We start from the raw sequence: 55634 nt of genomic DNA, 5'->3' as shown, positions 1-55634 counted from the left end.
ATGCAAACCGGTACCGTCAAGTGGTTCGACGACGGCAAGGGCTTCGGCTTCATCACGCCGGCCGACGGCAGCAAGGACCTGTTCGCCCACCACAGCGAAATCAAGAACGGCGGCGGTTTCCGCACGCTGGCTGAAGGCGCGCAAGTCGAGTTCGAAGTGAAGCAGGGCCCCAAGGGCCTGCAAGCTGCGAACATCCGCTCGCTGTAATTCCGTCACGGCTTCGGCCGTTGAGCAAGCCCGCGCTGTGCGCGGGCTTTGTGCTTTCTGGCCTTGCCCAACGACAATCGACGTCTTATGTCCGCATTGCCCCAACCGCCCAAGGCGCTGACCGCTTACCGCCCGTTCTGGGCCAAGCGCTTCGGCCCCGCGCCGTTCCTCCCGATGACCCGGGCGGAAATGGAGCAGCTCGGCTGGGATTCCTGCGACATCATCATCGTCACGGGCGACGCCTACGTCGACCACGCCAGCTTCGGCATGGCGGTCATCGGCCGCACGCTGGAGGCCCAGGGCTTTCGCGTCGGCATCATTGCCCAGCCGGACTGGCAATCGGCCGAGCCCTTCAAGGCGCTGGGCAAGCCCAACCTGTTCTTCGGCGTCGCGGCCGGCAACATGGATTCGATGATCAACCGCTACACGGCTGATCGAAAAATCCGCAGCGACGACGCCTACACGCCCGGCGGCGAGGGCGGCAAGCGCCCCGACCGCGCGACGCTGGTCTACACGCAGCGCTGCCAGGAAGCCTTCAAGGACGTGCCCGTCGTCATCGGCGGCATCGAGGCCTCGTTGCGCCGCATCGCCCACTACGACTACTGGCAGGACAAGGTCCGCCGCTCCATCCTGGTGGATGCCAAGGCGGACCTGCTCGTCTACGGCAACGCTGAGCGCGCCATCATCGAGATCGCCCACCGCCTGGCGCGCCGCGAGCCCATCGAAAGCCTGACCGACGTGCGCGGCACGGCCTTCATGCGCCGCACCGACGACCCGACGGCCGAAGGCTGGTTCGAGCTGGACTCCACCGAGGTGGACCGCCCGGGCCGCATCGACGAGCTGATCAGCCCGTACCAGATCGTCGACGACAAGGTCTGCGCGACCGAGGAGCCGGACGCGCCCAAGCCGATCACCATCCACAAGATCGGCCGGATCCAGATGCCGCCGCGCGACCACACGGTGGTGCGCCTGCCGGCTTACGAGACCGTCAAGAGCGACCCGGTGCTGTACGCCCACGCCAACCGCGTGCTGCACCTGGAGACCAATCCTGGCAACGCCCGTGCGCTGGTGCAGCGCCACGGCGAGCGCGACCTGTGGATCAACCCGCCGCCCATCCCGCTGTCGACGGCCGAGATGGACCACGTGTTCGACCTGCCCTACGCGCGCAGCCCGCACCCGAGCTATGCGGACGCGGCCGGCAGCCACGACGGCGCGACCAAGATCCCGGCCTGGGAAATGATCCGCTTCAGCGTGAACATCATGCGCGGCTGCTTCGGCGGCTGCACCTTCTGCTCGATCACCGAGCACGAGGGCCGCATCATCCAGAGCCGCAGCGAAGACTCCGTGATCCGCGAGATCGAGGAGATGCGCGACAAGGTCAAGGGCTTCACCGGCATCGTGTCGGACCTGGGCGGCCCCACGGCCAACATGTACCGCATCGGCTGCAAGTCGCCCGAGATCGAGGCTGCCTGCCGCAAGCCCAGCTGCGTCTACCCGGGCATTTGCCCGAACCTGAACACCAGCCACGATCCGCTCATCAAGATGTACCGCCGCGCGCGTGCGCTGCCGGGCGTTAAGAAGATCCTGATCGGCTCCGGCCTGCGCTACGACCTGGCCGTGCAGTCGCCTGAATACGTGAAGGAACTGGTCACGCACCACGTGGGTGGCTACCTGAAGATCGCGCCCGAGCACACCGAGGGCGGCCCGCTGTCCAAGATGATGAAGCCGGGCATCGGCACGTATGACCGCTTCAAGCAGATGTTCGAGGCGGCCAGCGCCGCGGCCGGCAAGAAGCAATACCTAATCCCCTATTTCATTGCCGCCCACCCCGGCACCAGCGACGAGGACATGATGAACCTCGCCGTCTGGCTGAAGAAGAACGGCTTCCGTGCCGACCAGGTGCAGACCTTCTACCCCAGCCCGATGGCGACGGCCACCGCGATGTACCACTCGGGCCTGAACCCGCTGAAGGGCATCAGCCGCGACGAGACGCGCGGCGAGAAGGTCGACATCGTCCGCGGCGAGCGCCGCCGCCGGCTGCACAAGGCCTTCCTGCGCTATCACGACGCCAACAACTGGCCGCTGCTGCGCGAGGCGCTCAAGACCATGGGCCGCGCCGACCTGATCGGCAACGGCAAGCACCACCTGATCCCGAGCTACCAGCCGCTGACCGATGGCAGCTACGACAGCGCGCGGCGCAAGAACTCCACCGGCGCCAAGCCGGCAGCAGCGGCGCCGATGAAGCCGGTCACGCCGCGCAAGGGCCAGCTCTTGACGCAGCACACCGGTCTGCCGCCTCGCGTCACCGGCTCGGCGCGTCCGGCGGGATCGCGTCCGGGCAAACCCGGTAAGCGTTGACGCGGACTGCGGGACATTTGCCCGCCGTTTTCGTGACACGCCGCGCGCGGATGCACTACGCTTGCAGCTCTTGACCGACGAGGCTGCCGCTGCCGTGGCCGCAGCCTGTGCCCGGAGCCCTCGCCCTCATGCAAGAAACGCCCGCCGTTGACGATGACCTGCTCGAACTGCTCGATGAACCCGAGCATGCCGAGCTTGACCATCGCCCGCAGAACAGGCCCTGGCGCATCCTCATCGTCGACGACGACGGTGACGTCCACAAGGCCACCGAGCTGGCCATGCAAGGCCTCACGGTCGAAGGCCAGCCACTGATCTTCCTGCACGCCAGCTCGGCTGCGCAAGCACGCCAGCTGCTGGCGAGCGAAGACGATCTTGCCGTCGTGCTGCTGGACGTCGTCATGGAGAGCGAGGACGCCGGCCTGCAGCTGGTGCGCCACATCCGCGACGAGTTGCGCCTGAACGCCGTGCGCATCGTGCTGCGCACCGGCCAGCCCGGCTATGCCCCCGAGATCGAGACGGTGCAGGCCTATGACATCAACGACTACAAGACCAAGTCCGAACTGACCCGCACGCGGCTGTACACGGTGCTGACCGCGGCCGTGCGTTCGTACCGCCAGATCTGCGCGCTGGAGGCCAACCGCCGCGGCCTGGAGATGATTGTCGAGAGCAGCACATCGCTGTCGCGCATGCGCGGCCTGTCGCGCTTTGCCGAAGGCGTCGTCACGCAGCTGTGCGCGCTGCTGGGCATCCTGCCCGAAGGCCTGGTCTGCGCCCAGGTGGGCGGCGAGACGGGCGACGAAGTCCGCATCGTCGCGGCCGCCGGCCAGTACAGCGGCCTCATCGACCGCCCGCTGGCCCAGGTCAAGATCACGGCGGTCCGCGACCGCCTGGAGCGTTGCCTTGAGCAGCAGGAGAATCTCTACGACGACGGCACGGTGCTGTACTTCGGCATGGGCCAGGGCCGCGCGATGGCCGCGCTGGTGGACGTCGGCCGCGAGCTCGACGAGCTGGACCAGCAGCTGCTGCGCGCCTTCTGCTCCAACATCGCCGTCGGCTTCGAGAACGTCGTGCTGTACAGCCAGCTGCTGGACCAGGCCTACAACGACCCGCTCTTGCGCCTGCCCAACCGCAACCGCTTCGTCGAGCTGCTCGACAAGAACCTGAAGGACCCCGCCGGTGTCACGCTCGCGCTGATCGACATCGACGACTTCTCCGACATCAACGACGCCTTCGGCCACCACTTCGGCGACCAGGTGCTGCAGGCCGTCGTGCATCGCATGAGCGAGATGCTGGGCCTGAACACGGCGATGGCCCGCGTCGGCGCCGACACCTTCGGCGTGCTCGGCGAACATGCCAAGGTCTGCCCCGAGAGCGTCAACTCGGTGTTCGCCGATCCCTTCATCGTCGCTGGCGAGCGCCTGCAGCTGTCGGCCACCACGGGCCTCGTGCGCCTGGGCGAATCCAAGGCCGTCGGCTCCGAGCTGCTGCTGGATGCCCAGATTGCGCTGAAGCGCGCCAAGCAGCAGCAGCGCGGTTCATCGCAGTACTTCTCGGCCGCCATGGGCAGCGACGCGCGTGAGCGCTTCAAGCTGCTCAAGGGCTTGCGCACCGGTTTCGAGGAGAGCCAGCTCTTCGTCGTCTACCAGCCGCAGGTCGACCTCGACAGCGGCCGTGTCATCGGCGCGGAGGCGCTGCTGCGCTGGAAGACGGTCGAAGGCCGCTTCATCCCGCCGGACCAGTTCATCCCGCTGGCCGAGCAGAGCGGCCTCATCATCCCCATCGGCGAGTTCGTCATGCGCACGGCCTGCTCGCAGCTGAAGAAGATGCAGGCCCTGGGCCACGCCGACTTCCGCATGGCCGTCAACGTGTCCATGGCGCAGTTCCGCCATCCCGGCTTCATCGACATGCTGGCCCGCGCGTTGGGCGACTGCAGCGTCGCCGGCCACAACATCGAGCTCGAGATCACCGAGTCCATGGCGATGGAAGACGCCGACCTCGTGCTGCGCGTGCTGGCCGAGATCAAGCGCCTGGGCTTCAGCGTCGCCATCGACGACTTCGGCACGGGCTTCTCGTCTTTGAGCCAGCTGCGCCAGCTGCAGGTGGACCGCCTGAAGATCGACCGCGCCTTTGTGCAGGAGGCGCAGTCCTCGTCCGCCGGCTCGACGATCGCGCAGATGGTCGTCAACCTGGGCCGCGGCCTGGGCCTGACGGTCATCGCCGAAGGCATCGAGACCGAGGAGCAGCGCCAGTACCTGATCGGGCTGGGCTGCCACGAAGGCCAGGGCTGGCTGTTCGCCAAGCCCATGCCGGCCGACCAACTCGAAGCCTGGATGAAGCGCGACTGAGCCCTCAGGCGCCGGGCAGCACCACCACGTTGCCGACCTGCCGGCCGGCTTCCACCATCTCGTGCGCGGCGGCCGTGTCCGCCAGGCTGAAGCGGGCGGCGATCCTCACGTCCAGCCCGCCTGCCAGCGCGGCATGCACGCCCGCAATGCCTGCCGCGAGCCGCTGCGGGCTCAGCTCGTAGACGATGAAGAAGCGCAGCGTCAGGCCGTGGATGAGGTAGTCCACCTGGGGCAGCACGGCCTGCCAGTCGTCCGAGCCATAGACCGTGACGCGGCCGCCCCGGCGCACGACCCGCGTGTAGCTGGCCGCGTTGGCCGACAGGTTGACCTCGACGACGCGGTCCACGCCGCGCCCGCCCGTCAGCTCGGCCACGCGGGCGGCGACGTCGTCCTGCCGGTAGTCGACGGTGGCAGCCGCGCCGGCGGCCAGCGCCAGCTGGGCCTTCTGTGCCGAGCTGACGCTGGCGATCACTCGCTTGCCGGCTTGCGCCGCGAACTGCACCGCCAGGTGGCCGACCGCGCCCGCGCCGCCCTGGATCAGCAGCGTCTCGCCGTCCGTCGCGCCCTCGCCGTGCACGGCCTCCCAGGCCGTCAACGCCGGGATGCCCAGGCAGGCCGCGGTCTCGAAGCTGACGCCTTCGGGCAGCGGCACGGCCAGCCCGGCCGGCAGCACCACGGACTCGGCCGCCGTGCCGAAGGGCCGTTTCCATTGCGCGTTGAACAGCCACACGCGCTGGCCCAGCCGCCCGGCCGGCACGCCGTCGCCCACGGCCTCCACCACGCCGGCGCCGTCGCTGTGCGGCGTCACCTCGGGGTGGCGCATCTGCGGCGCACGTCTGGCCTTCACGTCCGACGGGTTCACGCCGGACGCATGCACGCGCACGCGCACCTCGCCCGGGCCGGGTGACGGCAGGGGCAGCGTCTGCAGGCGCAGCACCTCGCGGGCGGGGCCGGTGCGGTCGTAGCGGATCGCTCGCATCGTGGTCGGTTCTGAACTCATGGCGACTCCTCGCAAAAGGGCTGCAGCCTCCCACGCTGCACGGCCGCTGTGAAGTACGCACAATCTTCTGCCTCGGTATCACGGAGGACACCTTGGACGCCCTGCCTGACGAACTTGCGCCCTCCTGGCGCGCCTGCGCCGTGTCAACCACGCTGGAGGTCATCGGTGGCCGCTGGAAGGCCGTGATCCTCTTCCACCTGCTCGGCGGCATGCACCGCTTCAGCGAGCTGCAGCGCGAACTCGGTGGGGTGACGCAGCGTGTGCTGACGCTGCAGCTGCGCGAGCTGGAGGCCGACGGCATCATCACGCGCACCGTCCATGCCGAGGTGCCGCCGCGCGTGGAGTACCGGCTGACGACCTTTGGCCAGAGCCTCAGGCCCGTGCTGCTGAGCCTGCGCGACTGGGGTGAGCGACATCGCACCGAGGTTGCCACGTTGCGCGCCTAAACTGCGGCGGCTCCCGTTCCCGCGTCCGCCCAGGAGACCCCGCATGAGCCTTGCCAAGATCCTCGTCGCCCAAGGCGGCGGCCCCACCGCCGTCATCAACCAGAGCCTCGTCGGCGTCGTGCTCGAAGCGCGCCGCCAGGCCGGCGTGGGCAAGGTCTACGGCGCCCGCCACGGCGTGCGCGGCATCGTCAACGAAGACTTCGTCGACCTGACGCAGGAGACCAGCCACAACCTCGAACTGGTCGCCAACACGCCCGCGTCGGCGTTGGGCTCCACGCGCGACAAGCCCGACGCCGCCTACTGCCGCGAGATCTTCACGGTGCTGCAGGCGCACGGCATCACGCACTTCTTCTACATCGGTGGCAACGATTCGTCGGACACCGTGCGCATCGTCTCGGAGGAGGCCCAGGCGGCCGACTACCCGCTGCGCTGCATCCACATCCCCAAGACCATCGACAACGACTTGGTCGGCAACGATCACACGCCGGGCTATGCGTCCGCCGCGCGCTTCGTGGCGCAAGCCTTCGCCGGCGCCAACCTCGACAACGCGGCGCTGCCGGGCGTCTACGTGGGTGTCGTCATGGGCCGCCACGCCGGCTTCCTGACCGCGGCCGCAGCACTCGGCAAGAAGTTCGATGACGACGGCCCGCACCTGATCTACCTCCCCGAGCGCCACTTCGACACCGAGCAATTCCTGCGCGACGTGAAGGCCACGCACGACCGCTACGGCCGCTGCGTGATCGCCGTCAGCGAGGGCATCCACGATGCGTCCGGCACGCCCATGCTGTCCAAGCTCGCCGGTGACCTGGAGCGCGACGCGCATGGCAACGTGCAGCTCAGCGGCACCGGGGCGCTCGCCGACCTGCTGTGCGAGGAAATCAAGACCAAGCTGGGCATCAAGCGCGTGCGCGGCGACACCTTCGGCTACCTGCAGCGCAGCTTCCTCGGCTGCGTGTCCGACGTGGACCAGCGCGAGGCGCGGGAGGTCGGCGAGAAGGCCGTGCAGTACGCCTTCCACGGCGACCGCGACGGCTCGGTGGCCATCAAGCGCACCGGCTATTACGCGGTCGACTACGAACTGCTGCCGCTGTCCGCCGTGGCCGGCAAGACGCGCACGATGGAAGACCACTTCATCACCGCGGCCGGCACCGACGTGACCGACGCCTTCCGGCTCTACCTGCGCCCGCTGCTGGGCTCGGGCATGCCGGATGCGTTCAGGTTGAGGCCGAACCCGGTCGCCAAGGTGTTGAACAAGGGCTGAAGCCGGTTCAAGCTTCATCGGCTTGTGCGGCAGGCAACAAGCGCAGACACCAGGCGTCCGCCTTGAGCTGCAGCCAGCCGACCGCCATGATGCTGAGCACCCAGACCAGAAAGATGCGCAGCGCGCCCACCTTGCCATCGCTGAATACGGCCCAGGCAACTGCCACCGACAGCGGCGTCAGCGCGACGACATAGGTCCAGCGGTCAACCAGCACGAGGCTGTTCAGCATCGGCCGCACCAGCCAGCGCAGCGGTGTGGACTCGGGCAGCAGCAGCCTTTCCTCGTGCACCGCTGCGGCCGCCAGCATCCAGGCCGCGCCGATCAGCAGGCAACTCGACGCCGGCAACCATGCGCCCAGCGCCGTGACGGCCAGCCAGCCGATCAGCGGCGCCAGGCCCCCGGCCACGCCGGCGTGTTGCATGTCATCGGGCCAGGCCACCAGCAGCCCGGCGGCCGCAAAACCCGCGGCGGCGTAGCCATAGGCCCAGGGTGGCAGCAAGGACAGTGAGCCGCCGTTTGGGCTGGCCTCCGGCGTTGCGGCCAGGTAGCACAGGAAGGCTGCGAACAGCAGCCAGACCAGCGCGAGGGCCGGCTGATACGGACTGTGGCGACGCCATTTGAGCAGTGGCGGGATCAAGGCGGCCGGCAGCAGCATCATGCTGCCGGCAAACCAGCCAACCAGCATGACGGCGACCGTGCCGACCAGCCAACTCAGCCCGTAGCCGATGCCGATGAAGGCGTCGCCGGCCCAGGCGATGCCCGCCACCATGCAGGCCAGCGTCGCGATGCCCACGCGAAGCCACAAGCCGCGAAGCGCGGCCTCTTTCAGCCCATCCTGTGCGATGGTGTCCAGGCCGAGCCGGAGCAGCCGTTGCTCACCCAGCAGATGCTGGCCGCGGGCGAGCGTGGGCTGCAGCAGAAAGCACAGCAGCTGAATCCGCCACCAGAAGCCGCCCGTCTTGCGCAGCGCGTCCAGCCCCAGCAGTGGCGCGGCCAGCGTCCGCAGGCCTGGGTCGAGCACGAGCGGCCGCACGCGCGCATCGAGGGCGTCGTGCAGCGCATGGGCCAGCGCCGGGCCCAGTTGGCGCTCGGTGCGGAAGTCTTCCAGCCAACCGAAATGTGTGTTGACCGCCTTGAGGAAGGCATCCGGCAGGGCGGGCGTGTCCAGTACCCACTGCGCGAACGCCGCGGAGAACTCGGCTTGGCGGCTGAGAGCTTGTTGGTCCAGCTGCTGGTGCACCGTGGCCCAATGTCTCAGCAACGTGGCGTCGCCGCCATGGCGCCAGCACAGCGTCAATTCCTCGACGAGAGGGCCGGGTTCGATGCGGGGCTGGAGCGGCGACTCAGCGGGCGCCGGTGATGCCGCGGTGGGCATCTCAACGGAGGGCTCGGTGACGCGTTCATTGCTTGCCTCGGCCACTTCCTCCTGTTGCCACTTCAGCCACTGCTGCACTCGCTCATACGCGCCGCGCAGCGCCTGATACGCCTCGGCATCGTCATCCGGCCGCGTGATGCGCAGCTTCAGTGCATAGGCCTTCTTGATCGCCGCCAGCTCGGTGGTCGGTTCGATGCCCAGCAGGGCCCAATCCTGTTCCCACATGGCTCAGGCGGCGCTGGACGCCGCCAGGCGATCCAGCCAGCGCAGGCCGTGGGGCTCCAGCGCATTCTGCAGATGCGACAACGCGACGATGAGCACCGCCCAGAGCACCAGGATCGAGCTGGTGCCCAGCTTGAGGTCCAGCAGGAACAGCACGCCGGCCGTCAGGAAGGCCGGTGCGAGCGCGAGGGGCAGGCCCCAGCGGTCGCCGATGGCCAGCAGGTTCGCGACCGGGCGCACCAGCCACACCAGCCAGCCCAGGCCCCGCAATCGCTGCTCGTGCACGAGGGCGCCCACGATCAGCCAGAGCCAGCAGCCCAGCCATGTGGTGGCCAGGCCCGTGCGGCCTTGCATCACCTGCATCAGCCACGACTCGGTCAGGCCGCTCCACAAGTCCCGCAGGCTGCCTGCAATGCCCATCTGGATAATGAGGGTCAGCAACAGCACCTGGCCAGCGATGACGCGGCCGTGCATGACCGCCAGCGGCCAGGCGATGACGAGGCCCAGCAAGCCAAGCAGTTGCGGCGTCAGCACATCGACCCAGAACGCCCACCGCATAGTCTCGCGGTCGATGATGCCGATGGACTTGACGCCGTCGACGGGCGCTTTCATCGCGACATCCATCGCCGACGCCATCGCCCGGTCTGTCGCCGGGTGCTCGTGCGACAGCCAGACGGCCGCAGCCAGCAGCGCCAGGCCCAGCCAGGGCGTCCAGCTTTGCAGCCGCCAACGGTCCAGCCACATCCGGTAGCGGCTGTGCGCGCCGCGGGGGGCGAAGCCGCGCTCCAGGCAGGCACTCCCCAGGTAGGCCAAGCCCACGCCGGCCAGGCCGACGCCCAGCCAGCGCAGCAGCGACCAGGCCAGGGCTTCGTGCGTCGGCGCACGCGCCAGGCCCAGCAACAGCAGTGGCAGCACGCACAGCGCCAGCCGCAGCGCGAATGCGAAGTCAAAGGCCGCTTTCAGCTGCTGCTGCTCAGGCTGGCGCAGGCCGAGGCGGCGCAGGCTGCCCGCGCCCAGGCTGCGGTACAGCCGCTGCAGCCCGGGGCCGATGATGGCGGCGAGTGCCGGCGCGGCGGCCCCCCACCCGCGGTCCAGCACGCGATGCAGGTGCAGCAGCGGTCCGGCCTCGCGGCGCAACGCCGGTCCCGCGGTCTGGCCCACGAGCCGGCCGTCCAGGGCTTCGTGCAAGGCCTGCACGAGCGCGGTGCCGATCTGGCGTTCGGCGCGGAAATCATCCAGCCAGCCGAAATGCTGGTTCAGCGCCGACACGAAGGGGTCGGGCAGGGCAGGTTGGTCCAGCACCCACTGCGCGAACAGCGTGGCGCATTCCGCCTGGTTCGCCAGCGGCACCTCGTCCAGCTGCCGGTTGATGGCCGGCCAGGCCTCGGCGAGCGCGGCCCCGCCCTGTTCGCGCCAAAGCGCGTCGGTTGCGGCAACGAGCTGATTCAGGCTGCGCCCGGGTTGCAGGGGTTCCTCGGGCACTGCCGGCGGGTTGGCCGTGTCCGGCTCGCTGCCGGTGCCGACGACCGCAGCTTCGGCCGGCATGCCTGGGGGCGGGCTGTCCGTGGCGGCCTGCTGCTGCCACCGCAGCCACTGCTGCACCCGCTCGTAGGCCCCACGCAGCGCCTGGTAGGCCTCGGCGTCATCATCCGGCCGCGTGACGCGCAGCTTCAGCGCATAGGCCTTCTTGATCGCCGCCAGCTCGGTCGTCGGCTCAATGCCCAGCAGGGCCCAGTCCTGTTCCCACATGGCGGTCAGAACCGGAAGGTCGTGTCGATGCTGTCCAGCTGCTCCTTGAACTGCTGGCGCGCGCTTCGGATGGCGCGCGGGTCCTGGGTCTGCATGGCGGCCTCGAACTCCGCCAACCAGTCCTGCAGCATCACGCGGTCGTTGCCCAGGCGGTCTTCGAACAGGCGCTTGGCGCGTTCGATCTGGTAGCGGTTGTCCTGCTCGTCGCGCGGGTGGCGCTTCAAGGCCTGCAGGCGTTCGCGCGTCGCGGCGATCTCGGCGCTGGACAGCCGCGCGCCCTGGCTCTCGATGATGAGCTCATGGCGCTGGCCGCCGGGCATCTCGCGTGCCTCCACTTCCAGCAGGCCGTTGGCGTCGTAGGTGAAGCGCACCTCCACGCCCGCCTGGCCGGCCGGCGCGGGCGCGACGGCGATTTCCAGCTTGCCCAGGCTCAGGTTCTCCGAGCCCACGGGCGACTCGCCCTGGCGCACGTCGACGAGGATCTGGCGCTGCTGGTCGACCACCGTGTGGTAGCTCTCCACGCGCGACACCGGCACCGGCGTGTTGCGCTCGATGATGGGCGAGAAGCGGTCGTTGACGAAGCGGCCGTTGACGGTGCTGGCCGCGATGATGCCCAGCGAATACGGCATCACGTCGGTCAGCACGATGTCGTCCAGCGCCGCGTCGCGCGCCTTCAGGCCGGCCTGCACGGCCGCACCCATCGCGATGGCGAGGTCGGGGTCGAGGTTGCGCAGCGGCAGGCGCTGGAACAGCCGCGTGACCAGCTGGCGCACCATCGGCATGCGCGTGGCGCCGCCGACGAGGATGACCTCGGCCAGGCCACCAGGGTCCAGCTGGGCGTCGGCCAGCGCGCGTTCGATGGGGCGGCGCAGGCGTTGCAGCAGCTCCTGCGAGCCGGCCTCGAAGTCGGCGCGGCTCAGCGTCGTGGCCAGCGGCCGGTCACGCCAGACGGTGGTGATGTCCGCGCTGTCGCGCTCGCCGAGGTCGCGCTTGGCCTGCTCGGCCAGGCGCCACCAGGTCTCGCCTTCGAACCAGGCCTGGCGGTCGTCGGCGCTGAGCGCATCGCACTGCTTGGCGAACAGCTGCGCGATGACGCGGCTGAAGTCCTCACCGCCCAGACGCGTGTCGCCGGCGCTCGCGCGCACCTCCACGACGCCCTCGAAATACTCCAGCACCGACACGTCGAAGGTGCCGCCGCCCAGGTCGAAGATCAGGAAGCTGCTGTGCTCCGGCCGCTCTTGCAGGCCATAGGCCAGGCCGGCGGCGGTGGGCTCGTTGAGCAGGCGCTCGACCTTGAGGCCGGCGATCTCGCCCGCCGTGCGTGTGGCGCGGCGCTGGGCCTCGTTGAAATAGGCCGGCACGGTGATGACGGCCTCGGTGACGGGCTCGCCGAGGAAGGCCTCGGCGTCGGCCTTCAGCGTCTGCAGCACCAGCGCCGAAAGCTCCTCCGCGCGCAGCGTCTTCTCGTGCTTGCCGGTGCGCAGCGTCAGCGCCTTGTCGCTGCCCATCCAGCGCTTGAAGGCCAGCGCCGTGGATTGGGCGTGCAGGCCGGCGCGCTCGCGCGCGGCGAGGCCGACGAGGGTGTGGCCCTGCTCGTCCAGGCTGACGGCGGATGGCGTCAGGTAGTCCCCGTGGGCGTTGGGGATCAGCACCGGCGCGCCGTCGCGAAACACGGCCGCTGCGCTGTGCGTGGTGCCCAGGTCGATGCCCAGGATCATGTTGGAAACCTCCCGTGAAACGGGCGGTAGCGTAGCGGCTCGGCGGCCCTGTCCCGGTCAATGCCCCCTCGCTGCGGGGCTAGGAGCTTCCCGGAGAGGCGCCATCAGGGTTTGGGCTTGATCAGTTTCGGGTGCCATTCGTTGACGGACAGCAGCGCCGCCGAGCCGAAGTGCTTTTGCAGCTCGGCAACCATCTCGCCGTTGACGATGACGGGGTCGGTGTCCACGGCCTTGCGCGCCGCGTCCACGTCCGCCGTGGCGAAGATGAACAGGCCGCGCAGGCCGCCCACGCCGTCCAGCGGGCCCGCGTAGACCAGCAGGCCTTCCTTGGCCAGGCGCGTCATGTTGGCGAAATGGCCCTGGAACATCTCGTTGCGCGCGGGGCCGTCGGGCATGCGCTTGGGCCCGGTCTTCAGCAGCACGAAGACGTATGGGCGCAGGCCCTGGTCGTTGGCGCCCCAGGCCTGGGCCTTGGCGGCGTCATAGGTCGCGGGGGCCTCCTGGGCGTGGGCGGGCAGGGCGGCGAGCAAGGCGAATGTGCAGGCGGCGAGCTTGGCGAAACCTACGGTTTTCATGGTGTGGCGGCGCGGCAGTCGGGGTGCGAGGATTGAACCGCACCCCAGCTCCCCGGAGACCGCGATGAAACCCACCCCACCCGGCTGGCCGCGCCTGTCCTCGACGCTGTATTGCGAGAACGCGCGCCAGGCCATTGCCTGGTACCGGCAGGCATTTGGCTTCGAGGTCGAGATCGTCGTTGACGCGCCGGACGGCAGCGTCATGCACAGCGAGCTGCGCTATGGCGAAGCCATCGTCATGGTGGCCGAGGGCAGTGCCGCGCGCGAGATGCGTTTTGGCGTGCCGTGCCGCGCGCCGCAGGCCGCCGCCGGCGCCAACACGCAGAACCTGTTCCTCTATGTCGACGACGTCGACGCCCACTGCGCGCAGGCGCGGGCGGCGGGCGCGCGCGTGACCTTCGAGCTGACCGACAACGACTACGGCGCCGAGTACTGGGCCGACCGCAGCTACGGCTGCGTAGACCCGGACGGGCACCTGTGGTGGTTCAGCCAGCGGCTGCGCAACCCGCCCGCCTGACCCCCTGCCGAAAGCCACTTGCGGCGCGCAAACTCTTCTTCTACATTTGTAGTACGACAACTGTAGAAGAACAGCAATGGACGAGGACATCGGCAGCGGCGACGTATCGCTGAGCGAGCTGCAGCTCAGCCTGATGCGCGTGCTGTGGGCGCGCGGCGAGGCCAGCACGGCCGACGTGGCCGAGGCGTTGCGCGGCGAGCGCGACCTGGCGCACACGACCGTGGCGACGCTGCTGACCCGGCTGGAGAAGCGCGGCCTGCTGAGCAGCCGGCGCGACGGCCGGGCGCTGCTGTACACGCCGCTGGTCAGCCAGGCGGATGTGCAGCGCTCCATGGTGGGCAGCCTGGTCGACAGCCTGTTCGCCGGCCGCGCCAGCGCCCTCGTCAGCCATCTGCTGGATGCGCGCGGCGTCAATGCCAAGGAGCTGGCCGAACTGCAGGCGCTGCTGAAACAACGCAAGGGAGAAACCCAGAATGACTGATGTGCTGCTGACCTGGCTGTGCAGTTATCTGCTGCACAGCAGCCTGTTGATCGGCAGCCTGTGGGCCGCGGACCGGCTGGGCCTGCTGGGTCGCCTGGCCACGGCCACGCAGGAGACGCTGTGGCGCGTGGCGCTGCTGGGCGGCCTCGTCAGCGCCAGCCTGCCGCTGCTGCCCACGGCGCCGGTGCCCGACGATGTCGCGCCGCCGCACGCGGCCGTGCAGGCGCCCGTGCCGGTCGCGGCGCCGCTGCTGGCCGATGTCCAACCTGTCGTTGTCGAGGCCGCCCCTGTCGCCCGGCCCGTCGCCCAGCTCGGCGCGCTGCCGCTGGCGACCCGCCTCGCGCCCAAGGCGCATGACGTGGCCGTCGCCTTCATCGCGCTGTGGCTGGCCGGCGCCCTGTTGATGCTGGCCGGCCTGGCCCTGCAATGGGCCTGGCTGCGCCGCTCCGTGCGCCGCCTGCCGGCACTGGTCGACCCACGCTGGCAGGGCTTGGCCGCGCGCCTCGCGGCCGACATGGGTGTGCCGCAGCCGGCGCTGCGCCACGCGCGCCCGGGCTGGGCCAGCCCGCTGCTGGCGCCCGGCCGCGTGCTGTGCCTGCCGGCCTGGTGCCTGGACCTGCCCGACGACGAGGCCCGCGCCGTGCTGGGCCACGAACTGGCTCACCTGCGCCGGCGCGACCCGGCCTGGCGGCTGCTGGCCGCGGTGCTGCGCGCGCTGCTGTGGCCGCAGGCGCTGAACCGAGTCGCGCTGCAGCGGCTGGACCTGCTGGCCGAACTGGCCTGCGACGCCGCGGCCGCCGCGCCGTCCGGGCAACGCCTGGCCCTGGCGCAAAGCCTGTTGCGCTGCGCCGAGGCGCTGAAGGTGCAGGGCGTCAGCCACGGCCCGGCCCTGGCCTGCGGCGCCGCCAGTGCCGGCTCGCCCTTGTTTGCCCGCGTGCGCCGCCTGCTGAAGGCCGATGACGACGTTCCGCGCGAGCGCCGCGGCGTGCGCTGGGGCCTGGTGGCCGTCATGCTGGCAGCGCTGGTCGCGTTGCCCGCCGTGGTCGTCAGCCACACCGACGCCCGCGAGCTGCTGGATCACTTCGACCTGGGCGGCCTGGCCGACGGCTTTCCCAGCGGCGGCGGCACGCGCATGGTCAGCCGCTATCCCGGCGGCAGCTTCTCGGTGAAGCTGAACGGCCGGGTGGCCTTCAACGACGCCGAGGACGATGTGCGATCGCTGACCGGCACGCTGGTGGTGCGCGAACGCGAGGGCGGCCTGTTGCGCGAGCTGACGCTGACATCGATGGGCGAAGGCCGTATCGAGCGCGAGTACCGTGTCGGCCGCAAAAGCCAGCCCATGGACGAGGCCGCGCAGCGCTGGTGGGCCAAGGCCGTGCAGCGCATGGCCGAGACCATGACCGATCCGCTGGTGCGCGCCAAGCGACTGTTCGCCAAGGGCGGGCTGGACGCGGTGCTCGCCGACGTCGAGCGCCCCAGCGAAGACTTCGTGCGCCGCCGCCGCATCGAGGCCGCGCTCAAGCTCGACGCGCCCGTGCCTGCCGCCGCGCAGGACCGCCTCATCGCCGCGTCCGCCGGCATGGCCGGCGCCTTCGAGAAGCGCGAGGCGCTGAGCGCCATCGCGCGCCAGCCGCTGGCAGAACCCCAGCAGCTGGCCTGGCTGCAGGCCGCGGGCGGCATCGACGGCAACTTCGAACGGCGCGAGGCGCTGGGTGCGTTGGCGCCCCGGCTGTCCGGCAGCCCCGCCGTGCTGGCCGCCTGGACCGACGCGCTGGGCCGCATCGACGGCGACTTCGAGCTGCGCACGGCCATCGAGGCGCAGGTCAGCGCCACACCGCAACCCGCCGTGCTCGCGGCCGGGCTGCAGGCGGCCTCGCAGCTGCATGGCGACTTCGAGAAGCGTGAGGCGCTGAGCGCGGTCGCGCGCCGGCTGCAGGGCGACGAGGCCGAACTGGTCGAGGCCTATGCCCGCGTGGCCGGCGGCATCTCCGGCGGCTTCGAGCGGCGCGAGGCGCTGAACCAGCTGCTGGACCGGCCCAGGCTGGGCCTGGCGGGCCTGGAGCGCGTGCTCGCCAGCGCCGAGGCCATGGACGCCGGCTTCGAGCGGTTGCAGGTGCTGCTGCGCGTGGCCGAGAAGATGGGCCAGGCCAAGCCGGTCGATGCCGCCCTGGTCGAGCGCGTGCGCCGCGCCGGGCGCGGCATGGGTGAGCATGAGCGCGGCCAGATCGAGAACGCGCTGGACCGGATCAGTTGAGGGCCGACGGCGAAGACGCGGCATCGCCAAAGCCACTTCCGCGCCGCCGGCCTTGCTGCGATGCTGCGCGCCGTTCCACAGGACCGGAGCCACCATGCAACGACGAATCTTCATGGGCAGCGCCGCGCTGGCCGCTGCCACCACCGCGGTTGCGGCCGAGCCCGAGGCCGCGGCCATCGAGGCTTGCGCGCGCGACTACATCGAGGGCTGGTACGGCGGCGATGCGGCGCGCATGGAGCGCTCGCTGCACCCCGAGCTGGCCAAGCGCATCGTCAAGCGCCTGCCGGACGGCCGCGGCGAGTTGCAGAACATGGGCGCGATGGCGCTCGTGCAGCACACGCGGGCGCGTGCTGGCAAGCCCGAGGCGGGCAAGCGGGCCGACGTGAAGATCCTCGACATCTTCGGCCGCACGGCCAGCGTGCGCGTCGATGCCGAGGCCTGGATCGACTACATGCACCTGGCCCAGGTCGAGGGCCGCTGGCGCATCGTCAACGTGCTGTGGGAGCTGCGCGGCTGACGGTTGATTTGTGCTCCCTATCGCGGGAAAAGAATGGCGGCTCGGGCTGGCTCGTGACGGTCAGCCTTTGAAGACGAAGGTCGGCGGCCTCTGAAACCTGCCACTCGCTCCGTACGGGCGGTCGACCGCTTCACCTCTGACCGGCCCTTGGCCTCCAGATCGAGATTTGATCGACAGCCACGCCAGCGCTAGAGCGGCGGAAAGCGAATCGCACCTTCCGCGGGTAACTTGTACATGCACGCAACGAACAGCGGGCTGACGAGCCAGCCGTTCAGCCAGGAGCGTACCGATGGCAAGTCCAGCGTTGCGAACCACCCCGGCTGCACCGAGGCGAACTGGCGGACGAAGGGCAACACCGCCAAGTCGGTGGCGCATGGCGTGGCGCCGCCCAAGCACGGCGCGCTGTGCAGCCGTGCCTCTAGCGGTCGCAGAAGCACCTCCACGGCCTTGTCGCGGTGTGCGTCTGGCGTGAGGGTCTCACTGGCGTGGCGCTGGGGGTACTTCCAGCGGTCCAGGTGATGCTTGAAGTCGCCGTCATTTCGGTGCACGAGGTCAAGGTTCGCAGGCGACTGCGCCCGTGCCCACCAGCCCTGCGCATCGTGCGCAGCCAGTGCCCAGCGCATGATGTCCCAACTCTCCTCAATCACGCTGCCATCGGGCAACTGCAGCACGGGCACCGTCGCCTTGGGCGATAGCGCCAGCAAGCTTGCTGGCTTGTCGCGCAAGCTGACCTCCACCGCCTCGAAGGCCCGCCCGGCCTGCAGCAGCGCCATCCTTGCGCGCATGGCGTAGGGGCAGCGGCGAAAGGTGTAGAGCCGCGGCGACTGTGGCGCTGGGGTGGTGAGTGGTGCCTGCGGTGTCAGGGTCGATGCGTGCATGGGCAAGGTCTGTGCAGCTGCGCGATCCAGTCAATCCGGCGTGTACTGGCTTGCGGCTCAATGCACCCGCAGCACCTCAAACTGCTGTCGGATCGGAGCGACCTGTATCGACACCTCATCACCCTCGCGTTTGCCCAGCATGGCCCGCCCCAACGGGGCCTGGCTGCTGATGACCTGAACGAGCTCAGCGCCGCTGACCAACTTCATGCTGCCGCCGTCCGGACCGAGAAAGAGCTGTTGCTGCTTGTCGTCGGCGTCGACCAGGCAGACCAGCGCGCCGATCTGTATGCCTATGCTCGCGTCGTAGGCGCGTGGGCGGAATTGGCGCCAATTGGCGATCGCCTGGCGGATGGCTTCGGCGCGACGAGCTTGGCCGGTGGCCAAGTAGGCGGCTTCGAGACCCAATGTGTCGTACTTGTTTTCGGCGATGTTTTCTTCGTGAGTCGCCGTTTCATGCGCCACCCGCGCTGCCTCTTCGGCTTGCCGCAGGTCTTCGGTGAGCCGTTCCAGCACCTGCTGTTGCAGCAAGAATTTATCCATGATGAAGGCGGGCATCTCGAACAAGCGGGGCAGCTTGATTATCAAGGGCGGCGCCAGCTGTCGACGCTGCTGTTGCCTTGCGCAACAGGTACCACCAAGCCAGGCGCACAAGGCTCCTGTCGGTCGAGCACATCGCTCGCTCCTGTGAGTCCAGCGACTTGCCGCGAAAGCCCACAACCGCTGCAAAGCGGCTGTCCGTCACCCGCCCTCAGCCCGCCCGCTTGGCCAGCACGGCGCGCGCCACGCGCGACACCGGCGGGCGGCCCAGCACGCCGGAGATGAAGGCGCCGGCATCCACCAGCTTGTCGAGGTCGACGCCGGTTTCAATGCCCAGACCGTCGAGCATGAAGATCACATCCTCGGTCGCCACATTGCCCGTCGCACCCTTGGCGTAGGGGCAGCCGCCCAGGCCGGCCACGCTGGCGTGGAAGCTGAGCAGGCCCAGCTCCAGGCCGGCGTAGATGTTGGTCAGCGCCTGGCCATAGGTGTCATGGAAATGCCCCGACACCTCCGCGAGCGGGAAGTGCTTCAGCGCCCGCTCCATGGCCGCCTGCACCTTGCGCGGCGTGCCCACACCGATGGTGTCGGCAATGTCGATGGCGTCCACGCCCAGCGCGCGCAGCGGCTTCACGACCGCCTCGACCTGGTCGGCCGTGATGTCGCCCTCGTAGGGGCAGCCCAATGAGCAGGACAGCGCCGCGCGCACCTTCACGCCCGCGGCATGCGCGCCTTGAATCACCGGCGCGAACCGCTCCAGGCTCTCGGCGATGGAGCAGTTGATGTTCTTCTGCGTGAAGGCTTCGCTGGCTGCCGTGAAGACGAGGATCTCGTCGGGCTTTGACGCGAGCGCCGGCTCCAGCCCCTTCAGGTTGGGCACCAGTACCGAGTAGCGCACGCCCGGCTTGCGCGCAATGGCGGCCATGACTGCCGCGTTGTCGCCCATCTGCGGCACCCACTTCGGGCTGACGAAGCTGGTGACCTCAATCTCTTTGAGGCCCGCGTCCTGCAGCATGGCGACGAGCTGCGCCTTGTGCTCCGTGGAGACGTTCTCCTTCTCGTTCTGCAGCCCGTCGCGCGGGCCCACGTCGAGGATCTTGACGGACGATGGCAGGGCCATGGTTCAGGCCTCCAGCTTCAGCAGTTCGGCGCCATCGCCCACCTGATCGCCGACGGCAAACAGCAGCTCCGCCACGGTGCCGTCGCGCGGCGCGCTGATGGTGTGCTCCATCTTCATCGCCTCCATGACGGCCAGCGGCTGGCCCTTGGTGACGGTGTCGCCGGCCTGGGCCAGGAAGGCGATCAGCTTGCCGGGCATGGGCGCGGTCAGGCGGCCGCCTTCGCTGGGCGAATCGCCCGCGTGGGCAATGACGTCGACCTCGGTCAGCACGGCCGAGCCGGCCGGGGCGAACACGGCGACGCGTTCGCCCTGGGCGTAGGTCTTCACGCGCACGCGCTGGGTGCCCAGGAAGAGCTCGTGCGTCTCGGCATCGCTGGACTGCAGGGCGAAGTCGATGGCTTCGCCTTCCACCGTCAGCGTCATGCCGCCGCGGTGGTGGCGGGACAGCAGCACCTCGTGATGCGTGCCGCCGAGCTCCAGGTCGAAGCGGCGAGCCGCCGAGCCGAACATCCGCCAGCCGTCACGGGCACTCCAGGGGTCGGTGCTCTGCTTGCCGGCCTCGATGGCCAGCGTGTGCGCGACGACGCCCGCGGCCGCCACGTTCAGCGGCAGGCCGGGCTGGTCGAACAGCACGGCGCGCTCGCGTTCGATGAGGCCGGTGTCCAGGTCCGCGTTCGCGAACGAGTGGGTGGCCGCACAGCGCCGCAGGAAGGCGACGTTGGTCTGCAGGCCGACGATGTGCGTGTCGCGCAGCGCCAGGTCCAGCCGCGCCAGCGCCTGGGCGCGGTCCTCGCCCCAGACGATGAGCTTGGCGACCATGGAGTCGTAGTAGGGGCTGATCGCATCGCCCTCGCGCACACCGGCGTCGATGCGCACGTTGCCGCGTTGGAAGGCCACGTGCTCGGGCCAGCGCGCCACGTCCAGCGTGCCGGTGGCGGGCAGGAAGCCACCGTCCGGGTTCTCGGCGCAGATGCGCGCCTCGATGGCGTGGCCGTGCATGCGCAGCTCGGCTTGCTTCAGCGGCAGCGGCTCGCCCGAGGCGACGCGCAGCTGCCACTCCACCAGGTCCTGGCCGGTGATGGCTTCCGTCACCGGGTGCTCGACCTGCAGCCGCGTGTTCATCTCCATGAAATAGAAGCGGCCGTCCTGCTCGGCGATGAACTCCACCGTGCCGGCGCCCACATAGCCCACGGCCTTGGCCGCGGCCACGGCCGCCTCGCCCATCTGCGCGCGGCGCTCGGGCGTCATGCCCGGCGCGGGCGCTTCTTCCAGCACCTTCTGGTGGCGGCGCTGCACGGAGCAGTCGCGCTCGAACAGGTAGACGCAGTCGCCGTGCGAGTCGCCGAACACCTGGATCTCGATGTGGCGGGGCTTCTGCACATAGCGCTCGATCAGCACCGCGTCGTCGCCGAAGCTGTTGATGGCCTCGCGCTTGCACGAGGCCAGCGCCGCGTCGAACTCGTCGGCGCTGTAGACCGCCCGCATGCCCTTGCCGCCGCCACCGGCGCTGGCCTTGATGAGCACGGGGTAGCCGATGCGGCCGGCCTCGCGCTTGAGCAGTGCGGGGTCCTGGTCGGCGCCGTGATAGCCCGGCACCAGCGGGACGTTCGCCGCTTCCATCAGTCGCTTGGACTCGGCCTTCAGGCCCATCGCGAGGATGGCGCTGGGCGGTGGGCCGATGAAGACGAGGCCGGCGTCGGCACAGGCCTGTGCGAACGCTTCGTTCTCGCTGAGGAAGCCATAGCCGGGGTGGACCGCTTGCGCGCCCGTGGCCTTGGCGGCTTCGAGGATGCGCTGCCACTGCAGGTAGGAGTCGCGCGGCGCCGGGCCGCCGATGTGCACGGCCTCGTCACACGCTTGCACGTGCTGCGCGTCGCAGTCGGCGTCGGAGTAGACGGCCACGGTCTGGATGCCCAGGCGGCGCGCGGTCGCAGCCACCCGGCAGGCAATCTCGCCACGGTTGGCGATCAGGATCTTCTTGAACATCTCTTCTTGTCTCCGGTCTCGTGAACCTTCTACACGGTTGTTCAGGCGGGGCCAGGGTCGCTGGCGCTGATGAGGGCAGGCGGCCGAGCGTCAGCCCGACTTGTCGCCTTGCTGCAGGCGTTTGCGGCGCGCCTCGTAGTCGTCATAGGCGGGCGCGTTGCGTTTTTCGCAGGCGCGCTGGTCCTGGGCGTTGCTGAGGTTGGCGCAGTTGGCCTGTGCGATGTCCTGCACCTGGTCGTAGACGAAGGCGCAGCCGGACAGCGCGAACACGGCGATCAACAGCAGGGCGTACTTCATGTCAGTGCGTGCAGAGTTCGACCTTGGCCGCGGCGTCCGACGCCAGGCCCGATTCCGTCGAGCAGCGCATGCCCAGCCGCTCCAGCAGCGCGCGGTCCTTCTCGGCCTGCGGGTTGCTGGTGGTCAGCAGCTTGTCGCCGTAGAACATGGAGTTGGCGCCGGCCAGGAAGCAAAGCGCCTGCATGGTCTCGGGCATCTGCTCGCGGCCGGCGGACAGGCGCACCATGGCGCGCGGCATCGTGATGCGGGCGACGGCGATGGTGCGGATGAACTCCAGCGGGTCCAGCGGCGCGGTGCCCGCCAGCGGCGTGCCTTCAACCTGCACGAGGTTGTTGATGGGCACGCTCTCGGGGTAGGTGTCGAGGTTGGCGAGCTGCGCGATCAGGCCGGCGCGCTGGCGGCGCGTCTCGCCCATGCCGACGATGCCACCGCTGCAGACCTTCAGGCCTTGCTGGCGCACGCGCTCCAGCGTGTCCAGGCGGTCCTGGTAGGTGCGCGTCGTGATGATCTGGCCGTAGAACTCGGGCGCGGTGTCCAGGTTGTGGTTGTAGTAGTCCAGGCCGGCACTCTTCAGCTGCTCGGCCTGGCCGTCTTCCAGCATGCCGGCGGTCAGGCAAGTCTCCAGGCCCAGCGCCTTGACCTCGGCAATCATTTCGCCGATGGCCTCCAGGTGGCGGGGCTTGGGGCTGCGCCAGGCGGCGCCCATGCAGAAGCGCGTCGCGCCGTTGAGCTTGGCGGCACGGGCGGCTTCCATGACCTCCTGCAGCGGGATCAGCTTCTCGGCCTTCAGGCCCGTGTCGAAGTGGGCCGACTGCGGGCAGTAGGCGCAGTCCTCTTCGCAGCCGCCGGTCTTGATGGACAGCAGCGTGGACAGCTGCACCGCGTTGGCGTCGAAGTGCTCGCGGTGCACCTGCTGCGCGCGGAACAGCAGATCGTTGAATGGCAGCTCGAACAGTGCCGCGATCTCGCTCACGGTCCAGGGCTTGGCCTGGCGGCGGTCGGCGTCGGTGGTCGGGGTGAGGGTCTGGATCTGGTTCATGCGGAGACCAAGGGTGAAATGGCTAGACAGGCTGGTGCGGCCAGCGGGTCGGAAAGTCGCGGCAGGTGGCCGAGGCAGGGCGCCTTCAGGCCGGCCTGGAGAGAGGCCAGATTGTCGGCGACGTGGGGTTGGTGCGGGTCCACGGTGTTCGCGACCCACGCGGCCAGCGTCAGCCCGCGGGCGCGAATGGCTTCGGCCGTCAGCAGCGCGTGGTTGATGCAGCCCAGGCGCAGCCCCACGACGAGGATGACGGGCAGGCCCAGGTCCACGGCGAGGTCGGCCGTGTCCCAGGTGTCGGTGAGCGGCACGCGGAAGCCACCCACGCCTTCGACGAGGGCGATGTCGGCTTTTGATGCGGTGCTGCGGATGGCGGCCAGCAGCGCGTCGCGGTCGATGGTGCGGCCTTCGAGGCGGGCGGCGATGTGCGGCGCGCAGGGCTCGCGCAATTGCAGCGGGCCGACCTCGGTGTCGGTCAGGCCGAGATTCTGCGCGGCGAGCAGCGTGGCCACGTCCTCGTTGACCCAGCGGCCGTCGACGAATTCCTGACCCGCCGCCAGCGACTTGATCGCCGCGACGCGCAGGCCCTTGGCCGACAGCGCGCGGGTCAGCGCGGCGGTGACGAAGGTCTTGCCGATCTCGGTGTCGGTGCCGGTGATGAAGAAACCGTTCACGCGGCCTGCTCCTGTGCGGCGGCGGCGCGTTCGAGCGCGGCCAGCAGCGAGTCGACGTCGGCTTCGGTGTGTGTGCCGCACAGCGTGATGCGCAGCCGCGCCGTGCCGGCCGCGACGGTCGGCGGGCGGATGCCGGGCACGCGCAGGCCGGTGGCTTCCAGCGCGGCGGCCAGCGCCATGACCTCGGCGTTGCCGCCGACGATCAGTGGCTGGATGGGCGTGGCCGAGTCGGTCAGCGACCAGCCCAGGCGCGGGTGGTGGTCGATGAGGCCCATGAGGCCGTCGCGCAACCGGGCCTGCAGCGCGACGAGGCGGGCGCGGCGCGCCGCACCGAGCGGGCCTTCGATCAGCGCGAAGCTGGTCAGCAGCGCATGCTCCACGGCCGGCGGCGAGGCGGTCGAGAAGATGAAGTTGCGGGCCGCCTGCAGCAGGTAGTCGACGATGGTCGCGTGGGCCGCGACGAACGCACCCGCCAGGCCGGCGGCCTTGCCCAGCGTGCCGACGAGGATGAGGCGCTCGCTGTGCAGGCTGAAATGTTCCAGCGAGCCGCGGCCGCGCTCGCCCAGCACGCCGAAGCCGTGGGCGTCGTCGACGATGAGCCAGGCGTCGAAGGCTTCGGCCAGCGCCAGCAGCTCGGGCAGCGGTGCGAGGTCGCCGTCCATGCTGAACACGGCGTCGGTGACGATGAGCTTGACCTTGGCCGTGCTGGCGGCCAGCAGCGCCCGCAAGCCGGTCACATCGGCATGGCCGTAGCGTGTGACTTTGGCTTTTGCCAGTCGCGCCGCGTCGATCAGCGACGCGTGGTTGAGCTGTTCCGAGAAGATCTCGGTGTGCTCGTCGCCCAGTGCCGTGACGACCGCCAGATTGGCCATGTAGCCGGTGCAGAAGCCGATGGCGCGGGCCTGCGGGATGTGCGGCGCGTACCAGCGCGCCAGCGTGTCGGTGACGGCCTCGTGCGCGGCGCTGTGGCCGCTGACCAGCGGCGATGCGCCCGAGCCGCCGCCCCACAGCCGCGCGCCTTCGGCCAGTGCGTCGGCTATTGCCGGCTCGGCGGCCAGGCCCAGGTAGTCGTTGGCGCAGAACATCAGCAGCTCACGGCCGTTGATGCGTTGGCGCGGCGCGGTGCCGTTGCCAGCGGTGCGCAGCGTGCGCGTCAGGCTCTGCGCTGCGAGGGCCGAGAGCTTGGCGCTCAGGTGATCAAGCAAGGACATCGTTCAGCGTCTTCGACACGGCGTCAGCCAGGAAGGCCGCGGTCGCGTCGTCGATCAGGTAAGGGGGCATCAGGTAGACGGTCGATCCGATCGGCCGGATCAGCAGTTCGTGTGCGCGCGCCGCGAGGTGAAAGCGCTCTGCGAAGCGTGGTGGGGCTTCCGGCACATCGAAAGCCAGGATCATGCCGCGTTGGCGAAGATGCGCCACGCGTGAGGCCAACGGCGCGAAGGCGCGCGTCAGCCGCTCGGCCTGCGCGCGGTTGTCGTCGAGCTGGCCGGCATCGAAGCGGTCCAGCACCGCATTGGCCGCGGCGCAAGCCAGCGGGTTGCCGGTGTAGGAATGCGAGTGCAGGAAGCCGCGCGTGACGTCCTCGCTCCAGAAGGCGGCGAAGACATCGTCGGTCGTCAGCACCAGCGACAGCGGCAGCGTGCCGCCGGTGATGCCTTTGCTCAGCAGGATGAAGTCCGGCCAGTCCGCGCCCGTCTGTTCCCACGCGAAGAAGCTGCCCGTGCGCCCGCAGCCCACCGCGATCTCGTCGGCGATCAGGTGCACGCCGAATTCGCGCGTCAGCTCGCGCAGGCCCTTCAGGTAGCTCGGCGCGTACATGACCATGCCGGCCGCGCCCTGGATCAGCGGCTCGACGATGACGGCAGCGATATGGTCGTGGCGCTCGGCCAGCAGCGCGCGCATCGCGGCCAGCGCTTCGGCCTCGTTGCCCAAGCGCGAGTCCGGCGACGCGACGATGTGGGCGCGCATCAGCAGCGGGTCGTAGGCGTCGCGGAAGACCTGCACGTCCGTCACGCTGAGCGCCCCCAGCGTCTCGCCGTGATAGCTGTTCTTCAGGCAGACGAATTCGCGCTTCTCCGGCCGGCCGCGGTTCTTGAACGAATGAAAACTCTGCTTCAGCGCGATCTCGACGGCGCTGGCGCCGTCGCTGCCGAAGAAGGTGTGGCCCAGCGCACCGCCGGTGCGGGCGGACAGCCGCTCGGCCAGGCGCACCGCCGGCTCGTGCGTGCAGCCGGCCAGCATCACGTGGGGCAGGGTGTCGAGCTGGGCCTTGATCGCGTCGTGCAGCGGCTTGTCGCTGTGGCCGAACAGGTTGACCCACCACGACGAGTTGGCGTCGAAGTAGCGGCGGCCGTCGGTGCCGAACAGCCAGGGGCCGTCGCCGCGCGCGATGGGCAGCGGCGGCACGTCGGCCAGGCGGGCCATCTGCGTGCAGGGGTGCCAGACGGCAGCGCGGCTGCGGGCGGCGAGATCGGTGGAGGAAGTCATGCGGGAGACGGACGGCGCACGCGCTTGAGCAGCGCGCGCAGGAACTTGAAGCAGAACCAGATCAGCGTGGCCATGACCGCTAGCGAGATCGCCAGCAGCGGGAAGAAGACCAAGGGGTGTGCCCAGGCCAGCCACAGCATGGTCGGCACGGCCACGTCGCCCATCAGCGACAGACCGATGTTGGAGAACGGCTCGGGCGAGGTGTTGGCCGCGGCACGCGTGCTGGCCTTGGCCGCATGCGCCGTGGCTGCCAGGCCGCCACCCGCCAGTGCGGCGACGACCGTCCAGGCTTCACCATGGCCGCCTGCCCAGCCGCTGAGCAGGCCAGCCACCAGCGCCGCGCCGGCGGGGATGCGGATCAGCGTGTGCAGCGCGTCCCAGGCACTGTCGACCAGCGGGATCTTGTCGGCCAGGAACTCGATGAAGGCCAGAGCTGCGGCGCAGGTCATCACCAGCGGCGAGGCCAACACCTGCAACCCGGGCGGCAGCGCGATCCAGCCCCAGTGCCCGGCGATGCCGACCAGCAGCACCGTCAGGTACAGCCGCAACCCGCTGGCCCAGCCCAGGGCGGCGGCCAGGGCGAGCAGGTGGGCGGTGTCGAGCTGGGGCATGGCGACGATCGGCGTTGCGGCTGTCAGGGCAGGCGGGGCCGGAAGCCCGGCACCGTCTCATTGAAGAGGGCCACGGCCTCGCGCCGGCCAAGCGGGCAGACCATCGAGAAGTTCAAGACCTTGCGCGACGTCACGTAGCCGAGATAGAGATAGACGTGCTCGCCCTCAGCCTCGGCCGCGTAGGCCATCTCCAGCCCCACGCCCGACGAGTGCGGCTTGATGCTTTGCTGCAGCACATGCAGCGGCGCCTGGCTTGCCGAGCGATGCGCGTTGATACGGCTGCTGATGCATTGCTCCGCCACGGCTTGCGCCTTGTCGTCCGCGATCTCGTAGAAGTCCGCCGAGATGATGAGGGCCGTGCCGCCGGCATCCGACATGAAGGTCAGCGTGTCCTCTTCCTGCGTCGGGATCTGGCGCCAGGCGGCTGCCAGCTCGAGCTGGAACTCCGAGTAGTTGTACTCGTGCTTGGCCGATGTCGGCGGCGTCGGCGGCGCCGGCGACGTCAGCGAGAAGGAGTAGTTCAGGATGGCCATGCGCGATGCCGCCGATGTCAGCCCGCCAGCCAGGAGGGCTTGGTCTTGGCCAGGAAGCTCTGCACACCTTCGCGGCCCTCGGCGCTGGCGCGGATGTCGGCGATGCGCCGCGCCGTGTCGTCGCGCAGCGCCGGCGTGACCTCGCGGCTGGCCACATCCTTGACGAGCCGTTTGCAGGCGCGCACCGCGGCGGGGCCGTTGGCGGTGATGGCGGCCACGAGTTCGTCGACCTTGGCGTCCAGCGCCTCGGCGGCGGTGACCTCGTGCACCAGGCCCAGCGCCTTGGCCTCGGCGGCGGAGAACCGCTCCGCCGTCACGAAGTAGCGCCGCGACGCCTGTTCCCCCAGCGCCTTGACGACGTAGGGGCCGATGGTGGCCGGCAGCAGGCCCAGCTTAGCTTCGCTGAGGCAAAAGCCAGCTGCGTCCACCGCGACGACGATGTCCGCGCAGGCGACCAGGCCCACGCCACCGGCGTAGACGTCGCCCTGCACGCGGGCGATGACCGGCACTGGGCAGCTGTAGAGGGCCCACAGCATGTCGGCCAGCCGGGTGGCGTCGGCATGGTTCTCCTCCCACGAGTAGCCGGCCATGGCCTTCATCCAGTTCAGGTCTGCGCCGGCGCAGAAGGCCTTGCCCTCGGCGGCGAGGACGATGGCACGCAGCGATGGGTCCTGGCCCAGCGTGGTGAACGTGGCCGCCAGCTCGGCGATCAGCACCTCGTTGAACGCGTTGCGGACCTCGGGGCGGTTCAGCGTAACGCGGGCGACATAGCCCTGGGTCGTGACGGTCAGGCAGGTGCTCATGGCAGGGCGGGCGTGGGTTGCAGGGCGTGCAGCGGCTTGCACATCAGCACGGAGCGGTAGGTCTTGCCCTGCCATTGCACGACGCCGACCTCTGCATAGCCGCGGCGGGCGTAGCGCGTGCGCAGCGCGGTGGCGGGCTCGGCCGTGTCCAGCGCGATCTGTTGCAGGCCTTGCGCCGCGGCCCAGGTCTCGGCGGCGTCGATGAGGCGTTCGGCCAGGCGCTGGCCGCGCCAGTCGGGGTGTACGCCAAGCTGCGACAGGATGGCCGTGCCAGGGGTCGTGTACAGCGGTGGCGGCGGGTCGGCGATGTAGGTCTCGTCGGGCGGCTTGGGGCCGCGCACGGCGATGGTGCCGACCAATCGGCCGGCGGCCTCGGCGACAAAGCCTTGCGCACCGGCCAGGCGGTCGCGCGTCACGTCCACGCTTTGGTCCACCGCGGTGAAGTTCCAGCCCTGCGCGGCGAGGCTGGCATAGGCGGCGTGCAGCAGTTCGGTCAGCGTGCGCAGGCAGTCCGTGGCGGCCAGTGGGCGGATGGTGATGTCTTGCATGCTCAGTCGGTGACGGCAGTGAAGCCCTGGCGGCGCAGGAAGTCGGCCACGACGGGCTGCCAGGCCTGCGGGAATTTCGCGAACAGCTGGTGGCCGTCGTCGCCGTGCGGCGGGAGCTGCTTGAACTCGGCGCTGCCGCCTGCGTCTCGGAAGGCCTGGAACCAGTCGCGTGGCAGCTGCGGGCCGAAATAGCGGTCGTTCTCGGTGTAGACCCACAGCATGGGCAAGCGGGCGGTCTCGCCGTAGCCGGCGAACAAGCGCTTCAGGAGCGGTGCGCCACAGGGGCGCTCGGGCGAGTCCTTGGGATTGCCGCCGCCACCGCCGGCGAAGTTGATGGAGGCGACGACGCCGGCCGGCTTCAGCGCAGCGAACGCCACCGCAGTGGCACCGCCGAAGGACTGTCCCAGGAATACGGTGCGGTCCTTGCGCACGTCGTCGCGCTCGCGCAGCCCGTCCAGCAGTTGCTGGTTCTCGTCGGCCGCGGCGCGGTAGACAGCCGGGTAATTCTTGCGGTTGCAGTCGCCGGCATCCTCGACGTCGTCACCCCCGCTGACGCCGTAGCCGACGCGCGTAGGCACGGCCACCAGGAAGCCGCGCTCCGCGAACCAGCGAGACGCATCGCCGAAGCGCGCCCGGCCCATCGCGGCGCGAGCTGCGGCATCGACGGCGCGGCCGTGGTTCAGCAGCAGAACGGGGCGCGGCGCGGGCGTTTCGTCATCGAAGAACACCGTCACGCGCATGGGCTGATCGACCACCTTGCCCCAGGCATTGGTCACACGCACCGGCTGGTCGAACTGCTGTTCGACCAGCTTGGCATGCGCCGCGCCGCAGAGCAGCGCTGCCAACGGGAACACGAGCGCGCGCATCCCCATCACATCCGGAACACGCCGAACTTCGTGTCGGGGATGGGCGCGTTCAGCGAAGCCGACAACCCCAGCGCCAGCACGCGGCGCGTGTCGGCGGGATCGATGACGCCGTCGTCCCACAACCGCGCCGACGCGTAATACGGGTGGCCCTGGTCCTCGTACTGCTGGCGCAGCGGCGCCTTGAAGGCTTCTTCCTCGTCGGCGCTCCAGGCGCCGCCCTTGGCTTCGATGGCGTCGCGGCGGATGGTGGACAGCACGCTGGCCGCCTGCTCGCCGCCCATCACCGAGATGCGCGCGTTGGGCCACATCCACAGGAAGCGGGGGCTGTAGGCGCGGCCGCACATGCCGTAGTTGCCGGCGCCAAAGCTGCCGCCAATGATGACGGTGAACTTGGGCACCTGGGCGCAGGCAACCGCCGTCACCATCTTGGCGCCGGCGCGGGCGATGCCGTCGTTCTCGTACTTGCGGCCGACCATGAAGCCGGTGATGTTCTGCAGGAACACCAGCGGGATCTTGCGCTGGCAGCACAGCTCGATGAAGTGGGCGCCCTTGTTGGCGCTCTCGGCGAACAGGATGCCGTTGTTGGCGACGATGCCTACCGGCATGCCCTCGATGTGGGCGAAGCCGCAGACCAGCGTGGCGCCGTAGCGGGCCTTGAACTCGTCGAACTCCGAGCCGTCGACGATGCGGGCAATGATCTCGCGGATGTCGAAGGGCTTGCGCGTGTCGGTGGGGATGACGCCGTGCAGCTCGGCCGGGTCGTGCGCGGGGGGCTGGGGCGCCTGCATCGCCAGCGGATTGGTCTTCGACCAGTTCAGCCTCGCGACCGATTGCCGCGCGATGGCCAGCGCGTGGGTGTCGTTGTTGGCCAGGTGGTCGGCCACGCCGGACAGGCGCGTGTGCACATCGCCGCCGCCGAGGTCCTCGGCCGTGACGACCTCGCCGGTGGCGGCCTTCACCAGCGGCGGGCCGCCCAGGAAGATGGTGCCCTGGTTCTTGACGATGATGGTCTCGTCGCTCATCGCCGGCACGTAGGCGCCGCCAGCCGTGCACGAGCCCATGACGACGGCGATCTGCGGGATGCCCTCGGCCGACAGGTTGGCCTGGTTGAAGAAGATGCGGCCGAAATGGTCGCGGTCGGGGAAGACCTCGTCCTGGTTGGGCAGGTTGGCGCCGCCGCTGTCGACGAGGTAGATGCAGGGCAGGCGGTTCTGCTGGGCGATCTCCTGCGCGCGCAGGTGCTTCTTGACGGTGATGGGGTAGTAGGTGCCGCCCTTCACGGTGGCGTCGTTGCAGACGATGACGCACTCCACGCCCGACACGCGGCCGATGCCGGCCACCACGCCGCCACCGGGCGCCGCGTTGTCGTACAGGTTCAGGCCCGCCAGCGGGGCCAGTTCCAGGAAGGGCGTGCCCGGGTCCAGCAGCATCTCGACCCGGTCGCGCGGCAGCAGCTTGCCGCGCGCCGTGTGCTTGGCGCGTGCGGCATCGCCGCCGCCCTGGGCGATCTTGGCGAGCTTGGCGTTCAGGTCGTCGATGAGGCCGCGCATCGCGTCCGCATTGGCCTTGAAGTCGGCCGAGCGGGGGTTGAGCTGCGTGTTCAGGACCGGCATGGAGTCTCCCGCGAGCCCTGCTTAAGCAAGGCTCAACTTGATCGTTTGACGGCCTCGTGAGCCGTGTGAGGGGCGCCAGAATAATGCAGGGTGAACACGGATGCAATGGCGACTTGAGTGTTACTCAAGAATTGCGCAGAATGCGCTCCCAACGATGAACCCAGCCACCGTCGCCGCCACGCCCCAGCGCAGATCGCCCGCCGGCCCCAAGGCCGAGCAGCGCGTGCGCGACATCCTGCGCGTGGGCCGCGAGGTGTTCGCCGAGCGCGGCTACGAGCGCGCGACGACGACCGAGATCGCGCAGCGCCTGGCCATCTCCGAGGCCACCGTGTTCACCTACTTCCGCGGCAAGCGCGAGCTGTGCATGCGCGTGATCCAGGACTGGTACGACGAGATCATCGCCGCCATCGAAGCCGGCCTGCCGCGCCAGGCGTCGGTGCGCGAGCAGCTGGAATTCGTCGTGCTGACGCATCTGCGGCTGTTCCTGATCCAGGGCACGGGGCTGTGCGCGCTGGTCCTCTCGGAAGGCAGGACCAAGGGGCAGGACTTGGGCGAAGGCTTTGTCGAGCTGCAGCGCCGCTACACGGCGCCGCTGATGGACTTGCTGGCGCGCGGCCAGGCTGCTGGCGAGGTGCGCCAGGACATCCCGCTGCGGCTGCTGCGCTCGCTGGTGTTCGGGCCCATGGAGCACATGCTGTGGGAGGTCGTCATCACCGGCCGGCAACTGGACGTGGAAGCCAGTGCGCGCGATCTGGTCGCGCTGCTGTGGCCGGCGCTGCAGGCGCCCGACCAGGAGCTGCAGCGGCTGCGCCGGTTGCGCGGGCAGTTGCAGGACGCGCTCGCGCAGGCCTGAGGGCTAGCGAGTGAGCCACTGCACCAGCACCGTCTCGCACACCTTGAACAGCAGCCAGGCCAGCAGCGCGGCCACGGTCGACGCGAGCAGCTCCAGCAGCTGACGCAACCCGCCGTCCTGCAGGGCTTGCCAGCCGTGCTCCGACAGCAGCGCCGCGTTGGCGCTGACCAGCCGCACAAGGTCCAGCGTCAACAGGCCGAAGGTGATGAAGCTCAGCACCATGACGCCGAAGCAGGCCAGCCGATGCCGGCGCAGCCAGCCGGTAAAGGCCGAGATCGTGAACATCGCACGTCCTCCTCGTGGTGCCACACCGGCCCAGTATGACTAGGATGCACCCTCCCGCAGGGGTAGGAGGCTTCGATGAAAGCACTGAAAGTCTGGCTGGCCATGGGCCTGCTGATGCTGGGAGGCTGGGCGCATGCGCAAACCGAGTCGGCCGACGCCGATTGGCGCTACCGCATCCAGCTGGGTGACACGCTGATCACGCTGACCGATGCCTGGCTGGCGCCGCCCAGAACCTGGCGCGACCTGCAGAAGCTCAACCGCGTGCCCGACCCGCTGCGCCTGAAGCCCGGCGCGACGCTGCGCATGCCTGTTGCCTGGCTGCGGCGCGAAGCCAGCGTCGCCGAAGCGGTGTTTGCGCGTGGCCAGGTGACGCGCCAGCGCGTCAGCGCCACCGAGCCGTTGGCCGCCGGCGCCACGCTGCAAAGCGGCGACCGCATCAAGACCGGTGCTCAGTCCAGCGCCAGCCTGCGCTTTGCCGATGGCTCACGGCTGCTGGTGCCGCCTGACAGCGAGATCGCGCTCGAACAACTGCTGGTGCTGGGGCGCGGCGCGCTGCCGGCCGTGCGCATCGGTGTCGCGCAGGGCGGCGCGGACAGCCGCGTGGCGCCCAACGCGCAACGCGTGCCGCTGTACGACGTGCGCACGCCGCATGTGAACCTGGGCGTGCGCGGCACCGAGTTCCGCGTGCAGATGGAGGCCGATGCGACACGCATGCAGGTGCTGTCCGGCGCCGTGGCGGCCGATGGGCTGAAGACCGATGTCGCCAAAGGCCAGGCCCTGCTCGCGCAAGGTGGGGCGCGCAGCGTCAGCCCCTTGCTGCCGGCGCCCGACCTGGGCGGCCTCGTGCCCGTCGCGGAGCGCCTGCCGCTGCGCCTGGCCTGGACGGGCGGCCCGACCGGCGCCGCCACCTGGCGCGCGCAGCTGTATGCGCGCGGCGACTTCGACCGCCTGCTGCTGGACGCCCACGTGGCGGAGCCGGTGGCGTCCTGGCCCGAGGCGCGCGAGCTGGCCGACGGCGTCTACACGCTGCGTGTGCGCGCCATCGACGCACGGGGCCAGGAGGGCGCGGCGGCCGATGCCGATGTGACGCTGCAGGCCCGCCCCGAGCCGCCCTTCGTCCAGGCGCCGGCGCCGGGCGCCGTCAGCTACAAGGGGGGCATCGCGCTGGCCTGGACGCGCAACACGGCCGCGCCCAACGTGCGCCTGCAGATCGCGCGCGATGCCGGCTTCAAGGACCTGGCCCTGCAGCCGCCGCCGATCGACGCGGCCGGTTTCGACGCGAAGTTGCCGGACGGCGCCTACCACTGGCGCATTGCCGCCGTCGAGGCCAGCGGCCGCGCCGGCCCGTTCGGCGACCCGCAGACCTTTGAGATCAAGCCGCCGCCGCCCGCGCCGCCGGCGGCCGTGCCCGAGGTCAACGGGGACCAGCTCACGCTGCGCTGGCGCGCCGACCCGGGCATCGCGCGCTACGAACTGGAATGGGCGAAGAACGAGGCGTTCGAAGGCCCCGACGTGCAGCGCTTCGCCACCGACAAGGCCGAGCTGGCGCTGCCCAAACCGTCGCCCGGCAAGTACTTCTTGCGTGCGCGGGCCTTCAACGCGGCCGGCGCGGCCAGCCCTTGGGGACAGACGCAGATGATCGAGCAGCCCTACCCGCGCTGGATCTGGCTGCTGCCGCTGCTGGTGGTGCCATTGCTGTGATGCGCGCCTGATGCGTTGGCCCTGGCTTGCCCTGCCTGGTGCGCTGGCGCTGTGGGCCATGCTGGGCCTGGCCGGTGTGCAGCCGCGCGTGGACAACGCGCTGGGCGACCTGCTCGTGCGCGCCGCGGCGCCGCGGCCGGCTGCACCCGCGGGCAGCGTCATCGTCGACGTGGACGACGCCTCGCTGCGCGCGCTGCGCGAACCGCTGGGCGAGTGGCCGTATTCGCGCGAGGTCTATGCGCTGATGCTGGACTACCTGCGCCAGGCCGGCGCCCGGCTGGTCGTCATCGACATCGTCTTCGCCGGCCCGCGCGACGGTGACGCGCGCCTCGCGGCGGCACTGGCGAAAGGCCCGCCCACCGTGCTCGCCGCGGCGGGCCTGGCGCCGCAGCAGCGCACGGGCGTCGAGCTGGCACCGGCCAGCGCGGCCGAACAGCGCGCGCTGCAGCGCCTGGGCGTGGCCAGCGCGCCGGGGCTGGACTGGGGCGCGCTGACGGCGCCCGCCGACCCGCTGCTGGACGCGCTGACGGCGCCCGGCAGCCTGGGCCTGATCTCGGTCACGCTGGATGGCGACGGCCTGCTGCGCCAGCAGCCGTTGCTGCATCGCGTGCAGGGCCGCAGCCTGCCCAGCCTGGCGCTGGCCGCGCGGCTGCGGGCTGACGGCGTGCCCGGCTGGCGGCTGCAGGAGGGCGAGCTGGTCGCCGGTGACCGCCGCTGGCCGGTGGACGCTCAGGGCCGGCTGCGGCTGCGCCTGCCGCTGAACGGCGGTGACCTGCCGCAACTGCCCTGGCAGCGGCTGATGCGCGCGGCGCTGGGCGAGGTCGACGACGCTGAGCTGGCCCGCCAGCTGGCCGGCCGCAGCGTCTTCGTCGGCAGCAGCGCCTTCTTTGCCGACGAGGTCATGACGCCGCAGGGCCGCTTGTCGGGCACGGCGCTGAACGCGGCCATCTTCGAGGCGCTGGGCGGCGCGCCCGTGCCGCTGCTGCAGGAGCGTGGGCCCGCCGTCTGGGCGCTGAACGCGCTGCTGCTGGCGCTGGGCGCGCTGCCGCTGCTGCTGCGCCGGCAGGCGCTCGCCGCCGGGCTGGCCATGGCGGCCCTGGTGGCCACCAGTTGGGCCGCCGTGCATGCCGGCCTGTTGCCCACGCCGGCGCCGGCCCTGTACCTGCTGGTGCTGGCGCTGCTGACGACCGCCATCGAGCACGAGCGCCGTGCCCGCGAGCGCGAACGCGAGCTGACCCGCGAGCGCGAACTGGCCGATGCGCGCAGCCGCGCCAAGACTGAGCTGCTGGCCCAGGTCAGCCACGAGATGCGCACGCCGATGAACGCGGTGCTGGGCTTCTCCGACATCCTGGCCCGCTCGCCGCTGCGGCCCGAGCAGGCCCATTACGTCGAGGTGCTGGGCCATGCCGGCCGGCAGGTGTTCGCGCTCATCAACGACCTGCTGGACAACGCCCGCATCGAGAGCGGCCGGCTGGAGCTGGCGGCCCACCCCTTCAACCTCGTCGACCTGGTCGAACTGCAGCTGGAACTGCTGCGCGAGCGCGCGCAGAGCCAGGACCTGTGGCTGCGCGTGTTTGCGCGCACCGAGGCCACCGGCTGGGTGCGTGGCGATGCGCAGCGCGTGGCGCAGATCGTCACCAACCTGGTCGGCAACGCGATCAAGTTCACCAAGGTCGGCGGCGTCACCGTGGAGTTGTCGCGCCAGGCCGACGGGCCGCTGCGCATCAGCGTGCAGGACACCGGCATCGGCATCGCGCCGGAACGGCTGGAGCGCATCTTCCAGCCCTTCGAACAGGCCGATGCCAGCATCGCGCGCGAGTTCGGCGGCACGGGCCTGGGGCTGTCCATCACGCGCAGCCTGGCGCGGCTGATGGGCGGCGATGTCAGCGTGCAAAGCCGCCCCGGCGAGGGCAGCCGCTTCGACGTCGTGCTGGACCTGCCCGACGCGCAGCCGCCCCACGCCGACGGGGCCGAGCCGCGCGGCGAACGCATCGCGCCCAGCCGCTCGCTGTCGCTGCTGCTGGCCGAGGACAACGACGTCAACGTGCTGGTCATCGAGGGCATGCTGGCGCCGCTGGGGCACCGCATCACGCGCGTGCACGACGGCGCGGAAGCGTTCGCCGCGCTGCGCGCAGGCGACTTCGACCTGGTGCTGATGGACATGCTGATGCCCGTTGTCGACGGCCTGGCGGCCACGCGGCAGTGGCGCGCCATCGAGGCGACCGAAATCGCCAAGGGCCGGCCGCGCGTGCCCATCGTCGCGCTGACGGCCAATGCCTTCGACACCGACGTGCAGCAGTCGCTCGCGGCCGGCTGCGACGCCCACCTGACCAAGCCCATCAGCCTGGCCGCGCTGCTGCAGGCCTTGGCCAAGTACGCGCGAGCCTGAGGCTCGCGGGGCGGCGCGCCCCCGTGCGGGAAGTCAGCCCCTAGTTCTTGGTGCTGCGGGCGCGCCACAGCCTGACTTTCCGCAGGGGAGGGGTCGTGAAATGACGCTCAACACTTCTTTGCATGTGGGCTGCGAGCTAGCCGCGCCGCGGCGAGGGTCGGGGCGACCCTGGACGGCAGCCCCAACGATCAGAGGAACTTCCATGCAACATCGCCATACCCGCCTGGCGCTGGCCTTGCTGGCCGCCGGCATTGCCGGCTCGGCCTGGGCGCAAGCCCAGCCCGGTCAGCAGCTCGAGCGCATCACCATCACCGGCTCGTCGATCAAGCGCGTCGAGTCCGAGACGGCGTTGCCCGTCAGCGTCATCACGCGCGACCAGATCCTGAAGTCCGGCGCCACCAACATCGAGGACATCCTGCGCCGCGTGGGCGCCAACACGGGCCTGCAGTCCGACACCACGCAGGGCGCCGGTTACGCGCAGAGCTTCGCCAACCTGCGCGGCCTGGGCCCCAACTCGACGCTGGTGCTGCTGAACGGCCGGCGCATGGCCAACTTCGCCTTCGGCTCCATCGGCGGCAATTCGTCGGTGGACCTGAACAGCATCCCGTTCGCGGCCATCGACCGCATCGAGGTGCTGCGTGACGGCGCCTCTGCCGTGTACGGCACCGATGCCGTCGGCGGCGTCATCAACTTCATCACGCGCAAGGACTACGACAAGGGCGAGATCACGCTCAAGTACGGCGACACCGAGAAGAACATCGGCGGCAAGGAAACCGGCGCGTCCATCGCCTTCGGCATGGGCGGCCTGAAGACCGATGGCTACAACCTGCTGCTGACCGGCAACGTCAAGAAGCAGACCAAGCTCGCGGCGCTGGAGCAGAAGTGGTACCTGCGCGGCATCGACGAGATCCCCGGCTCCGATCCCCCGACCTCGGGCCGCTCCTTCCCCGGCCGCCTGGTGGACTTCAACATCACCCCGGGCGCCTACGCCAACGCAGGCTCGGAATTCAGCCCCTGCGACCCCAACTACAACACCATCCAGACGCTGGCCGCGACCACGCCCAACGGCACGCCCATCAAGCGCTGCCGCTTCATCTACCCGGCCGTGCAGGAGAATCTGCCCGACTCGACCAAGGCCGACGCCTTCGGCCGCCTGACGGTGGACATGGGCGGCGACTCGCAGCTGTTCTTCGAAGCCAGCTACGCGCGCAACCACTCCATCGGCCGCGTGGCGCCGGTGCCCATCGACTCGACCGCGGGCCACGTGAAGCCCGACGGCACCTACCCATCCTTCGCCTTCCCGATCTCCAGCAAGTTCTTCCCGGCGGCGCTGCTGACCAGCCTGGGCTACACGCCCGCGCAGTTCGACACGCTGGGCGGCGGCTTCACCGAGATCGCGATGCGCTCGGTGCCCGTGGGCCTGCGCACCAACGAGACCACCAGCGAGCAGACCCGCTTCGTCGCCGGCGCCACCGGTGTCTTCGCGGGCTGGGACTACGACGCCGGCTTCACGCTGTCGCAGGCCAAGGGCGCGCTGGACTACTTCAACTACCTGCACGAGGGCCGCTTCATCACCGAGCTGGCCTCGGGCGTCATCAACCCCTTCGGCCCGCAGGACGCCGCCGGCCTGGCCGCGCTGAACCGCGCGCGCATGGAAGGCCCGATGCGCCGCTCCAAGAGCACGACCTATGCGTTCGACGCGCATGCCAGCAAGGAGCTGATGTCCATGGCCGGTGGGCCGATGATCCTGGCCGTGGGCACCGACCTGCGCAAGGAAAAGGCCAACGATCGCGCCGTCAACCCCGACTACGAGCTGGGCCTGCACATCGGCGGCGAGGGCACGGTGCCCAACACGACGGCGTCGCGCACGATCTATGCGCTGTTCAGCGAGCTGTCCATGCCCTTCGCCCAGGGCTGGGAGGCCACCGTCAAGGCGCGCTATGACCACTACAGCGATTTCGGCAACACCTTCAACCCGGGCCTGACGCTGCGCTTCCAGCCCAGCAAGCAGGTGCTGCTGCGCGGCAGCGTCGGCACGGGCTTCCGCGCGCCGACGCTGTGGGACGTCAACAGCCCCACGGCGTTCACGAACACGGCCAACTCGCTGGTCGACCCGGACTGCCCGGCCGGTCACGCCGGTGACCCGCGCTGCGAGACGCAGTTCAACGTGCGCCTGTCCAGCGACCCCGCGCTCAAGCCCGAGAAGTCGCGCCAGTACTCGTTCGGCGTGGTGTTCGAGCCGGTGCGTGACCTGTCCATCGCGCTGGACTATTGGCACATCCAGAAGAAGGACCAGATCGGCGTCATCGGCGGCGACGCCATCATGGCCGACCCGACGCTGTACCAGCGCTACAACACGCGCATCCACCGCCAGCCGGCGCCCAACAGCTTCGTCAGCTTCATCGAGACGCCGGTCGAGAACCTCGGCGACCTGAAGACCAACGGCCTTGACGTCGACGTGAAGGCCAGCTGGCCGCTGGGCAGCATGGGCCGCCTGGGCGCCAGCTTTGCTGGCAGCTACATCAACAAGTGGAAGCAGCAGAACGGCAAGGGCACGCCGTTCGTCTCCTACGAGGGCACGGCCGGCGACGGCGCCAGCATCCAGCCGGTGCCCAAGTGGCAGCACACGCTGGGCTTCGACTGGAGCCTGGGCAACTGGAACGTGTCGCTGGAGAACGTGTTCGTGAAGGGCTGGACCGAATCGGCCGGCCTGGTGGAAGCCAACGTGGGTCCGTCCGTCGAGCACAAGGTCAAGGACAGCAGCCGCTGGAACCTGGGTGTCGGCTGGAAGCCCATGCCCTCGCTGGCGCTGCGCGTGGGTGCACGCAACCTGCTGGACCAGGACCCGCCGTTCACGGCCGTGTCCAGCTACGGCTCGCACGTGACCGGCTACGCCGGCTCCTTCGTCGACCCGCGCGGCCGCTTCTGGTACGTCAGCGCGAACTACCAGTTCAAGTGACCCGCGGCGCCGCAGGCGCACAGCACAAAGGGGCTCTTCGGAGCCCCTTTTTTATGCCATCGGCGCGAGCCCGGCGCTGCGGCCGGCGTTATCGTGCGACACCCCAACCCGCTGACCAGGACCGTGGCATGAGCGTGCCGGCGAACGCGCCCAGAGACTTCGACACCGCCTTCATGGCGGGCGGCGGCGAGCTCGGGCAGCTGATGCGCGAGCGGGACTGGGCTGCGACCTCGCTGGGCCCGCCGGCCGGCTGGCCGCGCAGCCTGAAGACGGTGGTGCGCATCATGCTGACGTCGCGCCAGCCCATCTGGGTCGGCTGGGGCCCGCAGCTCATCTACCTCTACAACGACGCCTACCAGTCCATCATCGGCGGCAAGCACCCGCAGGCGCTGGGCCGGCCCACGCTGGACGTCTGGCACGAGATCCGCGCCGAGATCACGCCGCTGCTCGAGAGCGCGATGAGCGGCGACGGCGTCTTTGTCGAGAGCCAGTTGCTCATCATGGAGCGCAACGGCTACCCCGAGGAGACCTACTACACCTTCTCGTACAGCCCCATCCCGGGCGACGACGGCGTGCCGGCCGGCATCATCTGCGCCAACTCCGACGAGACGCTGCGTGTCATCGGCGAACGCCAGCTCGCGTTGCTGCGCGAACTGGCGATGCGCGCCGCCGACGCCCGCACCGTGGCCGCGGCCGTGCAGCACTGCGTACAGGCGCTGGAGACCAACCGCAAGGACGTGCTGTTTGCTGCTGTGCTGCTGCGGCCGCACGGCGAGGCTGGCTTCAGCCTGGCCGGCGCGGCGGGCGCCAAGGGGCCCTGGCTGGACGCGGTGTGCGCGCCCGACATGAGCGAGCCGCTCTGGGGCGCCGAAGAGGTGCTGCGTTCGCAGCAGCCGCGGATCGTCGATGCGCTACCGGCCGGCGTCCCCTGGCCCCGCGGCGACTGGAAGGAGCCCGCCAGCAAGGCCATGGTGCTGCCCATCCGCCCCTCCGGCGATGCGGGCCAGGAGGGCGTGCTCATCGTCGGGCTCAACCCCTACCGCCTGCCGCGGGACCATTACACCGACTTCCTGCGCCTGGTGGTGCAGCAGCTCGCCGCCGCCATCGGCAACGCCGAGGCCTACGAGATGCAGCGCCAGAAGGCCGAGGAGCTGGCCCGGCTGGACCGCGCCAAGACGCAGTTCTTCTCCAACATCAGCCACGAGTTCCGCACGCCGCTGACGTTGATGATGGGCCCCCTGCAGGACGCGCTGGGCGAGGCCTCGCTGCCCACCGTGGCGCGCGCGCGGCTGGCGATGGTGGAGCGCAACGCGCTGCGCCTGTCCAAGCTGGTGAACGCACTGCTGGAGTTCTCGCGCATCGAGGCCGGCCGCGCCACATCGACCTTCCGGCCCACCGACCTGGCGGCACTCACCGCGGGCCTGGCCAGCAGCTTTGGCGCGGCGATGGAGCGCGCCGGCCTGGCCTTCCAGGTCAGCTGCGCGGCGCTGCCGGCGCCGGTCTATGTCGACCGCGACCACTGGGAACGCATCCTGCTGAACCTGCTGTCCAACGCGCTGAAGTACACGTTGCAGGGCGCCGTGTCGGTGCGGGTCACAGCGGAGGAGGGGGTGGCTGTCGTCGAGGTGGAAGACACCGGCATCGGCGTGTCCGAGGAGGAGCTGCCGCGGCTGTTCGAGCGCTTCCACCGCGTCGAAGGCGTGCAGGCGCGCACCCACGAGGGCAGCGGCATCGGCCTGGCGCTGGTGCAGGAGCTGATGCGCCTGCACGGGGGGCGCATCGAGGTGAGCAGCCGGCTGGGCAGCGGCACGCGATTCCGGCTGCTGCTGCCGTTTGGCGCCGCCCACCTGCCGGCGGAGCATGTGCGCCACGACAGTCTGGAGCCGCAGCATCCCGGCCTGGCCGCGTCCCATGTGCAGGAGGCGTTGCGCTGGCTGCCGGATGCCGATGCCGAGGTTTTGACCGCCTCGGCCGACGCGACGGATTCAACCGAAGCGCTGGCGGAGATGGGCGAGCGCTACCGCGCCACCTTCGGTGCCCGCGTGGTCGTGGCCGACGACAACGCCGACATGCGCCACTACCTGCGCGGCCTGCTGGCGCCGTACTTCCGCGTCGAGGTGGCGGCGGACGGCGAGCAGGCGTTGGCGGCCGTGCGGCGCGAGCGCCCGGCGCTGCTGCTGTCCGACGTGATGATGCCCAGGCTGGACGGCTTCGAGCTGCTGGCGGCGCTGCGCGCCGATGCGGCGCTGCGCACGCTGCCGGTGATCCTGCTGTCGGCGCGCGCGGGGGAAGAGGCACGCATCGAAGGCCTGGACGCCGGGGCCGACGACTACCTGATCAAGCCCTTCACGGCGCGCGAGCTGCTGGCGCGCGTGTCCGCCCTCATCGAGCTGGACCGGCTGCGCCGCGCCGGCGAGCAGCAGCTGCGGCTGTTCCTGGCCAACGCGCGCATGTACAGCTGGGACATCGACCTGCGCACGCGCCGGCTGGCGCTGTCGGACAACGCCGGCGAGGTGCTGGGTGCGTCGCTGGCCAATCTGGAGGAAGGCTTCGCCCTCGTGCATCCGGACGACGTGGCCCACATCCGGCGCAGCATCGACGAGGCGGCGCGCACGGCCGGCGGCTTCACGCAGGAGCTGCGCATCATCCGCCCCGACAACGGCGAGACCCGCTGGCTGGAGGTGCGCGCCCAGGCCTTGTGCAACGAGGCCGGCGAGGCGGTCAGCCTCAGCGGCATCTCCTTCGACATGACGGAGCGCAAGCACATGGAGCAGGCGCTGCGCGAGTCGGACCGCCGCAAGGACGAGTTCCTGGCCATGCTGGCCCACGAGCTGCGCAACCCGCTGGCGCCCATCCGCAACTCGGCCGAGCTGATGCTGCGCCTGACGCCGCCCGATGCGCCGGCGCGCCGCGCGGTGGAGATCGTCGACCGCCAGGTGCAGCAGATGACGCGCATGGTGGACGACCTGCTGGACGTGTCGCGCATCACCCATGGCCGCATCGAGCTGGCGCTCGCGCCGGTGGCGCTGGGTGCGGTGATCGCGGCCGCCGTCGAGGCCAGCGCGCCGGCGCTGCAGGAGCGCGGCCACCGGCTGCAGGTGGTCCCGGGCCCGCCGCTGACCGTGCTGGGCGACGCCGCGCGGCTGCAGCAATGTCTGGTCAACCTGCTGTCCAACGCGGCCAAGTACACCGATCCGGGCGGCGACATCGTCGTGACGCTGGACCGCGAGGGCGACGAGGCCGTCATCCGCGTGCAGGACAGCGGCGCCGGCATCGCGCCCGAGACGCTGCCGGTCGTGTTCGACCTGTTCGTGCAGAGCGCCCGCACGCTGGACCGCGCCCAGGGTGGCCTGGGCGTGGGCCTGTCCGTCGTGCGGCGCCTGATCGGCATGCATGGCGGCCATGTCGCGGCCGAGAGCCAGGGCGTGGGCCAGGGCTCGACCTTCGAGATCCGGCTGCCGCTGTCGACCCCGCCAGGCGCCGCCGACGCGCCACCGCCCGAGGACGCGGTGCCGGCCCGCCGCGTGCTGCTGATCGACGACAACGAAGACGCCGCCGAGTCGCTGGCCATGATGCTGCGACTGGACGGGCACGACGTGCGCACCGGTTTCAGCGCCCAGGAGGGTCTGGCCATCGCGCTGGACTGGCTGCCGGACGTGGTGCTGCTGGACATCGGCCTGCCCGGCATGGACGGCTACGAAGTGGCCCGGCGGCTGCGCGCCGCTGCGCCGGACGCGCCGATGCGGCTGGTGGCGCTGACCGGCTACGGCCAGCCGGAGGACATGCAGCGCTCCGCCGCTTCGGGCTTCGACGGCCACCTGGTCAAGCCAGTCGGCATGGATGCGCTGGCGGACGCCATCCGCGCCCCGGCCTGACGCCGGCCGCCGCAATGCCTGAGTGATGTACTGGGACGCCGCTTCTGGCTAGAGTCCTCGGCTTCCCACCCCCGGAGGACTCCCATGATCAACATGACCGTCAACGGTCGCGCCGTTTCGCTGGACGCCGACCCCGACATGCCGCTGCTCTGGGCGGTGCGCGAGGAGCTGCAGCTCACCGGCAGCAAGTTCGGCTGCGGCGCGGCCCAGTGCGGTGCCTGCACCATGCACGTCGCCGGCGCGGCGGTGCGCAGCTGCCTGACGCCGATCTCGTCGGTGGCCGGCGCGCAGGTCACCACCATCGAAGGCATCGCCACCGACAAGGTCGGCCAGGCCGTGCAGTCCGCCTGGGTCGAGCATGACGTGGCCCAGTGCGGCTACTGCCAGAGCGGCCAGGTGATGAGCGCCGTGGCCTTGCTCAAGGGCAACAGGAAGCCCAGCGACGCGCAGATCGACGAAGCCATGGCCGGCAATCTGTGCCGCTGTGGCACCTACACCCGCATCCGCGCCGCGATCCACGCGGCCGCGGCCAAGCTTGCTTGAGGAGGCTGCCATGCTGAACCCGAAACGCATCGATCAGGCCGTCAGCGGCCGTGGCGGCCTGTCCCGTCGCAGCTTCGTGACGACCACCGTGGGCGGCGCCGTCGGCCTGGCCTTGCTGCCCGGCCTGGCCGGCGCGCAGGCGCCCCAGGCGGGCGCCAAGCCCACCGAGCAGCCGCTGGCCTTCGTCGCCATCGCCAAGGACGGCACGACGACCATCCTGTGCAACCGCATGGACATGGGCCAGGGCATCGAGACCGGCCTGGCCATGATCTGCGCCGAGGAGCTGGACGCCGACTGGTCCAAGGTCCGCACCGGCTTCGGCGACCAGAAAGCCGAGTACGTGGACCCGTTGTTCGGCATCCACCTGACCGGCGGCTCCAACTCCGTCAAGAACAGCTACCAGCAATACCGCGAGCTGGGCGCGCGCGCCAAGGCCATGCTGATCGGCGCCGCCGCGCAGAGCTGGGGCGTGCCAGCCGCTTCGCTGAAGGCGGAGAACGGCGTCATTTCGGGTGGCGGCAATAGTGCCGGCTACGGCGAGTTCTTCGACGTGGCGATGAAGCAGCCCGTGCCGGAGGCCGTCACGCTGAAGGACCCCAAGGCCTTCAAGCTGATCGGCCAGCCGACCACGTTGACGGTCAGCAAGGCCAAGGCCACCGGCACGCAGGCCTACGGCATGGATGTGCAGCTGCCCGGCATGGCGGTGGCCGTCATCCAGCGCCCGCCAGTGTTCAACGGCAAGGTCGGCAAGCTGGACGCGACCGAGGCGCTGAAGGTCAAGGGCGTCAAGGCCGTGTTGCCGGTGGCGCTGGACCGCGGCGGCCAGGGTGTGGCGGTCGTCGCCAGTGGCTACTGGGCGGCCAAGAAGGGTCGCGACGCGCTCAAGGTCGACTGGGACCTGGCCGGCACGCCCAAGCCCGACACGGCGGCGCTGACCAAGCAGTACCTGGCGCTGGCCAAGACCGCCGGCACGCCAGCGCCAAAGCCCGAGTTCCAGGCCGACGTCAGCGGCTGGAGCAAGGCGCCCAAGAAGATCACGGCCGACTTCGTCTTCCCCTACCTGAACCATGCGCAGATGGAGCCACTGGCCTGCACGGTGGACTTGAAGGCCGACCGCTGCGACTTCTACTACGCGGCCCAGATGCCCGGCATCGACGCGATGAACCTGGCCAAGACGGTGGGCCTGAAGCCGGAGCAGGTGCAGATCAACGTGCAGATGGCCGGTGGTGGCTTCGGCCGCCGCGCCACGCCCGCGACCGAATGGCCGCGCGAGGCGGCGGCCGTGGCCGTCGCGCTGGCCCAGGCCGGCAAGCCCATGCCGGTCAAGGTGATCTGGAGCCGTGAGGACGACGTCAAGGCCGGCTACTACCGGCCCATGACCGTGCACCGCGCCGAGATCGGTTTCGACGCGACCGGCAAGATCGCGGGCTGGCAACACCGCATCGTCAGCCAGAGCATCCTGAAGGGCTCGCCGCTGGAGGGCTTCGGCTACCAGAAGGGCGTGGACGGCACGACCACCGAGGGCATGCGCGACCCCTACGCCATCCCGATGAACCTCAGCGTCCACCACCCCGACATCAACGTGCCGGTGCTGTGGTGGCGTTCGGTGGGCGCCACGCACACGGCCTACGTGATGGAGACGCTGGTCGACGAGATCGCGTTCGCGACCAAGCAGGACCCGGTCGCCTACCGCATGAAGCTGATGGACGGCAACGCCAAGGCCGACCGCCACCGCGCGGCGCTGCAGGCCGCCGTCGACAAGAGCGGCTATGGCAAGCGCAAGCTCAAGGCCGGCCAGGCCTGGGGCGTGGCCATGCACGAGAGCTTCGAGTCGGTGGTCGCCTATGTCGTCGTCGCCAGCCTGAAAGGCAAGGGCAAGGACCGCCAGCCGGTGCTGCAGGAAGTGCATGCCGGCGTGCACTGCAACCTCTGCGTGAACCCCAAGGCCGTCGAGACCCAGGTGCAGGGCGCCGCCATCATGGCACTGGCCACCACGATGCCCACCCATCGCATCACGTTCAAGGACGGCGTCGTCGAGCAGAACAACTTCTACGACATGGCCATGCCGCGCATCACGGACGCGCCCAAGGTGATGACCGTCAGCATCGTGCCCAGCAACGACCCGCCCAAGGGCATGGGCGAGCCGGGCCTGCCGGCACTGGCCCCGGCGCTGGCGAACGCGGTGGCGCGCCTGACCGGGCAACGTCAGCGGGAGCTGCCGTTCAAGTTCGCCTGACGAACCATCGCCGGCTGCGGAACGACCGCTGCCCGGTCGGGGCATGAAAAAGGCGGGCCTTCGGGCCCGCCTTGCTTGGTTCGGTGTGCTGCGGCCGTGCGCACGGCCGCAGCGCCTCAATTCTGTTGTTCGAGGGCCGGCGGGTAGCCGGCTTCGGTCAGCGCAGCCGCCAACACGGTCCGTGGCAAGGTGCTGTCGATCTGTGCCGTCTTGCGTTCCCGGTCGATGTTGACGTGCGCTTCAGCATCCACCGACTTCAGCGCGTCGGTGATGGCGGCGACGCAGTGGCCGCAGCTCATGTCGGGCAAGGTGAACTGGTGCATCGGGGCTGTCCTTTCAGCTGAAGGCGGGTCGGCATGCTAGTCCCGTACGGCGGGTGCCCGTCTCATGCGCGGCGCAACTGAGCTCGCGCCAGGCGTTGTTCTGGTGTTGAGACCCATTCATCTAGGGGCCCCTAAGGGTTGGGAGGCCCGGCGTTTGGGCGGCAGATCAGGGTCTTCCCGCATCTAGCATCCGCGCCGCTTCGGGCTTGTCGCCCGATGACGAACAAACACAGAGAGGACTGGACATGACGACGAACACGCATGGGCGGCTGGCATGCGCCGCGGCTTTGGCGGCGCTGCTGAGTGCCTGCGGCGGGGGCGACAACGGCCCGACGGCCATGGTGGCTGCGGCCGACACGCTGGCACTGGGCACCGGCCAGACCGCCTCGGTGCTGGCCAATGACACGGTGGGCGGCAGCGCCGCCCGCGTGGGTACCGGTGGCAACGCGACGGTGACGTTCAGCGGCACGCTGCCGCAAGGCGTCAGCGTGACCGACGGTGTCGTGGCCGTGGCGCGAGGTGCGGTGCCGGGCGCCTACACGCTGAGCTACCAGCTGTGCGAGGCCGGTGCCGCCAGCAACTGCGCGACCGGCAGCGCCGCGCTGACCGTTGCCAAGCCGGCCATCGCCGCGACGGCGGACACGGTCAGCATCGCTGCCGGCGAGACCGCCACGCTGCTGGCCAACGACCAGCTCGACGGCGTCGCCGCGACGGCCGACACGGTCACCATTGCCACCACCGGCACCTGGCCCGCCGGCGTGACGCTGCGCGGCGACGGCGTGCTGGTCGCCGCCGACACGGCCGCCGTCACGGCAGGCGCGACCGCGCTGGCGTACCGCATCTGCCAAACCTCCGCCCCCACCAACTGCGCCGACGGCAGCGTCAGCCTGACGCTGCTGAGCCGCCTGGCCGTCAGCGGCCGCGCGCTGGACGGCCTGACCGGTGCGCCGCTGCCCGGCATCACCGTCGCCGTCGGCCCGCGCACCGCCACGACGGACGCGCAAGGCCAGTTCAGCATCAGCGGCGTGACGGCCAATGTGCGCACCATCGTCAGCTTCACCGGCGCCGGCTATGGCGAGAGCGCCCGCATCGTCGCTGTCGGCGACACCGGGGCCAGCGGCGTGCTGGCCCGCCTCGTGCCCGTGACGGCCACCGCCACGGTCGACGCGTCGGCCGGCGGCAGCGTGTCCAACGCGGCCGGCAGCGCCCGCGTCACGTTGGCCGCGGCCAGCCTGGCCCGCGCCGACGGCAGCACGCTGACCGGCAACGCCACCGTCAGCATCGCCGCCATCGACCCGTCGCTGGACTCCAGCCTGATGCCGGGCGACTACACGACGCTGAACGCCGGCAACGCCGTGCCCATCGAGAGCTTCGGCGCGCTCAGCGTGCAGATCACCGACAGCGCCGGCCAGCCCGCCAACCTGCGTGCCGGCCAGACGGCCACGATCCGCATCCCGCTGGGCACGCGCGACGCCAACCCGCCCGCCACCATCCCGCTGTTCCACTTCGACGTGGCCAGCGGCCGCTGGGTGCAGGAGGGCTCGGCCACGCTGCAGGGCACGGGCACCGCGCGCTACTACGAGGGCAGCGTCGCCCACTTCAGCGTTTGGAACGCTGACCGCGTCAGTGAAACGGTCTGGGTCAACGGCTGCATCACCGACGCCGCCGGCGCGCGCGTGGCCGGCGCCAGCATCACCAGCGACGGCATCGACTACACGGGCACCAGCAGCGCGCTCAGCGATGCGAACGGCGCCTTCCGCATCGCCGTGCGCCAGAACAGCCTGGCCACGCTGATCGGCGTGCGCAGCCTGCTCATCAGCAACACGCTGCGTGTGGACAGCGACACGGGTGAAATGACCCTGCCCAACTGCCTGGTGCTGGCCGCCAATGCCAACGGCGTGTCCATCAAGCTGACCTGGGGTGCCCGGCCCAGCGACCTGGACAGCCACCTGTGGACGCCCAGCGGTGCCCACGTCTACTACAGCAGCAAGGGTCAGCTGACGGCCGCGCCCTTTGCCAACCTGGACGTCGACGACACCAGCAGCTTCGGCCCCGAGGTGGTCACGCTGACCAAGCTGATGGTCGGCACCTACAAGTACGCGGTGCGCAACTACAGCGGCTATGGCAGCGGCCCGATCGCCGTCAGCGGCGCACGCGTGGAACTGGTGCTGCCGGGCGGCCGCACCGAGCTGTTCGTGCCGCCGGCCGCGGGTGAAACCGCGTCCACCGACTACTGGACGCTGTTCGACCTGGTCGTCGACGCCCAGTGCAACGTCACGTTGACGCGCACCGAGGCCTACACGGCCACACCGGCCACCGTGCCCACCGCCACGGCGGTGTACTGCACGCGGTCCTGACCGCAGCGTCGAACTGACACCCGGCAGGGGCGGGCGCTGGCATCATGGCCAGCCTCACACTTCGCCGGTTGTGTCATGACGCTCAAGATCATTGCCCTCAGCGGCGCGCTGCGCCGCGCCTCCTACAACACGGCGCTGCTGCGTGCGGCCGCCGGCCTGGCGCCCGAGGGCGTCACGGTCGAGCTGCGCACGCTGCACGGCATCCCGCTGTATGACGGCGACGTCGAGGCCGAAGGCATCCCGGAGGCCGTGACGACGCTGCGCGAGGCCATCCGCGCGGCCGACGGGCTGCTGATCGCCACGCCCGAGTACAACAACTCGATTCCCGGCGTGCTGAAGAACGGCATCGACTGGCTGTCGCGCCCCAGCGGCGAGGGCGCCAAGCTGTTCGGCGGCAAGCCCACCGGCCTGATCGGCGCGACGCCCGGCGGCTTCGGCACCGTGCAGTCGCAGGATGCGCTGCTGTCCGTGCTGCGCACGCTGGGCAACGATTTCTGGATGGCCGGCCGGCTGATGGTGTCCAGGGCTGGCACGGTCTTCGACGCCGACGGCAACCTCGTCGACGACAAGGTGCGCGAGCAGCTGCGAGGCTTCGTGCAGGGCTTCGCCGGCTTCGTGCAGAAGAGGGCGTCATGAGCGTGCTCGTCGAACGCATCACCAGCCATGTCGGCGACGTCGGCGGCCTGCCCATCCAGCGCGCGCTGCCCAACAAGGCGCGCCGGGCGATCGGTGCCTGGTGCTTTGCCGACCATGCCGGCCCGGCCACGCTGCCGCCCGAGCGGCGCATGAACGTCGGCCCGCATCCGCACACGGGGCTGTCCACCTTCAGCTGGATGATCGAGGGCGAGATCCTTCACCGCGACAGTCTGGGATCCGAGCAGGTGCTGCGCACCGGCCAGGTCAATCTGATGACGGCCGGGCACGGCATCTCGCACAGCGAGGAGTCGCTGTCCGACCGCATCCACCTGGCGCAGCTGTGGATCGCCTTGCCCGACGCCGAGCGCGAGCGGCCGCCCAGCTTCCAGCACTTCCCCGACTTGCCGCACACGACACTGGACGAGGGTTGGGACGCGACCGTGCTGATCGGCAGCTTTGCCGGCCAGCGCTCACCGGTGCCCAGCTTCACGCCGCTGCTGGGCGTGGACCTGGTCGCCGACGGCCCGGCCTGCGCGACGTTGCCGCTGGACGCTCGCTTCGAGCATGGCTTGATGCTGCTGGAGGGCGAGGTGGACGTCAGCCCGGCTGGCCATGACGCCGTCGAGACCGTCATGCCCGGCACGCTGCTGTACATCGGCGCGGGCTGCGACGCGGTCGAGCTGCGCTGTGCGGCCTCGACGCGGCTGCTGCTGCTTGGCGGCGAGCCCTGGGCGCAGCCGCCGCTGCTGTGGTGGAACTTCGTCGGCCGCGAGCCGGCGGAGATGGCCGTCTGGGCGGAAGACTGGACGCGCGAGGACGGCGGGCGCTTTGGCGCCGTGGACGGCTACAAGGGGCCGCGTATTCCGGTGCCGCCGGTGCCGGCGCTCAGGAAGCCCTGAGCAGACTCACCAGGAACTGCAGTGATGGTCGGCCCAGAAAGGGGCCGGCTTCTCGAGCAGCTTGTACGCCGAGCCGTCGTGGCGGTAGGTGGAGCGGGTCTGGCGAGGCGTCGGGTCGAACGCGGCGTCCTCGGCACCCTTGAGCGCCAGCGTCGCCGTGATGACCAGGTCGTGCCAGCCTGATGCCGCCCGCGGGCCGATCGCCAGCGTCAGCCGGGCTTCCTGCCAGATCGCCCCGGGATGGCGCGGGCTCATGCTGCCCACTTCGGCTCGCTGGGCCTGCATGGGGCGGCAGAACACCGGCTTCAGCTCAGGGCCTGCTGCGACGAAAAGCGTGAGGTCGTCGTTCGACCAGGCGTCGGCGGCGCCAGGGATCCGGGCGGCGTTGCGAAACCGCAGCCCCAGCGCGCGGAGGTCGGGCTTCAGGGCGTAGTTGGCGGTGTCCAGCACAAAGCTGTCGGCATCCGCCTTGGTGGTGGCATCCTCGCCGACGGGAAACCGGTGGCCGCGGATCACGCGGTGCGTGCGGGCGTCCACCATCGCCAGCACGCCCGTCCCGCTCCGGTCCCGCGCGTTCTCCTCGTCATCGACATCCCGGAACACCATGACCGCCGCCATCGTCGTGCCGCCCGACGGTGGCCAGGGCTTGCAGTCCGCGGCCATGACGGCGCCTTCGATGGGCTGCTCTGCGGCCCACGTGCGCAAGGCGTTTTCGAGGGCGGCGTCGCAGCCGGTAGCCGCCTGGGCCTGGGCGATGCCGCAGAGGACGAGGCCCAAAGACAGCAGCTGGAGCGGTGCGAAGATCGTCACTGCGTCTCGTCCCATGTCGGCGTGCAGCAAGGGCTGTCGTTCCACCAGCGCATGCCGGCGGCCGCGTTGTAGCGCGCGCCGTCGTAGCGGTAGACGCTGCGCTCCACGTGTGGTTGGGGCGACGGGGTTTCGCGGCTGCTGTCGCGGGCGATGCGGGCGGTGACGACGAGATCCTTCCAGCCTGCGGGCCCTGGTGCGCCAACGGCCAAGGTCAGCGTGGCTTCGTCCCACGTGGCGTCTCGGCACCTCCCGAGGCAGCCTTCGACAGCGCGCGCGACGTCCATGGGCAGGCCGAAGACGGGCTGAAGCTCGCCGTTGCGTGGCACGAGCAGTGTCAGTTCGTTGCGCCTGCGGCTCTCGACGACGCCGGGACCGGAGGAGGCGTTGAAGAAACGCAGGCCCAGTGCGCGAACCCCGGGAGCCAGCGTGTAGTCGGCCGTATCCAGCACCAGGCTGCGCGGGCCTGCCTGGGTGGCAGCGTCCTCGTACACCGTGAATCGACGGCCGTGCAGGATCTTGTGGGTCCGCGCATCCACCAGCGCGAGGACGCCGGGCAGGTTGCCGAAACTGTCGTCAGCCTGTGGATCTGCAAAGGCCATGACGGCGGCGATGACCTTGCCCGCCGAAGGCGGCCAGGGCTTGCACTGCCGGGTGACGACGTCGCCTCCGATGGCGGGCTGGGCCTTGAACGCCCGAAGCGCGGCTTCCACCGCCGGGCTGCATGACGCATGGACAGGAGCTGCAGCAACGACCAGGGCCAGGGCAAACGCCAGCCGGCGCTGCCTCACCCCGCCCTCGCGCTCTTCACCAGCGCCTCGATCCTCGGCGTCGCATTCACCGCCACCAGCTCGATCTGCGGATTCGCCTTCGCGAACACGCGGAACAGCTCGTCCGTGAAGCCGTGGCCCACGTCGGTCACGCCGTCGAAGTCGATCTCGGCGCGCCTGAAGGTCGACAGCCGCGTGCCGACACGCCTGGCCTGGGCGCGTGAGTCCAGGGCCTGGCCTTCGCCGGCCAGCAGGCGCAGCTGCACCCGGGTCTGGTCGAATTCGATGCCGTCGCCCTGCGTGCTCCAGGCCTCCATGACGCCGTCCAGCGTGCGCGTCGTGTACAGCGCGATGGCCATGTAGATGCTGCTGCCCTGGCGCGGCAGCGCCCGGCCCTTCTTCCAGCCGCTGCTTTCCCAGGCGCGGCGCTGGTAGGCCGTGTTGTTGGCATGGATGTCGAACACGTCGGCGAGCTGCGAACTGAAGAACAGGCCGCGGCCCGTGTGGGCGTCGGGCGCGCTGGTCAGCCGCCCCTTGCTCAGCTCCAGCATCGCGTGTTGCGGGTCTTCCAGGTCAAAGGCGGTGCAGATCTTGTCGAACACGCCGCAGCCGTCGTCGCTGACCAGCAGCTGCACGTGAGTGGGCGTCTGGCGCAGCGACACGGTGACGCTGCTGCCGCCGGAATGGTCGGCCGCGTTGTTGACCAGCTCGGTGAAGCCGTGCTGCACCATGCGCTCGACATGCCGGGGCAGCGCGAAGTGGGGCGCGAAGTCGCGCTGCCAGGGCAGGTCTTCCTGCAGGCCGTAGAGCGTGTAGCTGCGCGCCACCTGGCGCAGGCCGCCGGGCGAGAACACAGGGCGGCGGCCGGTGCCGGAGCGGGTCAGCCAGCCGGCGTCCACCAGCCGCTTCAGCGCCGCCATCGCCGCACGGTGGCTGGCCCCCGTGCGTTCCTCGATGTGGGTGGCCAAATCGTGCGAATGCTCGCTCGCGGCGGCCGTGATCCAGTTCGTCAGGTGGTCGAACACCAGTCTCGTCATGAGCGCGCATTGTGATGACTACTTCAACCGCGGGGGGTGGGGTCGCTACCGACTCCATAGAATCCCCAACCAGTTACGACGCGGTTACCAACTACGGTGGGAGCCGCAGTCGGCCCAGATTTCCAACTCCACCGGGGAATTCCCATGCCTCTCGTCTCCATGCGCCAGTTGCTGGACCACGCCGCTGAAAACGGCTACGGCATCCCAGCCTTCAACGTCAACAACCTGGAGCAGGTGCAGGCCGTCATGGCCGCGGCCGACGAAGTCGGCGCGCCAGTCATCCTGCAGGCCAGCGCTGGCGCCCGCAAATACGCCGGCGAGCCCTTCATCAAGCACTTGATCCAGGCCGCCTGCGAGGCCTTCCCGCACATCCCGCTGGTCATGCACCAGGACCACGGCACCAGCCCCAAGATCTGTGCCGGCGCCATCGACCTGGGTTTCGGCTCCGTGATGATGGACGGCTCGCTGCTGGAAGACGGCAAGACGCCGGCCTCCTTCGAATACAACATGGAAGTCACCCGCAAGGTCGTCGAGATGGCGCACCAGGTCGGCGTGACCGTCGAAGGCGAACTGGGCTGCCTGGGCAACCTGGAAACCGGTGAAGCCGGCGAGGAAGACGGCATCGGCGCCGAAGGCAAGCTGGACCACAGCCAGATGCTGACCGACCCCGAGGAAGCCGCCGTGTTCGTCAAGGCGACGCAGCTGGACGCGCTGGCCATCGCCATCGGCACCAGCCACGGCGCCTACAAGTTCAGCCGCAAGCCCACCGGCGACATCCTGGCCATCGGCCGCGTGAAGGAGATCCACGCGCGCATCCCCAACACCCACCTGGTCATGCACGGTTCGTCCAGCGTGCCGCAGGACTTGCTGGCCATCATCAACCAGTACGGCGGCAAGATGAAGGAGACCTTCGGCGTGCCGGTCGAGGAGATCCAGGAAGCCATCAAGCATGGCGTGCGCAAGATCAACATCGACACCGACATCCGCCTGGCGATGACGGGCGCGGTGCGCAAGTTCCTGGCCGAGAACCCCGACAAGTTCGATGCCCGCGAATGGCTCAAGCCGGCGCGCGAGGCCGCCAAGGTCATCGCCAAGCAGCGCTACATGCAGTTCGGCTGCGAAGGCCAGGCCGGCAAGATCAAGGGCCGCACGCTGGCCGACATCGCCGGCGCCTATGCCCGCGGCGAACTGGCCCAGAAGGTCCAGTGACGGGTGCAGTGACCCGTCACTGCTTCACCTACGGCTCGCTGATGTGGGCCGACATCATGGCCCGCGTCTGCGGGCATGAGTTCGCCAGCGGGCCCGCCTCGCTGGCGGGCCACGCGCGCCACCCGGTGCGCGGCCAGGACTATCCCGGGCTGCTGGCCGCGCCGGGCGGCGTGGTGCCAGGGCGGCTTTATCGCGACGTTGATGCCGCGGCCTGGGCGCGGCTCGATGCGTTCGAAGGCGAGCAGTACGAGCGGGTTGACGTGACCGTGGCGCTGCCCGATGGCTCAGCGCTGCCGGCCCAGGTCTACCGCTTCCGCGCCGAATTCGCGCAGCGCCTGCTGCCCGGCGACTGGGACGCCGAGGCGTTTGCGCGCGAGGGCCGCGAGCGGTTCATCGCCCGCTACGCCGGCTTCGAACTGCTGAGCCCGCGCTGAAGTCCCGGCAATAAACCACGTTTCAGCGCGAAACACCCCCTGTTCAAGGGGCCACAATGCCCTGACATAACCCTTCTGTAGTTGGGGGCGGGAGCATGAGATGGACGAGCTGACGGGAATCGTCGCGCGGGCGGGTTTTCTGCCCCACGGCTATTGCTTCCAATGGTCGCCCGGCCTGCTGTGGACCATGGTGAGCGCCGACCTCTCGATCGCGCTGGCCTACTTCTCCATCCCGCTGGTCATCTTCAGGTACGCGCGCGAGCGGCCGCAGGTCAACCTGGGCAGCCTGGCGACGCTGTTCGCCGTCTTCATCTTCGCCTGCGGCATCACGCATGTGCTGGACGTGTGGACGATCTGGCGGCCCGACTACGAACTGCAGACGGCGGGCAAGGTCTTCACGGCCTGTGCCTCGGTGCTGACAGCCGCCATCGCCTGGCGGCTGATGCCGACCTTGCTGGCGCTGCCCTCCATCGACGAGATGCGCACCGCCAATGAGGCGCTGCGCCGTGAGGTGGACCGCCGCCACAGCGCCGAGGACCACCTGCTCGAGGCGGAGCAAGGCCTGGCCGCGACGCTGTCCGCCATCGACGCCGGCTACATCACGACCGACGGCGAGGGCCGCGTGACGCGCATCAACGCGGCGGCCGAGCGCATCACCGGCTGGCCGGCACGCGAGGCCATCGGCCGCGCCATCTGGGAGGTGTTCGCGCGCGAGGGCACGCCGGCCGACCTGGCCGGGCGCAACCCCATCGCCGTGGTGCGCGACGGCGGCATTCGCCGCCAGGCCGTCTGCATCGCGCGCGACGGCAGCCACCGCCCCGTCGAAGTCCATGCCGACCTGACCCACCATGCCGACGGCCGCGAGCGCGGCGTCGCGCTGGTCTTCCGCGACATCGGCCGGCTGACCGACGCCGAGGCCGAGGTGCGCCGCCTGGCCGCCGTCGTCGAGTCCTCGGCCGATGCCATCATCGTCAAGACGCCTGAGGGCCGCATCACGAACTGGAACGCCGCGGCCGAGCAGATGTTCGGCTACACGGCCGCGGAAGCCGTCGGTCAGCCGGTGCAGATGCTGATCCCGCCCGAGCGCGAGGCCGAGGAGATGCGCATCATCACCAACCTCGTCCAGGGCCAGCAGGTGCCGCCGTTCCGCACCGTGCGCATCGCCAAGGACGGCCGGCGGCTGGAGATCTCGGCCCAGGTCTCGCCGCTGCGCGACGCAGCAGGCCGCATCGTCGGCGGCGTCAATTCGATGCGTGACCTGACCCACCAGCGCCAGATCGAGGCAGCGCTGCGCCAGAGCGAGGCGC

General features: G+C 70.1%; 47 protein-coding genes (1 of these 47 running past the window's edge). 22 read left to right on the top strand and 25 right to left on the bottom strand.

The annotated features are described in order from the left end of the window. The 3 genes from AC1D29_RS22250 (at position 1) to AC1D29_RS22240 (ending at position 4910) form a co-directional block, all read left to right on the top strand. The gene (locus AC1D29_RS22250) at positions 1–207 is read left to right on the top strand and encodes a cold-shock protein (RefSeq protein WP_477901710.1); all 207 of its coding nucleotides are present in this window, start codon (positions 1–3) and stop codon (positions 205–207) included. Between the two features lie 87 nt (positions 208–294). Next, a complete protein-coding gene (locus AC1D29_RS22245; protein ID WP_477901513.1) occupies positions 295–2565 on the top strand; it encodes a YgiQ family radical SAM protein in 2271 nt (756 codons plus the stop codon). A gap of 128 nt (positions 2566–2693) precedes the next feature. Next, positions 2694–4910: a putative bifunctional diguanylate cyclase/phosphodiesterase gene (locus AC1D29_RS22240; RefSeq protein WP_477901511.1), complete on the top strand. Its 2217-nt coding sequence runs from the start codon at positions 2694–2696 to the stop codon at positions 4908–4910. Between the two features lie 4 nt (positions 4911–4914). On the opposite strand, the gene AC1D29_RS22235 is transcribed toward AC1D29_RS22240, so the two are convergent. Then, positions 4915–5910 (bottom strand): NADPH:quinone reductase, encoded by a 996-nt coding sequence (locus tag AC1D29_RS22235; protein WP_477901509.1) that lies wholly within the window; start codon positions 5908–5910, stop codon positions 4915–4917. Between the two features lie 101 nt (positions 5911–6011). On the opposite strand from AC1D29_RS22235, the gene AC1D29_RS22230 reads away from it, so the two are divergent. Together AC1D29_RS22230 and AC1D29_RS22225 are read left to right on the top strand one after the other, a co-directional pair. Continuing rightward, positions 6012–6356: a winged helix-turn-helix transcriptional regulator gene (locus tag AC1D29_RS22230; RefSeq protein WP_477901708.1), complete on the top strand. Its 345-nt coding sequence runs from the start codon at positions 6012–6014 to the stop codon at positions 6354–6356. A 43-nt stretch (positions 6357–6399) separates the two neighbouring features. Then, positions 6400–7617: a 6-phosphofructokinase gene (locus tag AC1D29_RS22225; RefSeq protein ID WP_477901507.1), complete on the top strand. Its 1218-nt coding sequence runs from the start codon at positions 6400–6402 to the stop codon at positions 7615–7617. A gap of 7 nt (positions 7618–7624) precedes the next feature. On the opposite strand, the gene AC1D29_RS22220 is transcribed toward AC1D29_RS22225, so the two are convergent. The 4 genes from AC1D29_RS22220 to AC1D29_RS22205 form a co-directional block, all read right to left on the bottom strand. Then, positions 7625–9217 (bottom strand): hypothetical protein, encoded by a 1593-nt coding sequence (locus tag AC1D29_RS22220; RefSeq protein WP_477901505.1) that lies wholly within the window; start codon positions 9215–9217, stop codon positions 7625–7627. A gap of 3 nt (positions 9218–9220) precedes the next feature. Further along, positions 9221–10963, bottom strand: a complete 1743-nt coding sequence (locus AC1D29_RS22215) for a hypothetical protein (RefSeq protein ID WP_477901503.1) — start codon at positions 10961–10963, stop codon at positions 9221–9223. A 5-nt stretch (positions 10964–10968) separates the two neighbouring features. Further along, positions 10969–12681: an Hsp70 family protein gene (locus AC1D29_RS22210; RefSeq protein ID WP_477901501.1), complete on the bottom strand. Its 1713-nt coding sequence runs from the start codon at positions 12679–12681 to the stop codon at positions 10969–10971. Positions 12682–12785: 104 nt separating this feature from the next. Next, entirely contained in the window at positions 12786–13256 is a 471-nt protein-coding gene (locus AC1D29_RS22205; protein WP_477901499.1) for a YciI family protein, read from the bottom strand. A gap of 64 nt (positions 13257–13320) precedes the next feature. Between AC1D29_RS22205 and AC1D29_RS22200 the strand changes: the two genes are divergently transcribed. From AC1D29_RS22200 to AC1D29_RS22185, 4 genes are all read left to right on the top strand, one after another. Continuing rightward, on the top strand, positions 13321–13773 hold the full coding sequence (locus AC1D29_RS22200) for a VOC family protein (RefSeq protein ID WP_477901497.1): 453 nt from the start codon (positions 13321–13323) through the stop codon (positions 13771–13773). Between the two features lie 76 nt (positions 13774–13849). Beyond that, positions 13850–14254, top strand: coding sequence for a BlaI/MecI/CopY family transcriptional regulator (locus tag AC1D29_RS22195; RefSeq protein ID WP_477901495.1), 405 nt, complete (start codon positions 13850–13852; stop codon positions 14252–14254). Further along, positions 14247–16508, top strand: coding sequence for a M56 family metallopeptidase (locus AC1D29_RS22190; RefSeq protein ID WP_477901493.1), 2262 nt, complete (start codon positions 14247–14249; stop codon positions 16506–16508). Before AC1D29_RS22195 ends, AC1D29_RS22190 begins: the two co-directional genes overlap by 8 nt. A 94-nt stretch (positions 16509–16602) precedes the next feature. Beyond that, positions 16603–17025 carry a nuclear transport factor 2 family protein gene (locus AC1D29_RS22185; protein WP_477901491.1) on the top strand — a complete coding sequence of 141 codons (423 nt, stop codon included), beginning with the start codon at positions 16603–16605 and terminating at the stop codon, positions 17023–17025. Between the two features lie 188 nt (positions 17026–17213). On the opposite strand, the gene AC1D29_RS22180 is transcribed toward AC1D29_RS22185, so the two are convergent. The 15 genes from AC1D29_RS22180 to AC1D29_RS22110 all read right to left on the bottom strand — a co-directional run bounded on the left by AC1D29_RS22180 (position 17214) and on the right by AC1D29_RS22110 (position 31014). After that, positions 17214–17903 carry a glutathione S-transferase gene (locus AC1D29_RS22180; RefSeq protein WP_477901489.1) on the bottom strand — a complete coding sequence of 230 codons (690 nt, stop codon included), beginning with the start codon at positions 17901–17903 and terminating at the stop codon, positions 17214–17216. Positions 17904–17960: 57 nt separating this feature from the next. Beyond that, positions 17961–18443 carry a GreA/GreB family elongation factor gene (locus AC1D29_RS22175; RefSeq protein WP_477901706.1) on the bottom strand — a complete coding sequence of 161 codons (483 nt, stop codon included), beginning with the start codon at positions 18441–18443 and terminating at the stop codon, positions 17961–17963. A gap of 208 nt (positions 18444–18651) precedes the next feature. Beyond that, complete coding sequence (locus tag AC1D29_RS22170) at positions 18652–19560, bottom strand: hydroxymethylglutaryl-CoA lyase (protein ID WP_477901487.1); 909 nt, start codon at positions 19558–19560, stop codon at positions 18652–18654. A gap of 3 nt (positions 19561–19563) precedes the next feature. Beyond that, positions 19564–21546, bottom strand: coding sequence for an acetyl/propionyl/methylcrotonyl-CoA carboxylase subunit alpha (locus tag AC1D29_RS22165; RefSeq protein ID WP_477901485.1), 1983 nt, complete (start codon positions 21544–21546; stop codon positions 19564–19566). A gap of 90 nt (positions 21547–21636) precedes the next feature. Further along, positions 21637–21843, bottom strand: a complete 207-nt coding sequence (locus AC1D29_RS22160; RefSeq protein WP_477901483.1) for a hypothetical protein — start codon at positions 21841–21843, stop codon at positions 21637–21639. 1 nt (position 21844) lies between these two features. Beyond that, positions 21845–22882 carry a biotin synthase BioB gene (gene bioB / locus AC1D29_RS22155; protein ID WP_477901481.1) on the bottom strand — a complete coding sequence of 346 codons (1038 nt, stop codon included), beginning with the start codon at positions 22880–22882 and terminating at the stop codon, positions 21845–21847. Next, positions 22879–23553: a dethiobiotin synthase gene (gene bioD / locus AC1D29_RS22150; protein WP_477901479.1), complete on the bottom strand. Its 675-nt coding sequence runs from the start codon at positions 23551–23553 to the stop codon at positions 22879–22881. Before bioD ends, bioB begins: the two co-directional genes overlap by 4 nt. Continuing rightward, a complete protein-coding gene (locus tag AC1D29_RS22145) occupies positions 23550–24764 on the bottom strand; it encodes an 8-amino-7-oxononanoate synthase (protein ID WP_477901477.1) in 1215 nt (404 codons plus the stop codon). The genes bioD and AC1D29_RS22145 overlap by 4 nt, the downstream gene beginning before the upstream one ends. Beyond that, positions 24751–26040, bottom strand: a complete 1290-nt coding sequence (gene bioA / locus AC1D29_RS22140; protein ID WP_477901475.1) for an adenosylmethionine--8-amino-7-oxononanoate transaminase — start codon at positions 26038–26040, stop codon at positions 24751–24753. The genes AC1D29_RS22145 and bioA overlap by 14 nt, the downstream gene beginning before the upstream one ends. After that, a complete protein-coding gene (locus AC1D29_RS22135) occupies positions 26037–26651 on the bottom strand; it encodes a DUF4126 domain-containing protein (RefSeq protein ID WP_477901473.1) in 615 nt (204 codons plus the stop codon). The genes bioA and AC1D29_RS22135 overlap by 4 nt, the downstream gene beginning before the upstream one ends. Positions 26652–26674: 23 nt before the next feature. Continuing rightward, entirely contained in the window at positions 26675–27184 is a 510-nt protein-coding gene (locus AC1D29_RS22130) for a hypothetical protein (protein WP_477901471.1), read from the bottom strand. Positions 27185–27201: 17 nt separating this feature from the next. After that, positions 27202–27987, bottom strand: a complete 786-nt coding sequence (locus tag AC1D29_RS22125; protein WP_477901469.1) for an enoyl-CoA hydratase/isomerase family protein — start codon at positions 27985–27987, stop codon at positions 27202–27204. Continuing rightward, the gene (locus AC1D29_RS22120) at positions 27984–28535 is read right to left on the bottom strand and encodes a GNAT family N-acetyltransferase (RefSeq protein WP_477901467.1); all 552 of its coding nucleotides are present in this window, start codon (positions 28533–28535) and stop codon (positions 27984–27986) included. Before AC1D29_RS22120 ends, AC1D29_RS22125 begins: the two co-directional genes overlap by 4 nt. A gap of 2 nt (positions 28536–28537) precedes the next feature. Then, complete coding sequence (locus tag AC1D29_RS22115) at positions 28538–29401, bottom strand: alpha/beta hydrolase family protein (protein WP_477901465.1); 864 nt, start codon at positions 29399–29401, stop codon at positions 28538–28540. Between the two features lie 5 nt (positions 29402–29406). Then, positions 29407–31014: a carboxyl transferase domain-containing protein gene (locus AC1D29_RS22110; protein ID WP_477901463.1), complete on the bottom strand. Its 1608-nt coding sequence runs from the start codon at positions 31012–31014 to the stop codon at positions 29407–29409. 154 nt (positions 31015–31168) lie between these two features. Here AC1D29_RS22110 and AC1D29_RS22105 point away from each other — a divergent pair, with 154 nt between their 5' ends. Further along, positions 31169–31867, top strand: coding sequence for a TetR/AcrR family transcriptional regulator (locus tag AC1D29_RS22105; RefSeq protein WP_477901461.1), 699 nt, complete (start codon positions 31169–31171; stop codon positions 31865–31867). A 3-nt stretch (positions 31868–31870) separates the two neighbouring features. Here the strand turns inward: AC1D29_RS22105 and AC1D29_RS22100 are convergent, their stop codons facing one another. Beyond that, positions 31871–32152 carry a hypothetical protein gene (locus AC1D29_RS22100; RefSeq protein WP_477901459.1) on the bottom strand — a complete coding sequence of 94 codons (282 nt, stop codon included), beginning with the start codon at positions 32150–32152 and terminating at the stop codon, positions 31871–31873. A gap of 75 nt (positions 32153–32227) precedes the next feature. Here AC1D29_RS22100 and AC1D29_RS22095 point away from each other — a divergent pair, with 75 nt between their 5' ends. The 6 genes from AC1D29_RS22095 to AC1D29_RS22070 all read left to right on the top strand — a co-directional run bounded on the left by AC1D29_RS22095 (position 32228) and on the right by AC1D29_RS22070 (position 45855). Beyond that, positions 32228–33853: a FecR family protein gene (locus AC1D29_RS22095; protein ID WP_477901457.1), complete on the top strand. Its 1626-nt coding sequence runs from the start codon at positions 32228–32230 to the stop codon at positions 33851–33853. A gap of 10 nt (positions 33854–33863) precedes the next feature. Continuing rightward, positions 33864–36242, top strand: a complete 2379-nt coding sequence (locus tag AC1D29_RS22090; protein ID WP_477901455.1) for a hybrid sensor histidine kinase/response regulator — start codon at positions 33864–33866, stop codon at positions 36240–36242. 202 nt (positions 36243–36444) lie between these two features. Continuing rightward, entirely contained in the window at positions 36445–39201 is a 2757-nt protein-coding gene (locus tag AC1D29_RS22085) for a TonB-dependent receptor plug domain-containing protein (RefSeq protein ID WP_477901453.1), read from the top strand. Between the two features lie 128 nt (positions 39202–39329). After that, entirely contained in the window at positions 39330–43076 is a 3747-nt protein-coding gene (locus AC1D29_RS22080) for an ATP-binding protein (RefSeq protein ID WP_477901451.1), read from the top strand. Positions 43077–43160: 84 nt separating this feature from the next. Then, positions 43161–43619: a (2Fe-2S)-binding protein gene (locus tag AC1D29_RS22075; protein ID WP_477901449.1), complete on the top strand. Its 459-nt coding sequence runs from the start codon at positions 43161–43163 to the stop codon at positions 43617–43619. Between the two features lie 10 nt (positions 43620–43629). Next, on the top strand, positions 43630–45855 hold the full coding sequence (locus AC1D29_RS22070) for a xanthine dehydrogenase family protein molybdopterin-binding subunit (RefSeq protein ID WP_477901447.1): 2226 nt from the start codon (positions 43630–43632) through the stop codon (positions 45853–45855). Between the two features lie 116 nt (positions 45856–45971). On the opposite strand, the gene AC1D29_RS22065 is transcribed toward AC1D29_RS22070, so the two are convergent. Further along, positions 45972–46178, bottom strand: a complete 207-nt coding sequence (locus AC1D29_RS22065; protein ID WP_477901443.1) for a heavy-metal-associated domain-containing protein — start codon at positions 46176–46178, stop codon at positions 45972–45974. A gap of 245 nt (positions 46179–46423) precedes the next feature. On the opposite strand from AC1D29_RS22065, the gene AC1D29_RS22060 reads away from it, so the two are divergent. The 3 genes from AC1D29_RS22060 to AC1D29_RS22050 all read left to right on the top strand — a co-directional run bounded on the left by AC1D29_RS22060 (position 46424) and on the right by AC1D29_RS22050 (position 50070). Continuing rightward, positions 46424–48535, top strand: coding sequence for a hypothetical protein (locus AC1D29_RS22060; RefSeq protein WP_477901441.1), 2112 nt, complete (start codon positions 46424–46426; stop codon positions 48533–48535). Positions 48536–48610: 75 nt separating this feature from the next. Further along, entirely contained in the window at positions 48611–49171 is a 561-nt protein-coding gene (locus AC1D29_RS22055; RefSeq protein ID WP_477901439.1) for an NADPH-dependent FMN reductase, read from the top strand. Continuing rightward, positions 49168–50070 carry a pirin family protein gene (locus AC1D29_RS22050; RefSeq protein WP_477901437.1) on the top strand — a complete coding sequence of 301 codons (903 nt, stop codon included), beginning with the start codon at positions 49168–49170 and terminating at the stop codon, positions 50068–50070. Before AC1D29_RS22055 ends, AC1D29_RS22050 begins: the two co-directional genes overlap by 4 nt. A gap of 6 nt (positions 50071–50076) precedes the next feature. On the opposite strand, the gene AC1D29_RS22045 is transcribed toward AC1D29_RS22050, so the two are convergent. From AC1D29_RS22045 to AC1D29_RS22035, 3 genes are all read right to left on the bottom strand, one after another. After that, complete coding sequence (locus AC1D29_RS22045; protein ID WP_477901435.1) at positions 50077–50910, bottom strand: PA3715 family protein; 834 nt, start codon at positions 50908–50910, stop codon at positions 50077–50079. Beyond that, on the bottom strand, positions 50877–51590 hold the full coding sequence (locus AC1D29_RS22040; RefSeq protein WP_477901433.1) for a PA3715 family protein: 714 nt from the start codon (positions 51588–51590) through the stop codon (positions 50877–50879). The genes AC1D29_RS22045 and AC1D29_RS22040 overlap by 34 nt, the downstream gene beginning before the upstream one ends. 74 nt (positions 51591–51664) lie before the next feature. Then, a complete protein-coding gene (locus tag AC1D29_RS22035; protein WP_477901431.1) occupies positions 51665–52684 on the bottom strand; it encodes an STAS-like domain-containing protein in 1020 nt (339 codons plus the stop codon). 144 nt (positions 52685–52828) lie between these two features. Between AC1D29_RS22035 and fba the strand changes: the two genes are divergently transcribed. The 3 genes from fba to AC1D29_RS22020 form a co-directional block, all read left to right on the top strand. Further along, entirely contained in the window at positions 52829–53893 is a 1065-nt protein-coding gene (gene fba, locus AC1D29_RS22030) for a class II fructose-bisphosphate aldolase (protein ID WP_477901430.1), read from the top strand. An 8-nt stretch (positions 53894–53901) separates the two neighbouring features. Then, positions 53902–54327, top strand: coding sequence for a gamma-glutamylcyclotransferase family protein (locus AC1D29_RS22025; RefSeq protein WP_477901428.1), 426 nt, complete (start codon positions 53902–53904; stop codon positions 54325–54327). Positions 54328–54427: 100 nt separating this feature from the next. After that, on the top strand, positions 54428–55634 hold the 5' end (the start) of the coding sequence (locus AC1D29_RS22020) for a PAS domain S-box protein (RefSeq protein WP_477901426.1). Its footprint extends 1919 nt past the window's final position; 1207 of the gene's 3126 nt are visible here — the first part of the coding sequence; the start codon lies at positions 54428–54430; its stop codon lies off the right edge, out of view.

Source organism: Roseateles sp. P1_C6 (genome assembly GCF_056406315.1).
Note: the sequence above shows the minus strand (reverse complement) of the source record. Positions and strands in the feature narration are given on the sequence as shown.

What these genes read in the sequence shown, in the direction of transcription:
- AC1D29_RS22195 (WP_477901495.1), top strand. Translation starts at nt 13,850, where the DNA reads ATGGACGAGGACATCGGCAGCGGCGACGTATCGCTGAGCGAGCTGCAG.
- AC1D29_RS22055 (WP_477901439.1), top strand. Translation starts at nt 48,611, where the DNA reads ATGACGCTCAAGATCATTGCCCTCAGCGGCGCGCTGCGCCGCGCCTCC.
- AC1D29_RS22165 (WP_477901485.1), bottom strand. Translation starts at nt 21,546, where the DNA reads ATGTTCAAGAAGATCCTGATCGCCAACCGTGGCGAGATTGCCTGCCGG.
- AC1D29_RS22250 (WP_477901710.1), top strand. Translation starts at nt 1, where the DNA reads ATGCAAACCGGTACCGTCAAGTGGTTCGACGACGGCAAGGGCTTCGGC.
- bioB (WP_477901481.1), bottom strand. Translation starts at nt 22,882, where the DNA reads ATGAACCAGATCCAGACCCTCACCCCGACCACCGACGCCGACCGCCGC.
- AC1D29_RS22185 (WP_477901491.1), top strand. Translation starts at nt 16,603, where the DNA reads ATGCAACGACGAATCTTCATGGGCAGCGCCGCGCTGGCCGCTGCCACC.
- AC1D29_RS22125 (WP_477901469.1), bottom strand. Translation starts at nt 27,987, where the DNA reads ATGAGCACCTGCCTGACCGTCACGACCCAGGGCTATGTCGCCCGCGTT.
- AC1D29_RS22095 (WP_477901457.1), top strand. Translation starts at nt 32,228, where the DNA reads ATGAAAGCACTGAAAGTCTGGCTGGCCATGGGCCTGCTGATGCTGGGA.
- AC1D29_RS22220 (WP_477901505.1), bottom strand. Translation starts at nt 9,217, where the DNA reads ATGTGGGAACAGGATTGGGCCCTGCTGGGCATCGAACCGACCACCGAG.
- AC1D29_RS22085 (WP_477901453.1), top strand. Translation starts at nt 36,445, where the DNA reads ATGCAACATCGCCATACCCGCCTGGCGCTGGCCTTGCTGGCCGCCGGC.
- AC1D29_RS22060 (WP_477901441.1), top strand. Translation starts at nt 46,424, where the DNA reads ATGACGACGAACACGCATGGGCGGCTGGCATGCGCCGCGGCTTTGGCG.
- AC1D29_RS22115 (WP_477901465.1), bottom strand. Translation starts at nt 29,401, where the DNA reads ATGCGCGCGCTCGTGTTCCCGTTGGCAGCGCTGCTCTGCGGCGCGGCG.
- AC1D29_RS22135 (WP_477901473.1), bottom strand. Translation starts at nt 26,651, where the DNA reads ATGCCCCAGCTCGACACCGCCCACCTGCTCGCCCTGGCCGCCGCCCTG.
- AC1D29_RS22105 (WP_477901461.1), top strand. Translation starts at nt 31,169, where the DNA reads ATGAACCCAGCCACCGTCGCCGCCACGCCCCAGCGCAGATCGCCCGCC.
- AC1D29_RS22200 (WP_477901497.1), top strand. Translation starts at nt 13,321, where the DNA reads ATGAAACCCACCCCACCCGGCTGGCCGCGCCTGTCCTCGACGCTGTAT.
- AC1D29_RS22175 (WP_477901706.1), bottom strand. Translation starts at nt 18,443, where the DNA reads ATGGATAAATTCTTGCTGCAACAGCAGGTGCTGGAACGGCTCACCGAA.
- AC1D29_RS22065 (WP_477901443.1), bottom strand. Translation starts at nt 46,178, where the DNA reads ATGCACCAGTTCACCTTGCCCGACATGAGCTGCGGCCACTGCGTCGCC.
- AC1D29_RS22130 (WP_477901471.1), bottom strand. Translation starts at nt 27,184, where the DNA reads ATGGCCATCCTGAACTACTCCTTCTCGCTGACGTCGCCGGCGCCGCCG.
- AC1D29_RS22075 (WP_477901449.1), top strand. Translation starts at nt 43,161, where the DNA reads ATGATCAACATGACCGTCAACGGTCGCGCCGTTTCGCTGGACGCCGAC.
- AC1D29_RS22110 (WP_477901463.1), bottom strand. Translation starts at nt 31,014, where the DNA reads ATGCCGGTCCTGAACACGCAGCTCAACCCCCGCTCGGCCGACTTCAAG.
- AC1D29_RS22160 (WP_477901483.1), bottom strand. Translation starts at nt 21,843, where the DNA reads ATGAAGTACGCCCTGCTGTTGATCGCCGTGTTCGCGCTGTCCGGCTGC.
- AC1D29_RS22070 (WP_477901447.1), top strand. Translation starts at nt 43,630, where the DNA reads ATGCTGAACCCGAAACGCATCGATCAGGCCGTCAGCGGCCGTGGCGGC.
- AC1D29_RS22080 (WP_477901451.1), top strand. Translation starts at nt 39,330, where the DNA reads ATGAGCGTGCCGGCGAACGCGCCCAGAGACTTCGACACCGCCTTCATG.
- AC1D29_RS22205 (WP_477901499.1), bottom strand. Translation starts at nt 13,256, where the DNA reads ATGAAAACCGTAGGTTTCGCCAAGCTCGCCGCCTGCACATTCGCCTTG.
- AC1D29_RS22225 (WP_477901507.1), top strand. Translation starts at nt 6,400, where the DNA reads ATGAGCCTTGCCAAGATCCTCGTCGCCCAAGGCGGCGGCCCCACCGCC.
- AC1D29_RS22240 (WP_477901511.1), top strand. Translation starts at nt 2,694, where the DNA reads ATGCAAGAAACGCCCGCCGTTGACGATGACCTGCTCGAACTGCTCGAT.
- AC1D29_RS22210 (WP_477901501.1), bottom strand. Translation starts at nt 12,681, where the DNA reads ATGATCCTGGGCATCGACCTGGGCACCACGCACAGCGCAGCGGCCGTG.
- AC1D29_RS22090 (WP_477901455.1), top strand. Translation starts at nt 33,864, where the DNA reads ATGCGTTGGCCCTGGCTTGCCCTGCCTGGTGCGCTGGCGCTGTGGGCC.
- AC1D29_RS22235 (WP_477901509.1), bottom strand. Translation starts at nt 5,910, where the DNA reads ATGAGTTCAGAACCGACCACGATGCGAGCGATCCGCTACGACCGCACC.
- AC1D29_RS22120 (WP_477901467.1), bottom strand. Translation starts at nt 28,535, where the DNA reads ATGCAAGACATCACCATCCGCCCACTGGCCGCCACGGACTGCCTGCGC.
- AC1D29_RS22035 (WP_477901431.1), bottom strand. Translation starts at nt 52,684, where the DNA reads ATGACGAGACTGGTGTTCGACCACCTGACGAACTGGATCACGGCCGCC.
- bioA (WP_477901475.1), bottom strand. Translation starts at nt 26,040, where the DNA reads ATGACTTCCTCCACCGATCTCGCCGCCCGCAGCCGCGCTGCCGTCTGG.
- AC1D29_RS22100 (WP_477901459.1), bottom strand. Translation starts at nt 32,152, where the DNA reads ATGTTCACGATCTCGGCCTTTACCGGCTGGCTGCGCCGGCATCGGCTG.
- AC1D29_RS22145 (WP_477901477.1), bottom strand. Translation starts at nt 24,764, where the DNA reads ATGTCCTTGCTTGATCACCTGAGCGCCAAGCTCTCGGCCCTCGCAGCG.
- AC1D29_RS22215 (WP_477901503.1), bottom strand. Translation starts at nt 10,963, where the DNA reads ATGTGGGAACAGGACTGGGCCCTGCTGGGCATTGAGCCGACGACCGAG.
- AC1D29_RS22180 (WP_477901489.1), bottom strand. Translation starts at nt 17,903, where the DNA reads ATGCACGCATCGACCCTGACACCGCAGGCACCACTCACCACCCCAGCG.
- fba (WP_477901430.1), top strand. Translation starts at nt 52,829, where the DNA reads ATGCCTCTCGTCTCCATGCGCCAGTTGCTGGACCACGCCGCTGAAAAC.
- AC1D29_RS22245 (WP_477901513.1), top strand. Translation starts at nt 295, where the DNA reads ATGTCCGCATTGCCCCAACCGCCCAAGGCGCTGACCGCTTACCGCCCG.
- AC1D29_RS22190 (WP_477901493.1), top strand. Translation starts at nt 14,247, where the DNA reads ATGACTGATGTGCTGCTGACCTGGCTGTGCAGTTATCTGCTGCACAGC.
- AC1D29_RS22050 (WP_477901437.1), top strand. Translation starts at nt 49,168, where the DNA reads ATGAGCGTGCTCGTCGAACGCATCACCAGCCATGTCGGCGACGTCGGC.
- AC1D29_RS22170 (WP_477901487.1), bottom strand. Translation starts at nt 19,560, where the DNA reads ATGGCCCTGCCATCGTCCGTCAAGATCCTCGACGTGGGCCCGCGCGAC.